The sequence below is a fragment of the Nocardioides sp. genome (genome assembly GCF_044226305.1).
GTDB lineage: Bacteria > Actinomycetota > Actinomycetes > Propionibacteriales > Nocardioidaceae > Nocardioides.
The window spans coordinates 1-55656 of record NZ_JBGAHF010000023.1 but is presented as its reverse complement, the minus strand read 5'-3'; the positions used below and the strand labels follow the sequence as shown (position 1 = coordinate 55656).

Annotated in this window: 55 protein-coding genes and 1 other RNA gene (1 of these 56 only partly in view); 30 read left to right on the top strand and 26 right to left on the bottom strand. The window is 72.8% G+C overall.

Annotation, left to right across the window (positions count from 1 at the left end; genetic code table 11):
* From ACILQ5_RS19165 to ACILQ5_RS19145, 5 genes are all read left to right on the top strand, one after another.
* Positions 1 to 503, top strand: partial view of a 2-oxoacid:acceptor oxidoreductase family protein gene (locus tag ACILQ5_RS19165; RefSeq protein ID WP_395659627.1) — the 3' portion only. Its footprint begins 82 nt before the window's first position; 503 of the gene's 585 nt are visible here — the last part of the coding sequence; its start codon lies beyond the left edge, outside the window; the stop codon is at positions 501 to 503.
* Entirely contained in the window at positions 496 to 1677 is a 1182-nt protein-coding gene (locus tag ACILQ5_RS19160; RefSeq protein WP_395659626.1) for a transketolase C-terminal domain-containing protein, read from the top strand. Before ACILQ5_RS19165 ends, ACILQ5_RS19160 begins: the two co-directional genes overlap by 8 nt.
* A gap of 28 nt (positions 1678 to 1705) precedes the next feature.
* Positions 1706 to 2704, top strand: coding sequence for a thiamine pyrophosphate-dependent enzyme (locus tag ACILQ5_RS19155; RefSeq protein WP_395659625.1), 999 nt, complete (start codon positions 1706 to 1708; stop codon positions 2702 to 2704).
* Between the two features lies 1 nt (position 2705).
* Entirely contained in the window at positions 2706 to 4337 is a 1632-nt protein-coding gene (locus ACILQ5_RS19150) for an NAD(P)-binding protein (protein WP_395659624.1), read from the top strand.
* Between the two features lie 604 nt (positions 4338 to 4941).
* Positions 4942 to 6192 (top strand): DUF222 domain-containing protein, encoded by a 1251-nt coding sequence (locus ACILQ5_RS19145; protein WP_395659623.1) that lies wholly within the window; start codon positions 4942 to 4944, stop codon positions 6190 to 6192.
* Between the two features lie 99 nt (positions 6193 to 6291).
* On the opposite strand, the gene ACILQ5_RS19140 is transcribed toward ACILQ5_RS19145, so the two are convergent.
* Together ACILQ5_RS19140 and ACILQ5_RS19135 are read right to left on the bottom strand one after the other, a co-directional pair.
* Positions 6292 to 9303, bottom strand: a complete 3012-nt coding sequence (locus tag ACILQ5_RS19140; protein WP_395659622.1) for a GNAT family N-acetyltransferase — start codon at positions 9301 to 9303, stop codon at positions 6292 to 6294.
* 69 nt (positions 9304 to 9372) lie between these two features.
* Entirely contained in the window at positions 9373 to 9933 is a 561-nt protein-coding gene (locus ACILQ5_RS19135) for a hypothetical protein (RefSeq protein ID WP_395659621.1), read from the bottom strand.
* Positions 9934 to 10038: 105 nt separating this feature from the next.
* Between ACILQ5_RS19135 and ACILQ5_RS19130 the strand changes: the two genes are divergently transcribed.
* On the top strand, positions 10039 to 12720 hold the full coding sequence (locus tag ACILQ5_RS19130; protein WP_395659620.1) for a cation-translocating P-type ATPase: 2682 nt from the start codon (positions 10039 to 10041) through the stop codon (positions 12718 to 12720).
* Between the two features lie 6 nt (positions 12721 to 12726).
* Here ACILQ5_RS19130 and ACILQ5_RS19125 read toward each other — a convergent pair whose 3' ends face one another.
* Positions 12727 to 14109: an MBL fold metallo-hydrolase RNA specificity domain-containing protein gene (locus ACILQ5_RS19125; RefSeq protein WP_395659619.1), complete on the bottom strand. Its 1383-nt coding sequence runs from the start codon at positions 14107 to 14109 to the stop codon at positions 12727 to 12729.
* 107 nt (positions 14110 to 14216) lie between these two features.
* On the opposite strand from ACILQ5_RS19125, the gene ACILQ5_RS19120 reads away from it, so the two are divergent.
* On the top strand, positions 14217 to 14396 hold the full coding sequence (locus tag ACILQ5_RS19120; RefSeq protein WP_395659618.1) for a hypothetical protein: 180 nt from the start codon (positions 14217 to 14219) through the stop codon (positions 14394 to 14396).
* Entirely contained in the window at positions 14393 to 15418 is a 1026-nt protein-coding gene (locus ACILQ5_RS19115; RefSeq protein ID WP_395659617.1) for a zinc-dependent alcohol dehydrogenase family protein, read from the top strand. Before ACILQ5_RS19120 ends, ACILQ5_RS19115 begins: the two co-directional genes overlap by 4 nt.
* On the opposite strand, the gene ACILQ5_RS19110 is transcribed toward ACILQ5_RS19115, so the two are convergent.
* Entirely contained in the window at positions 15399 to 16070 is a 672-nt protein-coding gene (locus ACILQ5_RS19110) for a response regulator (protein ID WP_395659616.1), read from the bottom strand. The two genes, ACILQ5_RS19115 and ACILQ5_RS19110, sit on opposite strands and share 20 nt — an antisense overlap.
* A gap of 129 nt (positions 16071 to 16199) precedes the next feature.
* Here ACILQ5_RS19110 and ACILQ5_RS19105 point away from each other — a divergent pair, with 129 nt between their 5' ends.
* Together ACILQ5_RS19105 and ACILQ5_RS19100 are read left to right on the top strand one after the other, a co-directional pair.
* Positions 16200 to 16955, top strand: a complete 756-nt coding sequence (locus ACILQ5_RS19105; RefSeq protein WP_395659615.1) for a universal stress protein — start codon at positions 16200 to 16202, stop codon at positions 16953 to 16955.
* Between the two features lie 48 nt (positions 16956 to 17003).
* Positions 17004 to 17144 carry a hypothetical protein gene (locus ACILQ5_RS19100; protein ID WP_395659614.1) on the top strand — a complete coding sequence of 47 codons (141 nt, stop codon included), beginning with the start codon at positions 17004 to 17006 and terminating at the stop codon, positions 17142 to 17144.
* Between the two features lie 27 nt (positions 17145 to 17171).
* On the opposite strand, the gene ACILQ5_RS19095 is transcribed toward ACILQ5_RS19100, so the two are convergent.
* Genes ACILQ5_RS19095 through ACILQ5_RS19085 form a run of 3 tightly spaced genes read right to left on the bottom strand, consistent with a single transcriptional unit; the run spans position 17172 to position 18964 of the window.
* Complete coding sequence (locus ACILQ5_RS19095; RefSeq protein WP_395659613.1) at positions 17172 to 17351, bottom strand: hypothetical protein; 180 nt, start codon at positions 17349 to 17351, stop codon at positions 17172 to 17174.
* A complete protein-coding gene (locus ACILQ5_RS19090; protein ID WP_395659612.1) occupies positions 17344 to 18024 on the bottom strand; it encodes a hypothetical protein in 681 nt (226 codons plus the stop codon). Before ACILQ5_RS19090 ends, ACILQ5_RS19095 begins: the two co-directional genes overlap by 8 nt.
* Before the next feature lie 7 nt (positions 18025 to 18031).
* Positions 18032 to 18964 carry a universal stress protein gene (locus ACILQ5_RS19085; RefSeq protein ID WP_395659611.1) on the bottom strand — a complete coding sequence of 311 codons (933 nt, stop codon included), beginning with the start codon at positions 18962 to 18964 and terminating at the stop codon, positions 18032 to 18034.
* A 203-nt stretch (positions 18965 to 19167) separates the two neighbouring features.
* Between ACILQ5_RS19085 and ACILQ5_RS19080 the strand changes: the two genes are divergently transcribed.
* From ACILQ5_RS19080 to ACILQ5_RS19060, 5 genes are read left to right on the top strand one after another with little or no spacing between them, the layout of a single operon-like run.
* Positions 19168 to 19713 (top strand): flavodoxin/nitric oxide synthase, encoded by a 546-nt coding sequence (locus tag ACILQ5_RS19080; protein WP_395659610.1) that lies wholly within the window; start codon positions 19168 to 19170, stop codon positions 19711 to 19713.
* An 11-nt stretch (positions 19714 to 19724) separates the two neighbouring features.
* On the top strand, positions 19725 to 20969 hold the full coding sequence (locus ACILQ5_RS19075; RefSeq protein ID WP_395659609.1) for an NAD(P)/FAD-dependent oxidoreductase: 1245 nt from the start codon (positions 19725 to 19727) through the stop codon (positions 20967 to 20969).
* Positions 20966 to 21292 carry a TusE/DsrC/DsvC family sulfur relay protein gene (locus ACILQ5_RS19070; protein WP_395659608.1) on the top strand — a complete coding sequence of 109 codons (327 nt, stop codon included), beginning with the start codon at positions 20966 to 20968 and terminating at the stop codon, positions 21290 to 21292. Before ACILQ5_RS19075 ends, ACILQ5_RS19070 begins: the two co-directional genes overlap by 4 nt.
* Before the next feature lie 10 nt (positions 21293 to 21302).
* Complete coding sequence (locus ACILQ5_RS19065) at positions 21303 to 21824, top strand: DsrE/DsrF/DrsH-like family protein (protein WP_395659607.1); 522 nt, start codon at positions 21303 to 21305, stop codon at positions 21822 to 21824.
* 59 nt (positions 21825 to 21883) lie between these two features.
* The gene (locus tag ACILQ5_RS19060) at positions 21884 to 22636 is read left to right on the top strand and encodes a response regulator transcription factor (protein WP_395659606.1); all 753 of its coding nucleotides are present in this window, start codon (positions 21884 to 21886) and stop codon (positions 22634 to 22636) included.
* Positions 22637 to 22652: 16 nt separating this feature from the next.
* On the opposite strand, the gene ACILQ5_RS19055 is transcribed toward ACILQ5_RS19060, so the two are convergent.
* From ACILQ5_RS19055 to ACILQ5_RS19005, 11 genes are all read right to left on the bottom strand, one after another.
* Positions 22653 to 23021, bottom strand: a complete 369-nt coding sequence (locus tag ACILQ5_RS19055; RefSeq protein WP_395659605.1) for a hypothetical protein — start codon at positions 23019 to 23021, stop codon at positions 22653 to 22655.
* 84 nt (positions 23022 to 23105) lie between these two features.
* A complete protein-coding gene (locus ACILQ5_RS19050) occupies positions 23106 to 24194 on the bottom strand; it encodes a threonine aldolase family protein (RefSeq protein WP_395659604.1) in 1089 nt (362 codons plus the stop codon).
* A 1-nt stretch (position 24195) separates the two neighbouring features.
* Entirely contained in the window at positions 24196 to 24978 is a 783-nt protein-coding gene (locus tag ACILQ5_RS19045; protein ID WP_395659603.1) for an isocitrate lyase/phosphoenolpyruvate mutase family protein, read from the bottom strand.
* A gap of 18 nt (positions 24979 to 24996) precedes the next feature.
* On the bottom strand, positions 24997 to 25365 hold the full coding sequence (locus ACILQ5_RS19040; RefSeq protein ID WP_395659602.1) for a metallopeptidase family protein: 369 nt from the start codon (positions 25363 to 25365) through the stop codon (positions 24997 to 24999).
* A 17-nt stretch (positions 25366 to 25382) separates the two neighbouring features.
* A complete protein-coding gene (locus tag ACILQ5_RS19035; RefSeq protein ID WP_395659601.1) occupies positions 25383 to 25985 on the bottom strand; it encodes a TM2 domain-containing protein in 603 nt (200 codons plus the stop codon).
* A 29-nt stretch (positions 25986 to 26014) separates the two neighbouring features.
* Positions 26015 to 28990: a bifunctional [glutamine synthetase] adenylyltransferase/[glutamine synthetase]-adenylyl-L-tyrosine phosphorylase gene (locus tag ACILQ5_RS19030; RefSeq protein WP_395659600.1), complete on the bottom strand. Its 2976-nt coding sequence runs from the start codon at positions 28988 to 28990 to the stop codon at positions 26015 to 26017.
* Entirely contained in the window at positions 28987 to 29721 is a 735-nt protein-coding gene (locus ACILQ5_RS19025; protein WP_395659599.1) for a type 1 glutamine amidotransferase, read from the bottom strand. Before ACILQ5_RS19025 ends, ACILQ5_RS19030 begins: the two co-directional genes overlap by 4 nt.
* Positions 29718 to 30071, bottom strand: coding sequence for a hypothetical protein (locus ACILQ5_RS19020; protein WP_395659598.1), 354 nt, complete (start codon positions 30069 to 30071; stop codon positions 29718 to 29720). Before ACILQ5_RS19020 ends, ACILQ5_RS19025 begins: the two co-directional genes overlap by 4 nt.
* A complete protein-coding gene (locus tag ACILQ5_RS19015; protein WP_395659597.1) occupies positions 30071 to 31408 on the bottom strand; it encodes a glutamine synthetase family protein in 1338 nt (445 codons plus the stop codon). The genes ACILQ5_RS19020 and ACILQ5_RS19015 overlap by 1 nt, the downstream gene beginning before the upstream one ends.
* Positions 31409 to 31450: 42 nt before the next feature.
* Positions 31451 to 33544: an NAD(+) synthase gene (locus ACILQ5_RS19010; protein ID WP_395659596.1), complete on the bottom strand. Its 2094-nt coding sequence runs from the start codon at positions 33542 to 33544 to the stop codon at positions 31451 to 31453.
* Between the two features lie 19 nt (positions 33545 to 33563).
* A complete protein-coding gene (locus tag ACILQ5_RS19005; protein ID WP_395659595.1) occupies positions 33564 to 34313 on the bottom strand; it encodes a class I SAM-dependent methyltransferase in 750 nt (249 codons plus the stop codon).
* A gap of 50 nt (positions 34314 to 34363) precedes the next feature.
* Between ACILQ5_RS19005 and ACILQ5_RS19000 the strand changes: the two genes are divergently transcribed.
* On the top strand, positions 34364 to 34825 hold the full coding sequence (locus ACILQ5_RS19000; RefSeq protein WP_395659594.1) for a VOC family protein: 462 nt from the start codon (positions 34364 to 34366) through the stop codon (positions 34823 to 34825).
* Positions 34826 to 34832: 7 nt separating this feature from the next.
* Here the strand turns inward: ACILQ5_RS19000 and ACILQ5_RS18995 are convergent, their stop codons facing one another.
* Positions 34833 to 35942 carry a hypothetical protein gene (locus tag ACILQ5_RS18995; RefSeq protein WP_395659593.1) on the bottom strand — a complete coding sequence of 370 codons (1110 nt, stop codon included), beginning with the start codon at positions 35940 to 35942 and terminating at the stop codon, positions 34833 to 34835.
* Between the two features lie 128 nt (positions 35943 to 36070).
* On the opposite strand from ACILQ5_RS18995, the gene panB reads away from it, so the two are divergent.
* A complete protein-coding gene (gene panB / locus ACILQ5_RS18990; protein ID WP_395659592.1) occupies positions 36071 to 36928 on the top strand; it encodes a 3-methyl-2-oxobutanoate hydroxymethyltransferase in 858 nt (285 codons plus the stop codon).
* A 175-nt stretch (positions 36929 to 37103) separates the two neighbouring features.
* Here panB and ACILQ5_RS18985 read toward each other — a convergent pair whose 3' ends face one another.
* Entirely contained in the window at positions 37104 to 38213 is a 1110-nt protein-coding gene (locus ACILQ5_RS18985; RefSeq protein WP_395659591.1) for a hypothetical protein, read from the bottom strand.
* A gap of 74 nt (positions 38214 to 38287) precedes the next feature.
* On the opposite strand from ACILQ5_RS18985, the gene ACILQ5_RS18980 reads away from it, so the two are divergent.
* From ACILQ5_RS18980 to ACILQ5_RS18960, 5 genes are read left to right on the top strand one after another with little or no spacing between them, the layout of a single operon-like run.
* Positions 38288 to 39235, top strand: a complete 948-nt coding sequence (locus ACILQ5_RS18980; RefSeq protein WP_395659590.1) for an ABC transporter ATP-binding protein — start codon at positions 38288 to 38290, stop codon at positions 39233 to 39235.
* Positions 39232 to 40020 (top strand): ABC transporter permease, encoded by a 789-nt coding sequence (locus ACILQ5_RS18975; RefSeq protein WP_395659589.1) that lies wholly within the window; start codon positions 39232 to 39234, stop codon positions 40018 to 40020. The genes ACILQ5_RS18980 and ACILQ5_RS18975 overlap by 4 nt, the downstream gene beginning before the upstream one ends.
* A gap of 27 nt (positions 40021 to 40047) precedes the next feature.
* Positions 40048 to 41157, top strand: coding sequence for a sensor histidine kinase (locus ACILQ5_RS18970; RefSeq protein ID WP_395659588.1), 1110 nt, complete (start codon positions 40048 to 40050; stop codon positions 41155 to 41157).
* On the top strand, positions 41154 to 41762 hold the full coding sequence (locus tag ACILQ5_RS18965) for a response regulator (RefSeq protein WP_395659587.1): 609 nt from the start codon (positions 41154 to 41156) through the stop codon (positions 41760 to 41762). Before ACILQ5_RS18970 ends, ACILQ5_RS18965 begins: the two co-directional genes overlap by 4 nt.
* Positions 41763 to 41791: 29 nt before the next feature.
* The gene (locus ACILQ5_RS18960; RefSeq protein ID WP_395659586.1) at positions 41792 to 42979 is read left to right on the top strand and encodes a PQQ-dependent sugar dehydrogenase; all 1188 of its coding nucleotides are present in this window, start codon (positions 41792 to 41794) and stop codon (positions 42977 to 42979) included.
* Between the two features lie 4 nt (positions 42980 to 42983).
* Here the strand turns inward: ACILQ5_RS18960 and ACILQ5_RS18955 are convergent, their stop codons facing one another.
* Genes ACILQ5_RS18955 through ACILQ5_RS18940 form a run of 4 tightly spaced genes read right to left on the bottom strand, consistent with a single transcriptional unit; the run spans position 42984 to position 44442 of the window.
* Positions 42984 to 43238 (bottom strand): hypothetical protein, encoded by a 255-nt coding sequence (locus ACILQ5_RS18955; protein ID WP_395659585.1) that lies wholly within the window; start codon positions 43236 to 43238, stop codon positions 42984 to 42986.
* Complete coding sequence (locus ACILQ5_RS18950) at positions 43228 to 43404, bottom strand: hypothetical protein (protein ID WP_395659584.1); 177 nt, start codon at positions 43402 to 43404, stop codon at positions 43228 to 43230. Before ACILQ5_RS18950 ends, ACILQ5_RS18955 begins: the two co-directional genes overlap by 11 nt.
* A 40-nt stretch (positions 43405 to 43444) precedes the next feature.
* A complete protein-coding gene (locus ACILQ5_RS18945) occupies positions 43445 to 43876 on the bottom strand; it encodes a tetratricopeptide repeat protein (protein ID WP_395659583.1) in 432 nt (143 codons plus the stop codon).
* Complete coding sequence (locus tag ACILQ5_RS18940) at positions 43873 to 44442, bottom strand: GNAT family N-acetyltransferase (protein ID WP_395659582.1); 570 nt, start codon at positions 44440 to 44442, stop codon at positions 43873 to 43875. The genes ACILQ5_RS18945 and ACILQ5_RS18940 overlap by 4 nt, the downstream gene beginning before the upstream one ends.
* Before the next feature lie 380 nt (positions 44443 to 44822).
* Between ACILQ5_RS18940 and ACILQ5_RS18935 the strand changes: the two genes are divergently transcribed.
* The 5 genes from ACILQ5_RS18935 (at position 44823) to ACILQ5_RS18915 (ending at position 47882) form a co-directional block, all read left to right on the top strand.
* On the top strand, positions 44823 to 45875 hold the full coding sequence (locus ACILQ5_RS18935) for an HNH endonuclease signature motif containing protein (RefSeq protein WP_395659581.1): 1053 nt from the start codon (positions 44823 to 44825) through the stop codon (positions 45873 to 45875).
* A 9-nt stretch (positions 45876 to 45884) separates the two neighbouring features.
* Positions 45885 to 46273: RNase P RNA component class A (gene rnpB / locus ACILQ5_RS18930), an RNA gene on the top strand.
* Positions 46274 to 46422: 149 nt separating this feature from the next.
* Positions 46423 to 46920: a hypothetical protein gene (locus tag ACILQ5_RS18925; RefSeq protein WP_395659580.1), complete on the top strand. Its 498-nt coding sequence runs from the start codon at positions 46423 to 46425 to the stop codon at positions 46918 to 46920.
* Positions 46917 to 47270 carry a hypothetical protein gene (locus tag ACILQ5_RS18920; protein WP_395659579.1) on the top strand — a complete coding sequence of 118 codons (354 nt, stop codon included), beginning with the start codon at positions 46917 to 46919 and terminating at the stop codon, positions 47268 to 47270. The genes ACILQ5_RS18925 and ACILQ5_RS18920 overlap by 4 nt, the downstream gene beginning before the upstream one ends.
* 267 nt (positions 47271 to 47537) lie before the next feature.
* Positions 47538 to 47882, top strand: a complete 345-nt coding sequence (locus ACILQ5_RS18915) for a hypothetical protein (protein ID WP_395659578.1) — start codon at positions 47538 to 47540, stop codon at positions 47880 to 47882.
* Between the two features lie 150 nt (positions 47883 to 48032).
* On the opposite strand, the gene ACILQ5_RS18910 is transcribed toward ACILQ5_RS18915, so the two are convergent.
* Both ACILQ5_RS18910 and ACILQ5_RS18905 read right to left on the bottom strand, forming a co-directional pair.
* Positions 48033 to 48281 carry a hypothetical protein gene (locus tag ACILQ5_RS18910; RefSeq protein ID WP_395659577.1) on the bottom strand — a complete coding sequence of 83 codons (249 nt, stop codon included), beginning with the start codon at positions 48279 to 48281 and terminating at the stop codon, positions 48033 to 48035.
* Between the two features lie 260 nt (positions 48282 to 48541).
* Positions 48542 to 49948 carry a calcium-binding protein gene (locus ACILQ5_RS18905; RefSeq protein WP_395659576.1) on the bottom strand — a complete coding sequence of 469 codons (1407 nt, stop codon included), beginning with the start codon at positions 49946 to 49948 and terminating at the stop codon, positions 48542 to 48544.
* Positions 49949 to 50639: 691 nt separating this feature from the next.
* On the opposite strand from ACILQ5_RS18905, the gene rsgA reads away from it, so the two are divergent.
* The 3 genes from rsgA (at position 50640) to ACILQ5_RS18890 (ending at position 55350) form a co-directional block, all read left to right on the top strand.
* The gene (rsgA, locus tag ACILQ5_RS18900) at positions 50640 to 51491 is read left to right on the top strand and encodes a ribosome small subunit-dependent GTPase A (protein WP_395659575.1); all 852 of its coding nucleotides are present in this window, start codon (positions 50640 to 50642) and stop codon (positions 51489 to 51491) included.
* A 290-nt stretch (positions 51492 to 51781) separates the two neighbouring features.
* The gene (locus ACILQ5_RS18895) at positions 51782 to 54373 is read left to right on the top strand and encodes a cation-translocating P-type ATPase (protein WP_395659574.1); all 2592 of its coding nucleotides are present in this window, start codon (positions 51782 to 51784) and stop codon (positions 54371 to 54373) included.
* Positions 54370 to 55350 (top strand): cation diffusion facilitator family transporter, encoded by a 981-nt coding sequence (locus ACILQ5_RS18890; protein WP_395659573.1) that lies wholly within the window; start codon positions 54370 to 54372, stop codon positions 55348 to 55350. Before ACILQ5_RS18895 ends, ACILQ5_RS18890 begins: the two co-directional genes overlap by 4 nt.
* Positions 55351 to 55656: the final 306 nt, after the last annotated feature.

Sequence of the window (55656 nt, the reverse complement as noted above, 5' to 3'; positions counted from 1 at the left end):
GCGGTCTCCACGCCCAGGCCTTCCCCACCTTCGGCTCGGAGCGCACCGGCGCGCCGGTGACGTCCTACTGCCGGGTCGACGACGCGCCGATCCGCTTCCACGAGCCCATCGAGGTGCCGCAGGCCATCGTGGTGCAGGACCCGACGCTGCTGCCCGTCGTGCCCGTGCTCCTCGGAGCCGGGCCGACCACCTGCGTGCTGCTCAACACCTCGCGCGAGCTCTCGCTGACCCCCTTCGAGGGCGGTGACCGGCTGAACCCGGGCCGCGTGGTCACGCTCCCGGCGACCGACCTGGCCCGCCAGGTCCTCGGCCGCCCGGTGCCGAACACGGCGCTCCTCGGGGCACTCGCGGCCCTGACCGGCGTCGTCCCGCTCGAGGCGGTCCTGGTCGCGATCCGGCAGCGGTTCACGGGCGCGGTCGCCGAGGCGAACGTCGAGCTCGCCGTCCGTGCCCACGCCGCCGTCGCGCACGCCACGGTCGGGGAGGTGGGCAGCCGTGCGTGAGCAGGTCGAGGGCTCACGAGCGGTCGCCCGCGCCGTCGCGATGTGTCGTCCCGGCGTGGTCGCGGCCTACCCGATCTCGCCCCAGACCCACATCGTCGAGGGGCTCTCGGACCTGGTGCGCACCGGGGAGCTCGCCTCGTGCGAGTACCTCACCGTCGAGTCGGAGTTCGCGGCGATGTCGGCGTGCATCGGGGCCTCGGCGGTCGGCGCCCGCGCCTACACCGCCAGCGCCAGCCAGGGCCTGCTCTTCATGGCGGAGGCGGTCTTCAACGCCTCCGGCCTGGGCCTGCCGATCGTGATGACCGTGGCGAACCGGGCGATCGGTGCGCCGATCAACATCTGGAACGACCACTCCGACGCGATGGCGCTGCGCGACGCGGGCTGGATCCAGCTCTACGCCGCCGACGTGCAGGAGGCCGTCGACCTGCACCCGCAGGCGTTCGTCGTCGCCGAGCGGACCTCGTTGCCGGTGATGGTGTGCATGGACGGCTTCGTCCTCACCCACGCCGTCGAGGAGGTCGACCTCCCCGAGCAGGAGCAGGTCGACGCGTTCGTGCCGCCGTTCGTGCCGCAGCAGCTCCTGGACCCGGCGAACCCGGTCACCATCGGCGCGATGGTCGGACCGGAGGCCTTCACCGAGGTGCGCTACCTGATGCAGCAGCGGATGGACGCCGCGATCGGCACCGTCGCGGCCGTGGCCGAGGACTTCCGGCGCGACTTCGGCCGGCCCAGCGGCGGCCTCGTGCGCGGCTACCGCACCGACGACGCCGAGACCGTGCTGGTCACGATCGGGTCCGTCGCCGGGGCCGCGACCGAGGTCGTCGACGAGCTGCGGGCCGAGGGCATCGCCGCCGGCTCGCTCACCCTGACCTGCTTCCGCCCCTGGCCGGCCGAGGCCGTGCGCGAGGCGCTCGGCGGCGCCCGCCGGGTCGTCGTGCTCGAGCGGGCCTTCAGCGTCGGCCGCGGCAGCATCGTCGGCCAGGACGTCCGCGACACCCTGCACGGCCTCCCCGCCACCGTCGTCGAGGCCGTGGGCGGTCTCGGTGGCCGGCCCGTCCGGCGGGCCGACGTACGCCGCCTGGTCGAGGGCGTCAACGCGGACCTGCTCGCCCCCGGCCGCCTGCACTTCCTCGACCTCGACCACGCGCTCCTCGCCTCGGCGGGTGCGTCATGAGGCACCCAGCGACGGACGGAGGACGCCGATGACCACGACGCGCGAGACCCGGCTGTACCAGGTCGGCACCTTCGCGGCCGGCAACCGGCTCCTCGACCTCGAGGACCGGACCGTGCAGGCGCACGCCGACCGCACGAACGCGATCACCAGCGGCCACCGGGCCTGCCGCGGCTGCGGCGAGGCGCTCGGGGCCCGGTTCGTCCTCGACACCGCCGTGCGCGCGGCGGGCGGTGACCTGGTCACCGCCAACGCCACCGGCTGCCTCGAGGTGTTCTCGACGCCCTACCCGGAGTCCTCGTGGCAGGTGCCCTGGCTGCACTCGCTGTTCGGCAACGCGCCGGCGGTGGCCGCCGGCATGGCCGCGGGCCTCAAGGCGCTCGGCCGCGACACCCGGGTGGTCGGCCAGGCCGGTGACGGCGGCACGGTCGACATCGGCTTCGGCTGCCTCTCCGGCATGTTCGAGCGCAACGACGACGTGCTCTTCGTCTGCTACGACAACCAGGGCTACATGAACACCGGGGTGCAGCGCTCCGGCGCCACCCCGCCCGCCGCACGGACCGCCACGACCTCGACCGCGGGCGACCAGCCCGGCAACCCGTTCGGCCAGGGCAAGTCGGCGCCGCTCATCGCGGTGGCGCACGACATCCCCTACGTCGCCACGGCGACCGTCGCCGACCTCCACGACCTGGAGGACAAGGTGACCCGCGCGATGACCTACCACGGGGCGCGCTACCTGCACGTGCTCGTCCCCTGCCCGCTGGGCTGGGCGGCCGAGCCGCACGACACCGTCCGGCTCGCCCGGCTGGCCACCGAGTCCGGCCTGTTCCCGCTCTTCGAGGCCGAGCACGGCGAGGTGACCGGCGTGACGCCGATCCGGCACCGGGTCCCCGTCGACGAGTACCTCCGCCTCCAGGGCCGCTACGCGCACCTGTTCGGCGACCCGGGCCGACCCGACCTGGTCGCCCGGCTGCAGGCCGGCGCCGACCGCAACATCACCCGGTTCGGGCTCCTCCAGGAGGGCGACTGACATGGAGCACCCCTTCGCGATCACCCTGGACGTCGGCACCAGCCGCGCCAACCACACCGGCGCGTGGCGCACCGAGCGCCCGGTGTACGTCGACCTGCGGCCGCCGTGCGCCGAGGGCTGCCCCGCCGGCGAGGACGTCCGCGGCTGGCTGCGTGACGCCGAGGACGGTGACGCCGGCTACGAGGCGGCGTGGCAGCGGATCATGGAGGTCAACCCCTTCCCGGCCGTCATGGGCCGGATCTGCTACCACCCGTGCGAGACCTCCTGCAACCGCGCGACCCTCGACGAGTCCGTCGGCATCAACAGCGTCGAGCGGTTCCTCGGCGACGAGGCGATCAGGTCCGGGTGGACCCCGGAGCCCGACGTGGCGCCCACGGGCAAGCACGTGCTCGTCGTGGGCGCGGGCCCGGCCGGGCTGTCGGCGGCGTACCACCTGGTCCGGCGCGGCCACCGCGTCACCGTCGTCGAGGCGGCCCCCCGCCCCGGCGGGATGATGCGCTACGGAATCCCGGCCTACCGGCTCCCCCGCGACGTGCTCGACGCGGAGATCGACCGGATCCTCGCGCTCGGCGTGGAGCTGCGGCTCGAGACACCGGTCACCGACCTCGAGCCGATGCTCGCGGAGGACTACGACGCGGCCTTCCTCGCGGTCGGCGCGCAGCTCGGCAAGCGCACCTACCTGCCCGCCGGCTCCGCCGCCCGCGTCCTGGACGCGGTGCGCCTGCTGCACGGCATCGAGGAGGGCGAGCGGCCGCTGCTCGGCCGCCGGGTCGCCGTGTACGGCGGCGGCAACACCGCCATGGACGCGGCCCGCACCGCGAAGCGGCTGGGCGCGGAGGACGCCGTGGTCGTCTACCGGCGCACCCGCGACCGGATGCCGGCCCACCCCAGCGAGGTCAGCGAGGCCGAGGCCGAGGGGGTGCGCTTCACCTGGCTGTCGACGATCACCGAGGTCGAGAGGGGCGGCCTGACGATCGAGCGGATGGAGCTGGACGAGTCCGGCTTCCCGCAGCCGACCGGCGAGATGGAGCACCTCGACGCCGACTCGGTGGTCCTCGCGCTGGGCCAGGAGTCCGAGCTGGGCTTCCTCTCGCGGGTGTCCGGGCTCGAGCTGCGCGACGGCGTCCTCGTCGTCGACGACGACCTGATGACCGGGCGGCCGGGGCTGTTCGCGGGCGGCGACATGGTCCCCGCGGTGCGCTCCGCGACCGTCGGCATCGGCCACGGCCGGCGGGCCGCGGCCTCGATCGACGCGTGGCTGCGGCGGACCGACCCGGAGGCCGCCGACGGCCCGAGCGAGGCGACGTACGAGCGCCTGCACCCCTGGTACTACACCGACGCCTCCCGGGCGCACCGCCCGCAGCTCGAGGCGGCCCGCCGCTCGTCGACCTTCGACGAGGTCGTGCAGGGGCTGGACCGCGACACCGCGCTCTACGAGGCCCGCCGCTGCCTGTCCTGCGGGACCTGCTTCTCGTGCGACAACTGCTTCGGCATGTGCCCCGACAACGCGGTCATCAAGACCGACGACCCCGACACGCCGTACGTCATCGACCTCGACTACTGCAAGGGCTGCGGCATCTGCGCCGCCGAGTGCCCCGCCGGTGCGATCTCAATGGTGCCCGAGGAGATCTGACCGGGCCCGGACCCCTGGGACGTGGGCCGGGCGGTGCTGTCGGCAGCTCGCCGGTGGTTTGGGGTTGCGACCGACAGGCAGCAACGCGGGTACGGCGGGCGCCGGCGGTCGAGCAGCGAGCGCCAGCGAGCGTCGTCGAGACCCCAGAAGGCAAGGCAGGGCGGGTGCTGTCGGCATCTCGCCGTGGTCTGGGGTTGCGAGCGACAGGCAGCAACGAGGGTGCGGCGGACTTCGGGTCGCGGTCGCCTCCCGGCTCGCGGTTGGTGGCACCGGTGGTCGAGCAGCGAGCGCCAGCGAGCGTTGTCGAGACCCCGGAAGGCAAGGCAGGGCGGGTGCTGTCGGCCTCTCGCCGTGGTCTGGGGTTGCGACCGACAGGCAGCAACGAGGGTGCGCCGGACTTCGGGTCGCGGTCGCCTCCCGGCTCGCGGTTGGTGGCACCGGTGGTCGAGCAGCGAGCGCCAGCGAGCGTTGTCGAGACCCCGGAAGGCAAGGCAGGGCGGTGGCCCAAGCTGTCCCGAAATCTTTACCTAGGAAGTTCTCAGATCCCTGTGGATACAGGGGATTCTCGCCTCTGACTGTCGGTGGCGACTGCTTGAGTAGACCCATGACCAGCACCGCCGCCGAGCTTGGCACCGACACCAGCGGGCTCGCAGTTGCGGTGTCGGCCGCGTCGGTGCTGACCGCGGCCGCGGCGACCCGGGAGGCGATCGCGGACCTCGAGGTCCAGCAGCTGATCCAGGCCACCGACTGGGTGGTCCTGCACCCGGGCGAGGAGGTGGACACCTCGATCGAGTTCGGGATGCGGGACCTGCAGATCGCCGGCGACGGCGCCCCGACCGTCGACGAGGCCGCGGTGGCGGAGTTCGCGCTCGCGGTCGGCCGGACCACCGACTCGGGACGGCACTTACTCGGGGACGCGGTCGAGCTGCGGCACCGACTCCCGCGACTGTGGGCTCGGGTGGTGGCCGGTGAGGTGGCGGTGTGGAAGGCCCGCAAGGTCGCCCAGGCCACCACGTCGCTGCCGGCGGATGCTGCGGCGACCGTCGATGTCCGGTTGGCATGGTGCGCGCACCGCTGCTCATTCGCCGAGATCGAGCGGCAGGTCGATAAGGCCCGCGCCGAGCACGACCCCGATGCGGCCGAGGAGCGCCGGGTCGCGGCGCTGGAGAAGCGCCGGTTCGACATCGACCTCGACCACGCCACCCCCGACGGCCTGGTCCACGTCGAGGGTGAGCTCGACCTGGCCGACGCCCTCGCCCTCGAAGCTCAGATCAAGGCGAAGGCCGCGACCTTGGACCTCGACCTGCCGTTGGACGTGCGCCGGTCGATGGCCGCGGGCCTCCTCGGCACCAGCGACGGCGAAGGCGGGCAAGTCCGGGAGGTGGTGGTCTACGCCCACGTCCGTCCCGGCCAGGCCAGCGTCGACGTCGACAACACCCGGTCCTCGATCACGCCCGGCCACCTCAAGGACTGGTGCCAGGCCGCCGGCACCAAGGTCACGGTGCGGCCCGTCATCGACCTGAACGCCGAGCTGTCGACGGAGTGTTACGAGCCCACCGAGGTGATGAAGGAACAGATCGGGCTGCGCGACCGGCAGTGCTGCTTCCCCGGCTGCACCCGCCCCGCCCGCAGGTGCGACAGCGAGCACCAGGTCCCGTGGCCCGAAGGACCCACCGCGTCCTCGAACCTCGCGCCCGCGTGCCGGACCCACCACCGCCTCAAGACCCACGCCGGCTGGGACTACCAACGCACCCCTGGCATCGGGTTCGTCTGGTCCACCCCGATGGGCCGCACCTACGTGTCCCCGTTCGTCACCGAACCACCGCCCGAGCCGGCCGCGCGACATACCCGCTGACCTCGACCCCGCCGGCCACGGCCGACGGGGCCACACCCGAGCGTGCACCCGACGTCCGGGGCGGCGACGACTCGATCCATGGCCGACGAGGTGTCGGCGTCACTCCGGGCGGCGCAGCCGGCGCGGCACGCCGGCGTCGAGGACGGGGCGGTCGTCGAGGCGCACCTTGACGTCGACGAGGTGGCAGCCGTCCGGGCCGACGACCACCGGGTCCAGGTCGGCCTCGGCGAGGGCCGGTACGTCGTCGGTGAGCCGACCCAGCCGGACGAGCAGGTCCTCGAGGGCTCCGACGTCCCCACCCGGCGCGCCGCGGAACCCCTGCAGCAGCGGCCAGACCTTGAGCGAGCGGATCGCCCGGGCGGCGTCGCGCCGGGAGAACGGCGGGACCAGGGCGACTCGGTCCTCCCACAGGTCGGCGGCCACGCCGCCGGCACCGAGGGTGACCAGCGGCCCGAACCGGGGGTCGCGGACCACGCCGAGCGCGATCTCGGTCCCCCGGACGACCGGCTGCACCAGGACCTCGGCCTGCGCGCCGAGGACGTCCTCGAAGGCGGCGACCGCCCCGGCGACCTCGGCGGACCCGGTCAGCCCGACCCGCACCAGTCCCCGCTCGGTGCGCTCGCCGACGGCGGGACCGGCCAGCTTCACCACGACCGGGTAGCCGAGCTCGTCGGCCGCCGCCACCGCCGCCTCGCTCCCGGCGGCGATCAGACCCTCCGGACCGAGGCCGTACTCGCTGAGCAGCGACCGCGCCGTGAGCGCGTCGAGCCACCCCTCCTCGGGCGGCAGCGCAGCGGGTCCGGCCGCCAGGTCCCGGGCCGCGGCCCGCGCCCGGAAGGCCCGACCGGGGTCGTCGAGCGGCTCGTCGTCGCGTGGCTCGCGCCGCCACTCGTCGTACCAGGCCGCGTGCTCGAGCGCACGAAGCGCGGCGGCGGCGCTGCGGAACGTGGCGACCCCGGTCAGCTCGACCGGGTCGACGTCGAGCCCGCCGAGCGGCACCAGCAGCACCGGCTTATCCGGGTAGCGACGCCGGACCTCGGGCAGCAGCCGCGCCGCGGCCGCCGCGTCGCCGAGCGCGGACGCCACCAGCAGCACGACGAGGGCGTCGACGTGGGTGCTCGCGAGCAGCTCGTCGGCGAGCGACTCGATCGTCTGCGGGCTGGCGGCCGCGCCGGCGTTGACGACCTCGGCGGCGAGACCGATCGCGTCGGCCGCGTCCGCGGCGAGCACCCCCATCCCGCCTGCGTTGGTGAGGAGAGCGACCCGCCGGCCGGCCGGGCGGGGCTGCTTGCCGAGCAGCAGCGCGCACTCGGCCATCTCCTCGACGGAGTCGCAGCCGATGACACCCGCCTGGGCGAACAGCGCCCGGACGCCGAGCCGCGGCGTCGCCGACCGCCCGCCGACGACGGCGAGCAGCGGCTTGCGCTCGCTGAACTCCCGGGCGACGCGGGCGAACTTGAAGGCGTTGCCGAACGACTCCAGGTAGAGCGCCGCCGCGGTCACGTGCGGGTCGTCGCGCCAGGCGGCGAGGAGGTCGTTGCCCGACACGTCGACCTTGTCGCCCAGCGAGACCAGCATCCCGACCCCGACCCCGAGCCGCCGGGCGAGGTCGGCGAGCACGATGCCCACTCCCCCGGACTGCGAGGCCAGCGCGAGCCCGCCGGCCGGCGGGACCAGGCCGCTGAACGTGGCGTCGAGCCGCACGGCGGGGTGGGTGTTCTGCACGCCGAGGCAGTTGGGACCGACCACCCGCATGCTGCTGGCCCGCGCGAGGTCGAGGATCGCCTGCTGCATCCGGACGCCCTCCGCGCCACGCTCGGCGAAGCCGGCGGACACCACCACCGCGCTCGGGCACCCGGCCCGGGCGGCGCCGCGGAGCACCGTGAGGACCTGGGTCGCCGGGACGGCCACCACGACGAGGTCGGGCGGGGTCTCGAGGTCGACCAGCCGGCGCACGGCCGGCACCCCCAGGACGGACTCGGCCACCCGGTGCACCGCGTGCAGCGAGCCGGTGAAGCCGCCGGCCACGATCGAGCGCAGCACGGCCGCTCCGACGCCAGTGCCGTCGCGGCGCGCGCCGACGACCGCGACCGACGTGGGCCGCAGGAGCGGAGCGAGCGACCGGGCCTCGGCGAGGCACTCGCGCTCGTCCGCGGCGCGCAGCGCGTCGTACGACGCCGTCGTGTCCATCTCGACGTGCACGCACCCGGCCTCGGTGCTCTGCGTCACCGCGAACCCGGCGTGCCGCAGCACCTCGAGCATGGCGACGTTCTCGCCGAGCACCTCGGCCACGAACCGGCTGATGCCCCAGTCGCGGCCGGCCGCGGCGAGGTGCTCGAGCAGCAGCCCGCCGATGCCGAGCCCGTGGCACTCGTCGACGACGATGAAGGCGATCTCGGCGGTGCCGGCCTCGACCGGCTCCGCGGTCGCCAGGCCGACCAGCTCGCCGCGCCGCACCGCGACCAGGGCGAGGGTCTCGGGGCTGGCGAGCACGTGGGCGACGTACTGGTGCCCGGCCACCCGGCTCGCCGAGAAGAACCGCAGCCGGGTGTTCTCGGGGCCCACGTGGTCGTGGAGCGCGATCAGCCCAGGCCCGTCGTCCGCGGTGACCGGCCGGATCGAGGCGACCGTGCCGTCGGAGAGCAGGACGTCGGCGCGCTGCCGGGTCACGGGTCCGCCCTCCCGCGGGTGCTCGGACGGGGCCGGCGGGGTCACGTCCTCCTGCTGGCCCTCCTCCTCGGGACGCGGCGCGACCCCCGTGCCGATGGCACGGGGGTCGCTCGCCCCGACGGTCCTGCCGGCCCGAGGCCGGCGGTTCCCGGTGCGTGATCGGGAGCCTCGCCGGGGCGTCGCCATGTCAGGAGCGGACCGCGACCGCGACCCGGGGTAGGACGTTGCGATGACGACGTCGGCCTCGGCGGAACCACAGCGGTCCAGCTCGATGACGACGTCGGCCTCGGGGAACCACAGCTCCAGCTCGTCGGTGTCCGCCCACCGCACCCAGTACGGCGGGTGTCCGGCCACGTGCTCCACCTCGATCACCTCGGCTTCGCGCATGGTCTCGGCGGCGTCGTCCCGCACGTAGATCCGGTCACCTTTGAACGCATACATCGTCCGTGCCCTCCATCAGGTTCTCCTGCGTGCCGGGGTGGGTCCCACCCCGGAGATCGTGGTGGCGGCTCACTGGTCCTGCGGCTCACGCCAACCCGAGCGGACCAGCCACTCCCCGAACCGCTCGGGGTCGCGCCGCTCGAGCTCGTCGAGCAGCACCGCGCGCTCCTGGACCAGCCGCAGCACCGCGGGAGCCGGGACGTCGTGCGCCTGCAGCTCCTCGGTGGTGTAGCGCCAGCGGCGGGCGAGGTCGCGGTCCGAGAGCAGCCCGGGCTCGTCGGCCGGTGCCACCGGGTGCGCCTTGCGGTACGACGACAGGCCCAGGTCGAGCAGCGGCGGGCAGGTGAGACCGATCGCGAGCAGGACCGGGAGCGACCAGGCACCGACGATCGGCGGGAGCCCGATGATGAGCAGCCCCGCGACGCCGAACCAGAGCCCGCACTCGACCATGGCTCGCGGCCGCTTGCCCGGGTCCTCGATCCAGCTGAAGCCGAACAAGGCGCCCAGGCAGGCGAAGGCGACCGAGGTGCCCAGGGTGGCCAGCCACCCCACGCCCGCGATCCCGACCACGCCCGAGACGACTGCGACCAGCAGCACCAGCGTGCGCCAGGTGGTCCGGTATGCCCTCATACCTCCACAGTCCTCCTCGGCGGACCCCCGCGGCAGGGACCATCGGGCCCGGCCCGGGGGACTTCGGCCCTACGGGTCCTGGTCCGCACGCGTCAGCGTGGAGGTATGACGGTCGGGACTCCCGACCTGCTGCTCCAGCCGCTGCCGGACGTGCTCGCGACGTTCGACGCCTCGTGCGAGGGGCTGACCTCCGCGGAGGCCGCGGCCCGGCTCGAGCGAGCCGGTCCGAACGAGCTGGTCGCTCGCGGCGGCCCGTCGTTCCTCGCCCAGCTGGTGCGCCAGCTGGTGCACCCCCTGGCCCTGCTGCTGTGGCTGGCCGCCACGCTGTCGCTGCTCACCGGCGCCGTGACGCTGGCGGTCGCGATCGTGCTGGTAATCGCGCTCAACGCCGCGTTCGCGCTGATCCAGGAGCGGCACGCCGAGCACGCGGTCGCGGCCCTGAGCAGCTACCTCCCACCGCACTCCGTGGTCCTCCGGGACGGGCACCGCACCAGCGTCGAGGCGCGGACGGTCGTCCCGGGCGACGTGCTGGTCGTCGAGGAGGGCGACGCGATCTGCGCGGATGCCAAGCTCGTCTCCGGCGCCGTCGAGCTGGACCTCTCGGCGGTCAGCGGCGAGTCGGTGCCGGTCGTGCGCAGCGCGGACGGTGCCCCCTCCCCTGCCACCCGGGTCGTCGACGCGCACGACGTGCTGCTCTCCGGCACCACCTGCACCTCGGGCGAGGCCCTGGCTGTCGTGGTCGCCACCGGCATGGCGACCGAGCTGGGCCGGATCGCCAGCCTCAGCGGGCGCACGGAGCAGGAGCCGAGCCCGCTGGAGGTCCAGGTCCGGCGGGTCGCGTGGCTGATCGCCGGGGTCGCCGTCGGCGTCGGCCTCGCGTTCCTGCCCCTCGGCATGCTGGCCGGCCTCAGCCTGGCCGAGGCGGGGGTGTTCGCGATCGGGCTGCTGGTCGCGAACGTCCCGGAGGGGCTGCTGCCGACGATCACCCTGTCCCTGGCGGTCGGGGTCGCCGACCTGGCCCGCCGCGGCGGCCTGGTCAAGCGGCTCAGTGCCGTCGAGACCCTGGGGTCGACGGACGTGATCTGCACCGACAAGACCGGGACCCTCACCCAGAACCGGATGCAGCTGCACAGCACCTGGGACGCCACGGGCCGGCACGCCCCCGACCCGACCGTCCGCGCGGCACTGGCGCGGGTGCTCGGCTCGTGCACCACCGCCGACGTCGCGTCCGGCATCGGCGACCCCACCGAGCTCGCGCTGCTGGAGACCGCGACGCGGCTCGACGAGGGGACGCCACCGGTCGAGCGGCGCGAGGCGACCTACCACTTCGACCCGCGCCTGCGCCTGATGTCGGTCATCGTCGCCGACCCGGAGGCCGGGGGCGACCTGATCCTCACCAAGGGCGCCCCCGAGGCGGTGCTCGCCCGCTCGACCGCGGCCCTGACCCCCGACGGCGGCCGCCAGCCGCTGGGGCCGGAGGCCCGCGAGGCACTCACGGGCCGGCTCGGCGAGCTGGCCGGGCGAGGGCTGCGGCTGATCGCGTGCGCGTGGCGGGAGATCCCGGCACCGGGCGGTCCGCCGGAGCGGGCCGAGGTGGAGCGCGACCTGGTGCTCGTCGGGTTCGTCGCGCTCTCCGACCCGGTCCGCGACGCCGTGCCGGACGCCGTGACCCAGGCCCACGCCGCCGGCATCACCGTCCACGTGATCACCGGCGACAACGGGGCGACCGCCGCCGCCGTCGCCGGCTCGGCCGGCATCGGCGGCCCGGGCCGTCCGGTGGTGCTCACCGGGACCGAGCTCGAGGCGATGGACGACACCGAGCTCGGTGAGCTGCTCGACCGCGGGTCCGAGGTCGTCTTCGCCCGCAGCTCCCCGGAGGACAAGCTGCGGATCGCCGGCCGGCTCCAGGAGTCCGGCCACGTCGTGGCGATGACCGGGGACGGCGTGAACGACGCGCCGGCGCTGCGGAAGGCCGACATCGGGGTCGCGATGGGGCGGGGCGGCACCGACGTGGCTCGCGAGGCGGCCACCATGGTGCTCACCGACGACGACTTCGCGACGATCATCAAGGCGATCGAGGCGGGGCGCCGGGTCTACGACAACGTCCGCAAGTTCATCCTCTACATCTTCGCCCACGCGGTGCCGGAGATCGTGCCGTTCCTGCTGTTCGCGCTCTCCGGCGGAGCGGTGCCGCTCGGCCTGACCGTCGTCCAGATCCTGATGATCGACCTCGGCACCGAGACGCTGCCGGCCCTCGCGCTCGGCCGGGAGGCCGCCGAGCCCGGGCTGATGGAGCGTCCCCCGCGCGGGCGCGGCGAGGGCATCATCACCCGGCGGATGCTGGTCCGTGCCTGGGCCGTCCTCGGGCTCACCTCCGCCGTCCTGGTCGCTGCCGGGTGCTGGTGGGTGCTGTGGTCGGCCGGGTGGCGTCCCGGCGACCCGACCGGTGCGGGGACGCCGCTGCACGAGGCCTACCTGCGCGCCACGACGATGACCTTCGCCGGGATCGTCGCGTGCCAGATCGGGACCGCGCTGGCCGCCCGCACCGACCACGTCTCCCTGCTCTCGGTGGGCGTGCTGACCAACCGGCTGCTGCTGGCCGGCATCGCGTTCGAGCTCGCCCTGACCGCGGTCGCGATCTACGCCCCCGCCGCCCAGGCCGTCCTCGGGACCCGACCGCTCGAGGTGCGCGAGCTGCTGGTGCTGGCGTGCTTCCCGGTCGTGGTCTGGGGCGTGGACGAGGTCTACCGGCTCGTCGGCCGCCGGCGGGCCGTCACCCGCACGTAGTCGCGGTCAGTCCAGGCGCACCCGCTCGCCGAGCTTCGGCACCACCGCGGTCCAGCCGAGCTCGTCGGAGATCCGGGCGGCGAGCCGGGCGGACCCCTGCTCCTCGCCGTGCACGACGTACACCGTGCGCGGGGGCTCCGGCGCGGTCGCCAACCACGCCAGCAGCTCGTCGCCGTCGGCGTGCACGGAGAAGTCCTGGTCGTCGACGATCTCGGCCCGCACCGGCACGTAACGCCCGTGGATCTTGACCTGCTTGGCGCCGTCCAGGAGCTGGCGGCCGCGGGTGCCGACCGCCTGGTAGCCGGTCAGGACCACGCAGTTGCGGGAGTCGGGCAGCTGCTCGGCGAGGTGGTGGACCACCCGACCGCCGGTCGCCATGCCGGAGGCCGAGACCACGATGCACGGCGCGCCGGGCCGGTTGAGGCGGATCGAGTCGGCGGCCTCGGTGACCGGCCGCACGTGCAGCTCTTCGAGCGCGACGAGGAGGTCGCGCGCCTCCGGACGCAGCTGCGCCGACCTGCCGGTGACGGCTCGTCGGTAGACCTCGAGGGTCGCCAGGGCCATCGGGCTGTCGAGGTAGACGGGTACCCGCGGGAGCTCGCCCGCCTGCACGAGCCGGTGCAGCTCGAGCAGCACCAGCTCGGTGCGGTCGACCGCGAACGCCGGGACGAGCACGCACCCGCCGTGCTTGAGAGTCCGGCGCATCGCCTCGGCGACCTGGTGCGGCCGCCCCGGCTCGTGGGTGCGGTCGCCGTAGGTCGACTCGACGACCACGGTGCCGACGGCCGGCACCGGGGCCGGCGGCCGCAGCAGCGGGTGGTGCGGCCGGCCGAGGTCGCCGCTGAGGACGACCCGCTCGCCGTCCACGTCCAGCAGCACCGACGACGAGCCGAGGATGTGGCCGGCCGGCCGCAGCGTCGCCGTGACCCCGGGGAGGACCGCGGTCGGGGCGTCGTACCCCACCGGGTCCAGGAGGGGCAGGGTGCGCTCGACGTCCTCGTGGTCGTAGAGGGGCAGCGCCGGGCGGTGCTTGGAGAACCCGTGCTCGTTGGCCAGCCGGGCGTCCTCCTCCTGGAGGTGGGCGCTGTCGCGCAGCACGATCGTCACCAGCTTGGCGGTCTCCGGCGTGCAGATGATGCGCCCGGCGAAACCGTCCCGGACCAGGCGCGGCAGGTAGCCGCAGTGGTCGAGGTGCGCGTGGCTGACCACGACCGCGGCCAGCGTCGCGGCCTGGTCGTCGCCCTCGGCCCAGTTGCGGTGCCGCAGCTCGGCCGGGCCCTGGTAGAGGCCGGCGTCGACCAGCATCGGTCCGCCCGCCGCGTCGAAGCGGAACCGGCTGCCCGTGACCGTGCCGGCAGCCCCGAGGAAGGTCAGCATGGGACTGCTCATCCTTCGAGGGTCCGCCGCTCCGGCGCCGACCGTCAGGGCCGTTGGTCCCGCCGAGGTGGCGGCGCTCGACCCTGGTCCGGAGCGCGGCGGGGGCGGACCGTGGCCGCATGAAGGCCGCGGACCGTCGGGAGATCCCCGACCCGTTCGTCGCCCGGCACCGGGTCGTCGGCGCGATCGCCCTGCTGCTCGGCCTGGTCGTCGTCGGGGTCCTGCTCGGCCTGGTCCTCGGGGAGCTGGCGGCGCGTATCGTCGAGCTCGTGCTGCGCATGGTCGGCGGCGGGTCGTGACCGACCGCCCGCGGATGTCCGCCTGGGTGGTGGACCGCCCGGGCCCGGTCTCGTCCGGACCCCTGGTGGCCGTCGAGCGAGCCGTGCCGGAGCCGGGCCCCGGCGAGCTGCTCGTGGCCGTCGAGGCGTGCGGCGTGTGCCGGACCGACCTGCACCTGGCCGAGGGCGACCTCGCGCCGCACCGGCCACGCACGGTGCCCGGGCACCAGGTCGTCGGGCGGGTGACGGCGCTCGGTCCCGGCACCGAACGGTTCGTGGCCGGCGACCGCGTCGGCATCGCCTGGCTGCGCAGCACCTGTGGCGAGTGCCGGTGGTGCCGCGCGGGGCGCGAGAACCTCTGCCCGGCGTCGACCTACACCGGGTGGGACGCCGACGGCGGCTTCGCCGAGCACGCCGTCGTCCCGGCCGCCTACGCCTACGCCCTGCCCGAGGAGCCGGACCCGGTGGCGCTCGCCCCGCTCCTGTGCGCCGGGATCATCGGCTACCGCGCCCTGGTCCGCGCCCAGCTGCCGCCCGGCGGACGGCTCGGCCTCTACGGGTTCGGCTCCAGCGCGCACCTCACCGCCCAGCTGGCGCTGGCCCAGGGCGCCGAGCTGTACGTCGCCACGCGCGGCGAGCCGGACCGCCGCCTCGCCCTCGAGCTCGGTGCCACCTGGGCCGGCGGCGCGGCGGACCCCCCACCGGTCCCGCTCGACTCAGCGATCGTGTTCGCACCCGCCGGCGAGCTGGTGCCGGTCGCCCTGCGCGCGCTGGACCGGGGCGGCACCCTGGCCCTGGCCGGCATCCACATGTCGGAGGTGCCCGCGATGGGCTACACCGAGCACCTGTTCCTGGAGCGCGACCTGCGCACGGTCACGTCCAACACCCGCCGCGACGGCGAGGAGCTGCTGCGGCTGGCGGTCCGGCTCGGCGTCCGGGCCCACACGACGACGTACCCCTTCGAGGCCGCCGACCGGGCCTTGGCCGACCTCGCCGCCGGACGGGTCAGCGGTTCGGCCGTGCTCAGGTCGTCGAGCGCTTGAGCGCGACGATCGCCGCCTGGGTGCGGCTCTCGACACCGAGCTTGCCGAGCATCGTCGAGACGTAGTTCTTCACGGTCTTCTCGGCGAGGCCGAGGCGGGCCGCGATCTGCCGGTTGGTGAGCCCCTCGCCGACCAGGTCGAGGATCTGCTCCTCCTTGTCGGTCAGACGGCCGTTCGGCTCGTCCGGCGCCCCGTGCCGGAGCCGATCGAGCACCGAGGCGGTCAGCGCCGGGTCGAGCATCGACTGGCCGGCGGCGACCCGGCGCACCGCGTCGACGAGGTCGCTGCCCTTGACCTGCTTGAGCAGGTAGCCCGCGGCACCGGCCTTGATCGCGGCGAACAGCGGCTCCTCCTGGTCGTACGACGTCAGGATCAGCGCTGCGATGCTGGGGTCCTTCTCGCGGACCTGGCGGCACACGTCGATGCCGGAGCCGTCGGGCAGCCGGCCGTCGAGCAGCGCGACGTCGGGGTGCAGCACCGGGATCCAGCGGATCGCCTCCGCAGCCAGTCCGGACTCCCCCACCACCCGGATGTCCCCCGCGCCCTCGAGCACCTCCCGGATCCCGCGACGCACCAGCTCGTGGTCGTCGAGCAGGTAGACCGTGATCTGTCGACCAGGTGCCGCTTCGATCCTGCTGCCGGACTCCGACATGACTCGAATCTAGGGCGGTTCGGGCCCGCGCGGTCCGGGCGATGGCCTCTCACCAACGGGACCTAAGTCACCGGTCCGGCGCGGCGTTCGGCCGTGGTGGCTGACCCGGCCCGGCAGCATCGTGGGGACATGACCGAGCAGGTCGGGCGGGTGGTCGTCGGCATCGACGGGTCCGAGCAGTCGCAGGCGGCCCTGCGCTGGGCCGCGGAGCACGCGGCCCGCACCGGCGCCGTGCTGAGGATCGTGCACGCGGTCGTCCTCCCGGTCATGGGCGGGCTGGCCTGGCAGCCCGAGGCGGCGCTGCAGGCCGAACGCCTGGTGCGGGCCCTCGAGGACGAGGGTCACTTGCTGGTCGGACGCGCGTGCGGCGAGGCGCGGCGGCAACAGCCGGACCTCGTGGTCGAGAGCGCGGTTGTCGCCGGTGACCCCCGCGAGGTCCTGCTCGCCCAGGTGGACCCCACCGACCTGCTCGTCGTGGGCTCACGGGGCCGGGGACCCGTGCGCGGGCTGCTGCTCGGCTCGGTGAGCGCCGCGGTCGCCCGGCACGCGGCCTGCCCGGTCGTCGTCCACCGGGACCCGGCAGCGGGCGCGCAGGGTGTCCTCACCTGCACGGAACCGGCGGCGCTCGCACTGGCGCGGGACTTCGGCGCCGCCCACGAGACCGTGGTGCTGGAGGTCCCCGACGAGGACGTCGACGCCCTCGTGGCGGGCGCCCGCACCCGGGAGCTGCTCGTCGTCGCCCGGCGCCCGCACCGGCACACGCCGGTGTTCGACCACGCGGTCGCGGTCGCGGAGCACGCGCCGTGCCCGGTCGCCGTCGTCCCGGCGGTGGTCCTGGCCGTGGTCCCGCCTGTGGCCGGACTCACGGCCGTTCCGGCGGGTTGAGCCGCGCCGCCGGGCATGGTCGTGCTCCGGTCGGGGAACGCTCCGCGCATGGAAGAGACCCCCATCTGCGCCTCGGTCGAGCGCGACCTCCAGCTCTCGGTCGACGAGCTGACCGCATCGGTCGGCACCGGCCCCGTCCCCGGGCCGGCCTCGCTGCCCACCCCCGGCCCGGCGGACGCACCCGCCTGACGGCGCCCCTACGCCGGCCGAGCCGACTCAGTCGAGCACGCGCAGCGCGTCGTACACCAGGAAGGCCGGCCAGATGAGACCCTCCAGGACGGCCAGCAGGTGCCACCAGAAGCCGTCGGCCTGCTGCCAGAAGTAGACCCAGGCACCCAGGATGCCCAGGGCGTAGATCGCCCCACCGCCGGCAGCCGCACCGCTGTTGTCAGCCACTGGTCCCGCCTTCCCTCCCGTTGTCGCCGAGCCCCGTCCCGGGGCCCCCGTCCTCGAGCCCGATGGTGCGGTCGAGGATCGCCGCGAAGTGCTCGGGGTTGCGCCGCTCGATCTCGTCGAGCAGGTGCACGCGTTCGGCCACCAGCACCATCGCCGCCTCCGGGGGCGTCCCGGGGTGGCGCAACCGCGCCGACGTGAGGTGCCAGCGGCGCTCGAGCTCGCGGTCGGTCATCAGGCTGACGGCCGTGGGCGACGTCGTGGCCTCGGCCTCCGGGTCCGACGACCCCAACGGCCCCGACCGCCCGGCTGGCTCCGACGGCTCCCACCGCTCGCCGCGGGCGTGGAGCAGGTCGCGGACGGCGGCGACCAGGGGCGGCGCGGTCAGCACGACCACGGTGAGGACCACCAGGGACCACGCGCCGAGCAACGCCGGCAGGCCCACGACCAGCAGCCCGCCGACCACCGCCCAGGCCGAGCAGCGCAGCACCATGCGGCGACCCGCCTCCTCGGCCCACACCACGCCGACCATGCCGCCGAGGACCGCCGAGCAGGCGGCGGTGACGGCCAGGGCCCGCCACCCGGCGCCGGGCGTCGCGTCGGTCGCCGCGCCGAACGCCGCAGCGGCCGCGAGCAGCGCGACGGCGACGGTCCAGCAGATCCGGTAGGCCCTCATGGTGGGGTCAGGCGAGCAGGCCGCCCGCCTCCTCCAGCACCAGGTCCGGGATGACCCCGGTCTCCGACGGCGGCACCACGAGCACCGGGCAGGCCGCGGCACGGAGCACCGCCCGGGCCACCGAGCCCAGGTGGGCGGTCGTCGGGCTGCCGTGCACGCGCCGGACGACCACGATCAGGTCGGCCTCCGCCGTCGCCTCGACCAGCGCCTCGGCGGGGTGCTGGTGCACCACCCGGGTCCGGACCGGCACGTCGGGGTAGGCCCGGTGCCAGGGCCGGAGCAGCTGCTCGAGATCCTCGGTGGCCTCCCGCTCCCAGTCGGCGAGGGCCGGGTCGTCCCCCGCTGCCTCGTCGTAGCCGCTGGGCAGCTTCCACGCGTGGACGACGACGAGTGCGGCACCCCGCTCGTCGGCGGCCGCGAACGCCTCCCCGAGGACCGCGTCGGCGTACGCCGGCGACTTCAGGCCGACCACCACGACGCCGTACGACGGGTGGCCGGACGACGCCGGGCGCCACTCGGCCGGCACCTCGACGACCGGGACGTCCGCCCGGGCCGCGACCGAGGCGGCGGTGTCGCCGCGCATCATCCGCTCCAGCACCGGCCGGTCGTCGCGGCCGACCACCAGCAGCCCGGCACCCGCGGCACCGCGCAGCAGCTGGGTGGCCCGCGAGCCGTGCCGCAGCCGCGACTCGACCGTCAGGTCCGGGGACGTGGCGTGCACCTGGTCCTCCGCCGTCCGCAGCACCGTGGCGCCGGTGTCGGTCAGGTCCAGCGGGGTGACGGGCACCAGCGGGGAGATGACCACCCGGTCCGGCACCACGTGCACCAGCTCCAGCGGCACCTGCCGCCGGTCGGCCGCGTCGACGGCGAACAGGAGCGCGCCGAGGTTCGCGTCCGTCCCGTCGACCCCCACGACGACCGGGCGTTCCAGCTCCGACATGGCCCCTCCTCCGGTCCGCTCTCCCGCCTTCCACTCTCCCGCCGCGGCGTCCTGACCGGCAGGGACCAACGGCTCGACGACAGAGGCCGATGGCCCGTGGGCCGGGCCACCTCGTCGGAGCACGCTGAGAGGCGGAGAGAGCCGTCGGCGACGCCGACGGCGACGGGCCGGCCCGAGAGCCGGTGCCGAGGAGAGTGGTCGAGGTGCGTGCGCTGCTGGTGTACGAGTCCATGTTCGGGTCCACGCACGAGATCGCCGACGCGGTGGTCGCCGGGCTGACCGAGGCGGGCGCCGAGGTCGAGCTGCACGAGGTGCGATCCGCACCCGCGGCCCGCGACGCCGACTTCGACCTGCTCGTGGTCGGGGCACCGACGCACGCCTTCTCGCTGAGCCGGCCGGCGACGCGCCAGGAGGCGGTGCGCCAGGGGGCGGGCGCCGAGCTCGTCGAGACCGGCCTGCGCGAGTGGATCGCCGCGCTGGGACCCCGCGAGGAGGCCCACGACCGGGCGGCCGCCGCCTTCGACACCCGGGTGACGAAGGTGCGCAACCTGCCGAAGGCGGCCTCGACCCGCGCCTCCCACCTGCTGCGCCGGAAGGGCTACCGCCTGGTGTCCCGCCCGACGCCGTTCCTCGTGGAGGACGTGCAGGGGCCCCTGGTGGCCGGCGAGACCGACCGCGCGCGGACCTGGGGGCGCGAGCTCGCCGACGCCGCCACCCGGTCCGGACCCGAGACCAGCGTCGCGAGCTAGGAGGCAGGCAGATGCGCAACGTGGTGATCCTGGGTGCCGGCACCGCCGGCACGATGCTCGCGAACCGGCTCCGTCGGAGCCTGGACCACGACGCGTGGCACGTGGTGGTCGTCGACCGCGACGACGACCACGTCTACCAGCCCGGTCTGCTCGAGGTCGTCTTCGGCCACCGCGAGCCGGGCCAGCTCGTCCGGCCCCGTGGGGCCCAGCTCGCCGACGGGGTCAACGTGATCACCGGCGAGATCGACCTCGTCGACACGGAGGGCCACCGGGTCCACCTCGCCGACGGACGGAGGCTGCCCTACGACCAGCTCGTGGTCGCGAGCGGCACCTCCCCGCGCCCCGAGGAGACCCCGGGGATGGCCGGGCGGCTCTGGGGCCGCACCGTGCACGAGTTCTACACGCTCGACGGGGCCCGCGCCCTCCGCGACGCGCTGGCGGACTTCCGCGCCGGCCGCCTGGTCGTGCACGTGACCGAGATGCCGATCAAGTGCCCGGTCGCGCCGCTGGAGTTCGCGCTGCTCGCCGAGGCCCGGATGCGCGAGCTGCACGTGCGCGACGACGTCGACATCACCTACGTGACCCCGCTGTCCGGCGCGTTCACCCGTCCGGTCGCCTCCGAGCGGCTCGGCCACCTGCTCGCGGAGCGCAGGATCGACGTCGAGCCCGACTTCGTGGTGGAGCGGGTCGACGAGGACGCCTCCGCGCTCGTGTCGTACGACGAGCGCACGGTGCCCTTCGACCTCCTGGTGACGGTCCCGCTCAACATGGGCGCCGACTTCGTGGCGCGCTCGGGGCTGGGCGACGACCTCAACTACGTGCCCGTCGACCCGCAGACCTTCCTGGCCCGCGGCCACGACGACATCTGGGCGATCGGGGACGCCAGCGACATCCCGGCCTCGAAGGCCGGCTCGGTCGCGCACTTCTCGGTGGACGTGTTCGTCCCGAACTTCGTCGACCACGTCGAGGGCCGGCCGATGAGCCACTCCTTCGACGGTCACGCGAACTGCTTCGTCGAGAGCGGGGACGGGAAGGCGCTGCTCATCGACTTCAACTACGACGTCGAGCCGCTCCCGGGCCGCTACCCCGTCCCGGTCGTGGGCCCGATGTCGCTGCTCGAGGAGAGCCGGGTCAACCACCTCGGCAAGCAGTCCTTCCCCTGGATCTACTGGAACGTCCTGCTCCCGGGTCGTCCCATCCCCCTGCCGTCCGCGATGTCGATGGCCGGCAAGCACGCATCGGAGGAGACACCATGACCACCACGCAGACCACGATGGTCATCGACGGGCGGACGGTCCACGTGGACGCCGAGGGGTTCCTCACCGACCCGGAGGAGTGGGACCTCCAGCTCGCGGAGTCCCTGGCGCAGCAGATCGGGCTGACCCTGGGCCCGGACCACCGCACCGTCCTCGCCTTCGCCCGCGCCGACTTCACCGAGCGCGGCGAGAGCCCGACCCTGCGCCGGGTCAGCACCGGCCTCGACGTACCGGTCAAGACGCTCTTCGAGCTCTTCCCCGGAAAGCCCGCCAAGAAGATCGCGTACGTCGCCGGGCTCCCCAAGCCCCGCGGCTGCGTGTGAAGGAGACGCCATGACCACCAACGGCACCGAGCCCCAGGCCACGCCCATCGTCCCGTCGTTCGACGACGGCCCGACCGGCCGCAAGCTCGCGATCATCTGCTCCAAGGGCAGCCTGGACATGACCTACCCGGGCCTGATCCTCGCGAACGCCGCCCTCGGCGAGGGCGTCGAGGTCGACCTGTTCTTCACGTTCTGGGGCTTCGACATCATCAACCCGAAGTACATGGCCGACCTGAAGTTCACGATGCTCGGCAACCCGGCGACGCACATGCCGCAGGGCCTCGGCGGCCTGCCCGGCATGACCGCGATGGCCACCCACCAGCTGCGCCGGTCGATCGCCGACCTGGACGTCCCGGACGTCCCGGAGTTCCTCGAGCAGATCGTCGGCTCCGGCGGCCACCTGTGGGCGTGCCGGATGTCCGCGGACATGCAGCACCTGACCGAGGCCGACCTCTACGAGGGGGTCGAGGGCATCATCAGCGCCTCGGACTTCATCGAGATGACCGCCGGCGCGCAGCTGCTCTTCATCTGAGCGCGGTTCGCTGCCGGAGAAACCTCAAGATATCCGCAAGAAGTGGCATCATGCGTCCCATGGCCAGCATGGGGACCGACTCGGGTCAGGAACGGCGGGCACTGGTCGTCGAGGACGACGAGGACATCCGCGCCCTGATCGAGTTCACCCTGCAGACCCAGGGTTTCACGGTCACCGCCGTCGACTCCGGCCTCGCCGGGGTCGAGGCGGTCCGCGAGACGCGCCCCGACCTGGTCACCCTCGACCTCGGCCTGCCCGGGATCGACGGCATCGAGGCGTGCCGGCGGATCCGGGAGATCAGCGACGCGTACGTCGTGATGATCACCGCCCGCGACGACGAGATCGACCGGCTGCTCGGCCTCGAGACCGGCGCCGACGACTTCATCGCGAAGCCGTTCAGCGCCCGCGAGCTCAAGGCCCGGGTCAACGCGATGTTCCGCCGGCCGCGGACGTCGGACGGCGCCCCGGTCCCGCCCGAGGCGGCCGCGCCCCCCGGTGACGACAACGAGGTGCTCGAGCACGGTCCGCTCCGCGTCGACGTGGACGGGCGCCGGGCGTTCCGCGACGGCGAGGAGCTCGAGCTCACCCGCACCGAGTTCGACCTCCTGACCGAGCTGATGCGCACCCCCACCCGGGTGTGGACCCGCGAGGCGCTGCTGCGGTCGGTCTGGGGCACCGAGTGGGCGTCCGACACCCACCTCGTGGAGGTGCACATCGGCAACCTGCGCCGCAAGCTCGGCGAGGTCCGCGGCGGGCCGCGGTTCATCCGCACCGTGCGCGGCGTCGGCTACCGCATGGAGCTCGTGGACTGAGCGGACGGGAGCGGCCTCAGGCGGCCAGGAAGTCGCCGAGGGCGGCGTCCGCGCGGTCCGCTGCGGACCCGAGCGACACGGCGGCGATCCGGGCGCGCGGGAGGTCGAGGCGGCGCAGGTGCGCCTCGAGGGTCCGTCCGAGCAGGCAGAGCTCGCCCGCGCCGATCAGGCACGCGGAGACCCGGAGGCTGAGGACGGCGTCCAGGGCCTCGTCGACGTCGCCCTCGCCGAGCGTCGTCGCGATCCGGCGGACGCGGTGCGGGAGGAGCGCGCGGAACTTGTCGACGAACACCGACGCGAAGGCGGCGTCACCGGCGTCGCCGGTCAGGCTGACGACCGCGTTCGGGTCGAACACGGCAGCACCCGGCTCATGGGTCTCGGACATCGGCCACCTCCCTCCACGTTCGAGGGTCCGTCACAGCCCTCAAGCCCACCGATGCGCAGCCTCAAGACCTCCGCAAGGTGTGGCTCAGGCCAGCACGACCTCGTGCCACCACCCCGCGACGACGGCCGGGTCGAGCTCGAGGGCGGCCGCCTGCACCGCCACCTCGGTGGTGACGAACCCCGGGACCACCGCGTCCCACCACGGTCCGCAGGGCTCGACCAGCTCGCGCTCCATGAACCCGAGCAGCCGCTCGTTGACGGCGTCGGCCGACCCGGGCGCGTGCACCAGGAAGGTGTTGGCGTGCGGCGGGTCCGGGTCCACGGTGAACCCGTCCCCCGCGAGGGCGCTCGCCAGGTCGCGTGCCCAGGCGACGTACTCCCCCATCCGCGGCAGCTGGTCGCGGAGCCCGACCAGCGCGCCGACGGCGTACGGCGTGAGCCGGAACAGCGTGCCGCCCATCCGCCGCCGCCACAGCCGCAGCTCGTCGGCGAGGTCGGCCGGGCCGGCCACCACCGCACCTGCCTGCCCGCCCAGCGCCTTGTAGAACGAGACGTAGACGGAGTCGGCCAGGTCCGCGATCTCGGCCAGCGGCCGGTCGTAGAACGGCTGGGACTCCCACAGCCGGGCTCCGTCGACGTGGAGCGGGACGCCCAGCTCGCGCGCCGCCCCGGACAGCTCGACGAGCTCGTCCCAGGTGGGGAGCCGGCAGCCGGCGTCGCGCAGCGGCAGCTCCACCAGGGCCGCACCCAGCCCGGCGGGGAGCCCGCGCAGGTCCGCGGCGGTGGCGGTGCGCCGTCCCACGGTCAGGTGCTCGAAGCGGAAGCCGTGCAGCAGGCGCGGTCCGTCGTCCTCGTGCACCAGCAGGTGCGACCGGTCCGGAAGGGCCACCCGCACCGAGCCGGTGCGGTCGCACCAGGTCCGCAGTGCCGCCTGCTGACCCATCACGCCGCTCGGGAACAGCACCGCGGCCGACTTCCCGAGCAGCTCGGCGACCTCGGACTCGAGGCGCTCGACCGGACCGCCACCGCCGTACATGTCCCAGGAGTCGATGCCCAGCTCGTCGCACGCGCGCGCGAGGTCGGCGAAGGCCTGGGCCGGGCTGGTCCGCGGGTTGCGGAGCGCCCGCGCGGTGCAGGCGTCGGAGGCGGCCCGGAGCCGCTCGTCGAGGCCCACGTCAGTTGAGGATGCGCATGGAGGAGGGCACGCCACCGCCGCGGTGCACGTCCTCGACCAGCTCCTGGAGCGCCGTCAGCGCGACGTTCTGCGACATCGGGCCGTAGGAGACCCGGGCCACGCCGAGCTCCTCCAGCCGGGCCAGCGACGGGACGCCGGGGATGCCGATCATCGTCAGCTTCTGCGGGCCCCAGGCCCCGACGATCTCGGCCACCTGCTGCTCGTCGAGCCGCGCCGGCACGAACACCACCGGTGCGCCGGCGTCGAGGTAGGCCCGGCCCCGCTCGATCGCCTCGGCGAGGTTGTCGGCCGGGTCGCGGTCGCGGCCGAGGTGGAAGGCGTCGGTGCGGGCGTTGAGCACGAAGTCCACGCCCTCCTGCTCGGCGACGGCCATGATCTTCTCGACGTTGCGTGCCGCCTCGGCGAGCGGGCGCATCTGGTCCTCGATGTTGGCACCGACCACGCCGATGCCGATGGCCCGGCGGACCGTCTCTGCCGGGTCGCCGTACCCGCCCTCGAGGTCCGCGGTCACCGGCAGGTCGGTGGCGGCCACGATCCGGCCGACGGCCTCGAGCATCAGGTCGAGCGGGATGTTCTCGCCGTCCTCGTAGCCGTACGACGCGGCGATCGAGTGGCTGGCGGTCGCCAGTGCGCGGGTGCCGTCGACGTCGCCGACGACCTTGGCGCTGATCGCGTCCCAGACGTTGACGACGGTCAGCAGCTCGGGCGCGCGGTGCAGGTCGAGGAGGGCGGTGGCCAGGTCGCGGGTGCGGTCATCGGTCATGGGGGCGAGCCTAGATGGCTAGAACCAGCCGTACGAGCGGAGCTGGCCCTCGCTGAGCCCCAGGGCGTGGCCGACCTCGTGCCCGAGCACCTTGAGCACGCGCGGCGGCACCTCCTCGCGGCTCCGGCAGACGGCCAGGATCGGCACCCGGAACAGGGTGATGACGTCGGGCAGGCTGCCCGGCACCCGCCCGCCGACCGCCGTGTGCGGGATCCCGCGGAACGTTCCGAGCAGCAGCTGGTCGGGCGCCGCCTGGCCCGGCTCGGGCACCTCGCGCACCACCACGGCGATCTCGCTCACCAACCGGGCCGCCTCGTCGGGCAGCTGGTCCAGGGCGTCGCGCACGAGGTCGTCGAACTCGTCGGGAGGGATCTCGTCGGGGTGCACGTCGCCCATCGTCCCCGTCAGGGGCGCAGCGGCCGGCCGAGCGCGTCCCGGCCACCGGAGGACAGCAGCACCACGCCGTCGATGACGGCCCAGAGCCAGACGGCGGGCGTGATGAGGAACCCGATCAGGAAGATGCTCGTGAAGACGCCGAACCAGAAGCCGAGCAGCTGCAGCAGCCCGAGGGCGATGTTCCCGGCGTAGAGCCGCCCGACCCCGCAGACGCCGACGAACGGCAGCAGCAGGGAGAGCAGGCCGGCCGTCACCTTCGACTTGTCCGACCACGGCATGCCGGACACCGGGTCGACCCCGTAGGGCGCGGTCGCCGCGGCCGGCGCGACCACCGGCAGGCGGGCGGTGTACGGCGTCGTGGGAGGCGGCGGGTAGCCCGGCCGGCTGGAGGGCTGCTGCGGCAGGTAGGCCGTGTAGGGCGACGGTGCCTGCGGGGGCGGGGCGTACGGCTGGGCGTAGGACGAGGGCGCGTACGGCGAGGGCGCCGGCGGGTCGGGCCTCGGCGCCCGGTACGGCGGCGGGGCCGGCGCGTCGACCGGGTGGTAGAGCGACACGTACGGCTGGGTCTCGCCCAGGTCGGGCGTCGCCTCGTCCCGGGGTTCCTCGGCCATGTCGTCAGCCTACGCGCGCGGGGCGCCGCTCACTCCCAGAAGACCCGCTCCACCACGGCCCGCGCGAGCCGGGTGTAGCGCAGCTGGTCGTTCACCATCGCGTCCGAGGACCCGGGCGGGTAGCCGAGGATCGCGGCGACGGCGGCGCGCTCGCGGATGTCGCGGGGCAGCTCGTCGCTCGACTTGCCGCGCACCAGCGTCGCGGCGTTGCGGACCCGGCTGACCCGGCGCCAGGCCTGCTGGAGGACGGCGGCGTCGTCCTCGTCGACGAGGCCGGCCTCGCGGGCCGCCGCCAGCGCCTCGAGCGTGCGGGAGGTGCGCAGGCCGGGCACGGTGCCGGCGTACCGCATCTGCAGCAGCTGCACGGTCCACTCGATGTCGGCGAGGCCGCCGCGGCCGAGCTTGAGGTGGGTGTGCGGGTCCGCGCCGCGCGGCAGCCGCTCGGTGTCGACCCGCGCCTTGATCCGGCGGACCTCGAAGACGTCGTCCTCGGAGATCCCGTCCGCGGGGTAGCGCAGCGGGTCGACCATCTCGGCGAACCGGCGCAGCAGGTCGGGGTCGCCGACGACCGGGTCGGCGCGCAGCAGGGCCTGCGCCTCCCACACCTTCGACCACTTCGCGTAGTAGGCGGCGTAGGAGTCGAGCGTGCGCACCAGCGCTCCCTGACGACCCTCGGGCCGCAGGTCGGCGTCGACGAGCAGGGCCGGGTCGGGCCCGGGCAGGGCGAGCAGCCGGCGCAGCTCGTTCGCGACCCCCTGGGCGTACGACGTCGCCGTCTGCGCGTCCGCACCCGGCTCGGGCTCGTGCACGAAGAGCACGTCGGCGTCGCTGCCGTAGGACAGCTCGAAGCCGCCGTACCGGCCCATCGCGACGACCGCCATCCGCGCCGGTGCCGTGTCCAGCCCGCGCTGCGCGCGGACCGCCCTGCCGGCGACCTCGAGGGTCGCCTCGAGGGTGGCGTCGGTGAGCCGGGACAGCCCGGCCCCGACGTCGGCGACGTCGGTCAGCCCGAGCAGGTCACCGGCCGCGATCCGCAGCAGCTCGCGGCGCCGTACGCCGCGCACGGCGAGGACGGCCGACTCGGGCTCCTCGTGGCGCCGGGCGGTGGCGAGCATCTCCTCCGTGAGCACCTCGGCCGAGAGCGGCCGGAGGTCGCCGCCGAGCATCCGCACCCCCTGGGGCTCGCGCTCGAGGAGGTCGGTGGCGTAGCGGGAGGTGGCCAGCAACCGGGCCAGCCGCTCGGCGACCTGGCCCTCGTCGCGCAGCGTCGAGAGGTACCACGGGGTCGACCCGAGCGACTCGCTGATCCGGCGGAAGCCGAACAGGCCGGCGTCCGGGTCGGGAGCGTCGGCGAACCAGCCCAGCAGCACCGGCAGCAGCGTGCGCTGGATCTGCGCCGCGCGCGAGACCCCCGACGTCAGCGCCTCGAGGTGGCGCAGCGCCCCGGTGGGGTCGAGGTAGCCCAGCGCCGCCAGCCGCTCCTCGGCCGCCTCGGGCGAGAGCCGCGCCTCCTCCCCCGGGATCCGCGCGACGGCGGTGAGCAGCGGGCGGTAGAAGAGCTTCTCGTGCAGCCGGCGGACCTCGCGGCGGTGGTGCTGCCAGGTCGTGTCGAGGAGGCCGACCGGGTCCTTGAGGTAGCCCATGCTGCGACCTGTCCGGCGCAGCGCCGACTCGTCCGCGGGGACGACGTGGGTCCGGCGCAGCCGGTGCAGCTGGATCCGGTGCTCGAGCGTGCGGAGGAACGCGTAGGCCTCGTGCAGCGCGTCGCCGTCCTCACGCCCGACGTACCCGCCGCGGGTCAGCTCGGCGAGCGCGCTCAGCGTCGTGGCCGGGCGGATCCGCTCGTCGGCGCGGCCGTGCACCAGCTGGAGGAGCTGGACCGCGAACTCGACGTCGCGCAGGCCGCCCTCCCCGAGCTTCAGCTGGCGCTCGGCCTCCTTGGCGGGGATGTGCTCGACGACGCGCCGTCGCATCGCCTGGGTGTCCTCGACGAACCCGTCGCGCTCGGCGGCGGACCACACCATCGGCCGCGTCATCTCGACGAACTCCGACGCCAGCGCCAGGTCGCCGGCGACCGCCCGGGCCTTGAGCAGGGCCTGGAACTCCCAGGTCTTGGCCCAGCGCTCGTAGTAGCCGCGGTGGCTGGCGATCGTCCGGACCAGCGGCCCGGCCTTGCCCTCGGGCCGGAGCGCGGCGTCCACCGGCCAGATCGTCCCCTCGCCGGTGTGGTCGGAGCAGACCCGCATCAGGTGGCTGGCCAGCTGCGTCGCGACCCGGAGCGCGGCGTCCTCCCCGGCACCCTCGGCGGGGGCGTGCACGAAGATCACGTCGACGTCGGAGACGTAGTTGAGCTCGTGGCCGCCGCACTTGCCCATCGCGACCACCCCGAGCCGGGCGAGCCGGGCGTCGGGACCGACGCGGGCGCGGGCGACCGCGAGCGCCGCGTCGAGGGTCCCGGCGGCGAGGTCGGAGAGCTCCGCTGCCGCGTCGTCGACCCCGAGGTGGTGCGAGAGGTCGCGCGCGGCCAGGCGCAGCAGGACCCGGCGGTACTCGACCCGCAGCGCGTCGACCGCCTCGGCGTCGGCCTTCGTCGCGACCGGGCTCGGGTCCCGGGGATCGGCGCCCACGGCGAGCAGCAGGCCCTCACGGACGGCCCAGGCGGCCGGGCGGGTGGCCCCGAGGCGGGAGTCGGCGAGCTCGCGCCAGTGCTCGGGGTGGCGGACCAGGTGGTCCGAGAGCGCCTCACTCGCCCCGAGCACGCACAGCAGCCGCATCGCGGTGCCCTCGTCGCCCGCGACCGCGTCCAGCAGCTGCCCGGGGTCCGGGACGACGTCGGCCAGGCGCACCAGGCCGGCCAGGGCCTCGTCCGGGTCGGCGGTCCGGCCCATCAGCGCGAGCAGCGGACCCGACGGGTCGCCGAGGCGGTCGAGCGCGACCAGCGCGGCGTCCGCGTCCTGGAAGCCCAGGCGCAACAGGTTGCCCTTGCTGGTCGCCGACCGGCTCATCGCGCGGCGCGTTCCCGGTGCTCGGCCGCCAGGGCCGCGAACCCGGTGGCCAGCGGTCGCCAGGCGTCGTCGAGCTCGGCGCGCGCGGCGTCGATGTCGCGCAGCAGCGCGTCGGTGTCGATGCCCCGGGTCTCGTGGGAGCCGCGGTCGGAGTCCGCCCAGGGCTCCAGCACCGGTACGTCGACCTCGGGGTGCAGCTGCAGGCCCCACATCAGCGGTGCGAACCGGGCGACCTGGACCTCCCGGCGGTGGGTCTCGGCGAGCAGGGTGGCCCCCTCGGGCAGCTGGGTGACGACGTCGTCGTTCCACTGCACGCCGCGGCGCGGCCACGAGAGCGACTCGAACAGCCGGTCGGTCCGGGCGGCGTCGGTCCAGCCGACGCCGAGCAGCCCGACCTGCTGGCCGTAGGGGTCGCGCTCGACGGTGCCGCCGAGCGCCACCGCGGCCAGCTGGTGGCCCAGGCAGATGCCGAGCGTGGGCAGGTGGACGGCCCGCGCCTCGCGGAAGAGCTCCTTGACCGGGCCCAGCCACGGCGCGCGGTCCTCGTCGTAGGCGCCCATCGGGCCGCCCAGCACCACGAAGCCGTCGTACGCCGCGAGCGGCGGCAGCTCGTCGCCGGCGTACGGGCGCCGCACGTCGAGGTCGCATCCCGCCTCGGTCAGCCAGGTGCCGAGCCGGGCGGGCGGGCACTCGCGGTCGTGCTCGACCACGAGCAGCGCGGGGCTGCTCACGAGGCGTCCCGCTCGGGGGCCACGGTCACCACCAGCAGCCCGATCCCGGCCACCACCGTGAGCAGCCCGATCCAGATCGGCATCAGCGGGACCGACAGGACGACCATCGCGACGCCGGTCGCGATGCTGAGCCGGCGGGCCGTCCCCTCCCGGGCCCGGGTCGCGCGGAGCGTCAGCCCGCCGAGGACGCCGAGGACCACGGCGATGCCGACGACGATCAGGCCGTAGACCCGGTACTCGCCCAGGGCCAGCGCGGCCCCGATGACCGCGAGCACGACGGCGAACGCCAGGGTGACCGCCAGCAGCCGGCCGATCCCGCGGGCGCGCTCGTCGGAGATCGCCTCCGCCATCACACGACCGGCAGCATGCGGTCGCGCTCGAAGACCGAGACCTGGCCCCGGTACTCCTCCCACTCGGCCCGCTTGTTGCGCAGGAAGAAGTCGAAGACCTGCTCGCCCAGGGTGTCGGCCAGGAGCTCGGAGTGCTCGGCCACCGCGATCGCCTCCGACAGGCTCTTGGGCAGCGGCTCGATGCCGAGGCTCTTGCGCTCGCGCTCGGTCAGCGCCCACACGTCGTCCTCGGCCTCGCGCGGGAGGTCGTAGTCCTCCTCGATGCCCTTCATGCCGGCGGCGAGGACGGTCGCGAAGGCGAGGTAGGGGTTGCACGCAGCGTCGACCGTCCGGAGCTCGACCCGGGTCGACTGCCCCTTGTTCGGCTTGTACATCGGGACGCGGATCATCGCCGAGCGGTTGTTGTGGCCCCAGCAGATGTAGGACGGCGCCTCGCCGCCGAACATCAGCCGCTTGTAGCTGTTGACCCACTGGTTGGTGACCACGCTGATCTCGCTGGCGTGCCGCAGGACGCCGGCGATGAACTGCCGGCCGGTCTTCGACAGCTGGTACTCCGCACCCGCCTCGAAGAACGCGTTGCGGTCCCCCTCGAACAGCGACACGTGCGTGTGCATCCCGGAGCCCGGGTGCGTGGTGAACGGCTTGGGCATGAAGGTCGCCCAGATGCCCTGGCTCAGGGCGACCTCGCGGATCACCGTGCGGAACGTCATCACGTTGTCGGCTGTCGTGAGCGCGTCTGCGTACCGCAGGTCGATCTCCTGCTGGCCCGGCCCGCCCTCGTGGTGGCTGAACTCGACCGAGATCCCCATCGCCTCGAGCATCGTGATCGCCTCGCGGCGGAAGTCGGCGCCCATCGACTGCGCGGTGTGGTCGAAGTAGCCGCTGCGGTCCACCGGGACCGGCTCCACGCCCGGCTCGGGCTGGTTCTTGAAGAGGTAGAACTCGATCTCGGGGTGCGTGTAGAACGTGAACCCCTTGTCGGCCGCGCGCGACAGGGTGCGCTTGAGGACGTAGCGGGGGTCGGCGTACGACGCGGAGCCGTCCGGCATCAGGATGTCGCAGAACATCCGCGCGGTGGACGGGCCCTCCCCGCGCCACGGGAGGATCTGGAACGTCGCCGGGTCCGGCATCGCGAGCATGTCGGCCTCGTAGACCCGGGCGAAGCCCTCGATCGCGGAGCCGTCGAACCCGATGCCCTCGGAGAAGGCCCCCTCGAGCTCGGCCGGGGCGACCGCCACGGACTTCAGCGAGCCCAGGACGTCGGTGAACCAGAGCCGGACGAACCTGACGTCACGCTCCTCGAGTGCCCGGAGCACGAAGTCTTCCTGCTTGCCCATGGGCAGAGCCTATCCACGACCGGCGCGGGCGAGGCGCCGCGGTCAGCCGGTCGGGACGTTCTCCTCGAGCTCGGCCAGCCAGGCGGCCGGAGAGGCGTCCGACGGCATCCGCCAGTCGCCGCGCGGCGACATCGTCCCGCCGTGGCTGACCTTGGGGCCGTTGGGCAGCGCCGACCGCTTGAACTGGCTGGCGAAGAACCGGGTCACGAACACCTGCAACCAGTGCCGGATCGTCGGCAGGTCGAACTCCACCCGCCGGTCCTCGGGGAAGTTCGGCGGCCACTCCCCCGCCTCGCGGTCGTGCCAGCCGTGCCACGCGAGGAAGGCGATCTTGCTCGGCGGGTAGCCGTAGCGCAGCACGTGGAAGAGGGTGAAGTCCTGCAGCGCGTAGGGCCCCACCGACTCCTCGGTCGACTGGGGCAGCTGGTCCTCGCGGGTGGGGATCAGCTCGGGGCTGATCTCCTGCGCCACGACCTCGGCGAGCACGTCGTTCGTCTCGTCCTCGAACTGACCGGACGCGATCACCCACCGGATCAGGTGCTGGATGAGCGTCTTGGGTACGCCGGCGTTGACGTTGTAGTGCGACATCTGGTCGCCCACGCCGTAGGTGCACCAGCCCAGGGCGAGCTCGGAGAGGTCACCGGTGCCGAGGACGATGCCGCCGCGGTGGTTGGCGAGCCGGAAGAGGTAGTCGGTGCGCAGCCCGGCCTGGACGTTCTCGAAGGTGACGTCGTAGACCTCCTCGCCCTGCGCGTAGGGGTGGTCGAGGTCGGCGAGCATCTGCCGGGCCGCGCCGGTGATGTCGATCTCCTGCATGGTGATGCCGAGCGACTCCGCGAGCCGCCAGGCGTAGCCCTTGGTCCGCTCACCGGTGGCGAAGCCGGGCAGCGTGAAGCCGTGGATGTCGGTCCGCGGCCGGCCGAGCCGGTCCATCGCCTTGGCGGCGACGATCAGCGCGTGCGTGGAGTCGAGGCCGCCGCTGATCCCGATGACGACCTTGGGGCCGGGCCGGCCGGGTCCGGTCATCGACACCAGGCGCTGCTCGAGCCCGGAGACCTGGATGTTGTAGGCCTCGTAGCAGTCCTGGGCGAGACGGTCGGCGTCGTCGGGGACGAACGGGAAGCGGTCGACCTTGCGGCGCAGGCCGATGTCGGCCGTCGGCGGCGCGAGCTCGAAGGTGACGGTGCGGAACCGGTCCCCGGAGGACTCGGTGGTCGAGGTGCGAGCGAAGCGAGCCTCGACACCGCGCCGGTTGTCGTCGAAGGTGCCGGTGCGCAGCCGCTCGAGGCGGGTCCGGTCGAGGTCGAGGTCGGCGATCGCCGCCCGCGGGCCGTCCGGGAACCGCTCGCTCTCGGCGAGCAGCTGGCCGTGCTCGTAGACCATCGTCTGCCCGTCCCAGGACAGGTCGGTGCTCGACTCGCCCTGCCCGGCAGCGGCGTACACGTAGGCGGCCAGGCACCGGCTGGAGGCGCTGCGGGCCAGCAGGTGCCGGTCGTCGGCGCGGCCGACGGTGATCGGGCTGCCGGAGATGTTCGCCAGCACCGTCGCCCCGGCGAGGGCGGCCTCCGCGCTCGGCGGCACCGGCACCCACATGTCCTCGCAGATCTCGACGTGCAGCACCAGCCCGCGGACGTCCTCGGCCTCGAAGAGCAGGTCGGGCCCGATCGGGACCTCCTGGCCAGCGAGCACGGTCGTGCCGCGCACGTCGTCGCCCGGCGCGAACCAGCGGCGCTCGTAGAACTCGCGGTAGGTCGGCAGGTAGGACTTCGGCGCGACACCGAGGACCCGCCCGCGGTGCACGACGACCGCGCAGTTCAGCACCCGGTTGCCGTGCGCCAGGGGCGCCCCGACGACGAGCACCGGCAGCAGGTCCACCGACGCCGCGACGATCTCCGCGACCGCGTCGGTCACCGCGTCGAGCAGCGGGTCCTGGAGGAACAGGTCGTCGACGGCGTACCCGCTCAGGCAGAGCTCGGGGAAGATCGCGACCGCGACGCCCTCCTCGGAGCACGCGCGGGCCTGCTCGAGGACGGCGCGGGCGTTCGTCGCCGGGTCGGCGACCCGGACCGGGACCGTGCAGGCCGCGACCCGGGCGAACCCGTGGGCGTAGGCGGAGTAGAAGTCCACGGTCCGCATGCTCCCACGCAGCGGCTCCTCAGGCCCGGGCCACCACCGTCCACGCGGTCGCCTCGACCGTGAACGGCGCCTCGGGCAGCAGCTCGGCGCACCGCCGTCGCAACGCCTCCCGGGCGTCGTCCTCGAGCCTCGCGACGTGGTCACCGGCCGGGCCGACGCCGAGGGTGTAGGGCTCCCACCACTGCTCGAAGGACGTGTAGGGCACGGCGACGGTCACGGTCCCCTCGGTCACGTCGCGCAGACCGGCGCCGCGGGCGAGCGTCCCGAGGTCGCCCTCGCCGGTCCCCGGCAGGGTCGCCTCGTCGGCGGCACCGGGGTCGAGGTCCTTCGCCGCCTGCCAGAAGGTCGAGAGCGGCCCGGTGGCGGTCGCGTGGTTCCAGACGGTCGCAGCGACGACCCTGCCGACCCGCCCCATCTCCGCCAGCCCGGTGACCGGGTCCGACATGAAGTGCACGACCAGGTTCGCCAGCGCCACGTCGAACGACCCCTCGTCGAACGGCAGCTGCTCGGCCGTCCCCTGCCGCACGTCGGCACCCGGGCAGCGCTCGCGGGCGGCGGCCACGAACGGCGGCGACGGGTCGAGGGCCACCACCCGGTCGGCCCCGAGCCGGTCGACGAGGCGCTCGGTGAGCACGCCGGGCCCGCAGCCGACGTCCAGGGCGCGCATCCCGCGGCGGACCTCGACGAGGTCGACGAGCCGGTCGGCGAGCGGCTCCGAGTAGCGGCCCATGAACCGTCCGTACGCGTCCGCTGCGACGTCGAAGGCCATCCGCCGACCGTACGCCGATGAATCCGGGGCGGGTAGGGGGTCAACAGGGCATGCCCGAGATCAGCACCTGCCTGTGGTTCGACGACAACCTGATGGAGGCCGTGGAGTTCTACACGAGCGTCTTCCCCGACTCCGCGATCACGGCGGTCTCCCACTACGACGACGGCCGCGTGCTCGCGGCCCGGTGGACGCTGGACGGCCGGCCGTTCCGTGGCATCAACGGCGGTCCGGTGCACGCCGGCTTCACCGAGACCGTCTCGATCAGCGTGGACTGCGCCGACCAGGGCGAGGTCGACTACTACTGGGACACGCTCGTGGCCGGCGGCCGGCCCGACCAGTGCGCGTGGCTCCAGGACAAGTTCGGGCTGTCATGGCAGATCGTGCCGGTGCGGCTCTACGAGCTGCTCTCCGACCCCGACCCCGCCCGGGCGCAGGCAGCCATGGCGGCCATGATGGGGATGCAGAAGATCGTCGTCGCCGACCTCGAGGCCGCCGCCGACGCAGCCGGGTGACCGCGGCTCAGCTGGCGGGCGGGGCCCAGTAGCGCACCTCGAGCGTCACCTCGGCGACGTCGTAGGACGTGTCGGGGTCGTGGACCAGGACCCACCCGGTCGGCTCCGGCTCCCGCTCGGGGTCCCACTCGTAGGCGTGCGGACCGCCCCAGGGCGTCGTCGTGGTGGTGTCCCCGGTCGCCGTGCGGGTCGCCACCACGTCGAGGCCGTCGGCCACGTAGACCAGCGCGGTCTGGTCGGACCCGGGCGTCGTCGGGCCGCCGGCGACTGTGAAGCGCCACGTCACGTCGGGGTCGGCGTCGACCGGGAGGTCGAACCGTGGGATGAAGAACGCCCAGTCGCAGGCCGGTCCGGTGGCGACGGTCAGACCGTGGACGAAGCGGGCGCTGGGCGACGTCCCGCACCTCGGGAACAGCGCGACGTCGGCCGCGGGCGACGTCGCCGACCAGGTCTCCTGGACGAGGTGGTCGTCGGAGACCCGCAGCGTGCGACGGATCTCGCGGCGGTTGCCGAACCGGTCGTGGACCGAGAACGTGGCGTCGTACTCCCCCGCGGGCTGCCCGGCACCGTCCCACGACCACCAGTGCCGGAACGCGGTGTCCGTGACGACCGCGCCGGCCCGGTCGCGGACCGTCACCTCCGTCGCGTTGCCCTCCTTGGTGCTGCGCACGTAGATCCGGTCCTGCTTGCCCGGTGTCTGCGGGTAGACCGTCGTCCGGGTCGTGTAGACGCGGACCCGGGCGAGCGACTGGCCCCGGTCGATCTCGGCGAACGTGGTGTCCCGCCCCGTGCGCCCGTCGCGCGTCCGCGCCTGGACGACGAGCCGGTAGGAACCGTTCGGCGCACCATGGCCGTCCCAGCGCCAGACGCTCGGGCCGGGACCGCGGGTGCCGAGGTCCACGGTGCCCACGTCCGGGATCCGCACGGTCACCTGGGCGCGCTCGGCGAGCCGGAAGCGCACCGGCAGCGAGTCCTTGTGACCGTCGCCGTTCGGCGAGAACGCGGCGCTGTGCGGGGTGTCGACCTCGACCAGCGGGTCGGCAGCGCGAGCGGTCGCAACCCCCAGGACCGGCACGCAGGCGAGGGTGGCGACGGGGACCAGGACCCGAGCCAGCACCCTTCCAACCTAGCCCGTGCCCCACCGTGACCAGCGACACAGCGGTCATCCGGCACCAGCGGGGCTAGCCTGACGAACGGTCCGTGGACTCCGTCGGGGAGCTGCGAGATGACAGTCAGGGAGACGCCATGAGCGAGGAGACCGCGCCGTACGGCACCGGTCCGGCGGCCGCCGACCCGGGATCGGCCGCGATCAGGAGGATCCGCACGCACCACCTGCGCGAGATGAAGCAGCGCGGCGAGAAGTTCGCGATGCTCACCGCCTACGAGCAGTACGCCGCGCAGACCTTCGACGAGGCCGGCATCGAGGTCCTCCTCGTCGGCGACAGCGCGTCGAACAACGTCTTCGCGAACGAGACGTCGTTGCCGGTCACCGTCGACGAGCTGATCCCCCTGGCGCGGGCGGTGAGCCGCTCGGTGCGCCGGGCGCTGGTGGTGGCGGACCTGCCGTTCGGGTCCTACCAGGCCTCGCCGGAGCAGGCCTACCTCACCGCCGTGCGGTTCATGAAGGAGGCGAACGCGCACGCGGTCAAGCTCGAGGGCGGGGTCGAGATGGTGCCCCAGGTCCGCAAGCTGACCGAGGGCGGCATCCCGGTGATGGCGCACATCGGGTTCACCCCCCAGTCCGAGCACAACCTCGGCGGCTACCGCGTCCAGGGCCGCGGCGACGCCGCCAAGCAGGTGGTCGAGGAGGCCATCGCCATGGAGGAGGCCGGCGCCTTCGCGGTGGTGATGGAGATGGTGCCCGGTGAGGTCGCGACCGAGGTCACCGCCTCGGTGTCGATCCCGACCATCGGCATCGGCGCCGGCGTCGGCTGCGACGGCCAGGTGCTGGTGTGGCAGGACGCCTTCGGGCTGCGCACCGGCCGGATGCCGCGCTTCGTGCGGCAGTACGCCGACCTCCACGGGGTGCTGCTCCAGGCCGCCCGCGACTACGCCGCCGACGTCAAGGCCGGCACCTTCCCCGCCGAGGAGCACACCTTCTGAGCACCGCTCGGCGCCGGTGGTCAGCGCCGGTGGTCTGTTTCCGTTCAATTGCGCGGTCCGGTCCCGGTTACTTGCGGGTAAGGCGGGCCGCACCCAGCAATTGCTCGGGAATCTGACCACCGCGGAGGGGATCGATCAACGAGAGTCGTGACACACCCGATCCCGGTCTGGCGGTTCAGGCCACGCTTCGGCGACCGGGGAAGTGACGGAACCACTCCGGGTCGTAGGTGCGCGGGACGGGCACACCTCGCGATCTGAGCGCACGGGCAACTCGGTCCAGGGTGTGCAGCGGGTCGGCATACACACCGCTCGCCACCACCGTGACCACGCGCCAGCGCTCGTCGTCAGCCCGGTCCCGGCGGGTCGTGACGTCCTTCTCCCACTCGTCGACGATCTCGGCGTGCTGGCGTCCCTCGTAGGACACGGCAACGCGAGCGCTGCGATACCCGAGGTCGAACTGGAGGAGCACGTCGCCGTTCTCGTCCCTGATCGTGACGTTGACCTCCGGCTCGGGGAAGCCGGCGAGCACGAGGAGCATGCGCGTCCGCGTCTCCATCGGGGAGTCGACCCCGTCCCGCACGAACCTGGCGGCGTACCGCGCCGCCGGCGACCAGTAGTCCCTGGACTTGTCGAGCTCCGCTCTCAGCCAGTCCGCCGTGATGTCCAACCTGCGGCACATGCTGTCACCGGCAACGACGACCTCGACCAGGGGCAGCACGGCCGCCAGCTCGACGAACATGCGCACGACCCCGGACACGCGGAGCCCGTCGACGAGGACGACCTCCGTGTGTGGTGGCGCGACGTGTGGCTTGAGGCCAGGGGACCAACGTCGGTCCTTGGCTTCGATCACGCTCACGTGCACGTGCGGGTCGACGGGTACGGCGATGCGTCGCACCCTGGCAGCACTGGTGTGGCTGAGCCAGGCGCCCTCGGGGTGAAGCAGCAGCGCGGCCACGAACCGGTGCATCCACTGGACCCGCACCGCCGAGGAGATGTAGATCTTGCGGTACAGCCGCGTGTACTTCGGCCCCTTGAGAGCACGCTCGGAGATCCCGGCCGCCACCGCGTCCGAGCGGGTGAAGGGTGTGTGGTCGTCGAACATCGCGGCGAGGGTGACACGCGCCGTACCCTCCGCGCTGTCGTCATCCACAGAGCGTGGCGACACGAGCTGGCTCGGCCGGGGGAATGACTTCGCGCAATTGCGCCGTCCGGCCCCGAGTACCTGTCGGTAACCGGGACCTTTCCCAGCAATTGAACGAAACCGACCGACCAGCGCCGCCGCCACGCATGACACCTGTCACGGGCGAGTCGTGACGGCGGGCCCAGGCGGTCGCGGCGGCGCGAGGAGAGGCTGGGGTCATGACCTCACCCAGCGCCCTCACGACGGGCTCCCCCCTCGGACCGGGCGGGACCGGCACCCACCCGGTCCCGGCGGTGCGCCTGCGTGGAGTGACGAAGGACTTCGGGACCGTGCACGCCGTGCGCGGGATCGACCTCGAGCTCCAGCAGGGCGAGATCGTCGCCTTTCTCGGCCCCAACGGGGCCGGCAAGACCACCACCCTCGACATGGTCCTCGGGCTGTCCCGCCCCACCAGCGGCACCGCGGAGGTGCTCGGCCTGGCGCCACGGCACGCGATCGCCCGCGGCCTGGTGTCCGCCGTCATGCAGACCGGCGGGCTGCTCAAGGACCTCACCGTCCGCGAGACGGTGCAGTACACCGCGAGCCTGTTCGCCGACACCCGCCCGGTCGACGAGGTGCTCGAGAACGCCGGCATCGCGGCGATCGCCGACCGCAGGGTCGCCAAGTGCTCGGGCGGCGAGCAGCAGCGGCTCCGGTTCGCGATGGCGCTGCTGCCGGACCCGGCGCTGCTCCTGCTGGACGAGCCGACGACCGGCATGGACGTCGAGGGCCGCCGTACCTTCTGGTCCGCGATCCGCGCGGACGCCGAGAAGGGCCGCACGGTGATGTTCGCGACGCACTACCTCGAGGAGGCCGACGCGTACGCCGACCGGATCGTGCTCATCAGCCACGGCCGGATCGTCGCCGACGGCACCGGCGCCCAGATCAAGGCGCTCGCGTCGGGCCGCACCGTCCGGGCGACCCTCCCCGACGCCGACACGGCGTCGTTGGCCCGACTGGACGGCGTCACCGGCGTCGAGGTGCGCGGCGACTCCGTCCTCGTGCACACCAAGGACAGCGACGCCGTGGCCCGCCACCTGCTGACCCGCACCACCGCGCGCGACCTCGAGATCACCTCGCAGGGACTCGAGGACGCCTTCCTCAGCCTGACCGGAGACGACGCATGAGCACCGCGACCACGATCGACACCACCGCCCGCCGGGTCCCGCCGATGGGCGGGTTCAACCCGTCGCTCCTCGGCATCGAGCTCCGGCGGATGCTGCGCAACCGGCGCACGGTCGTCTTCGCGATGATCTTCCCGGCCGCGATGTTCCTGGTCTTCGGGTCGGGCACCGACAGCACCGAGAGCGTCGGCGAGGGAAACGTGTCGGCGTACGTCATGGTCTCGATGGCCATGTACGGCGCCGCTCTGACCGCGGCCGCGGCCGGCACCCAGGTCGCGATCGAGCGGGCGCTGGGCTGGTCCCGCCAGCTCCGGCTCACCCCGCTCAACCCGACCGCCTACATCGTCGTCAAGGCGATCGTGGCCCTCGTCCTGGGCGCGGTGGCGATCGCCGTCGTCAACCTGGTCGGCGTCCTCCAGGGGAAGCCGGAGATGCCGGCCGCCGTCTGGGTCGAGTGCGCCCTGCTCGCGCTGGCCTGCACCTCGGTGTTCGCCGCGCTCGGCCTGTTCGTCGGCTACCTCCTGCCCGGCGAGAACGCCATGCAGGTGCTCGGCCCCGGCCTGGCGCTGCTGGCCTTCCTCGGCGGCCTGTTCATCCCGCTCGACCAGTACGCCGAGTGGGTGCGCGACATCGCCTACTGGACGCCGATGTACGGCGTCGCCGAGATCACCCGCGCCCCGCTCACGCACGAGCTGCCCTGGTACGCCGTGGTCAACGCGGTCGGCTGGCTGGCCGTCTTCGTGGCCGGTGCCGCGTGGCGGATGGCGAAGGACACGGCCCGTGTGTGAGGCCCGGGTGTGACTACGCTCGTCGGCGTGAGCGACCAGCGGACCCCGCCGAACCAGGTCGGCCGGCTGGCTCCGCTGTTCGCCGGGGTCTGGCTGTTCTTCCTGCTCGACCCGCTGATCGAGGGCTGGCAGCGGCGTGACGAGGTGCGGGGGCTGGTCGGCATCCTCGCCACCGTCGCCTTCGCCGCCGTCTACATGGCGCTGTGGATGCGGGCCCGCAGCGAGCGTCACCGTCTGGTCGCCGACCCGCCGATGTCGTTCGTCGTCCCCTACCTGGGTGCCCTCGTCGTCCTGGGCGGGGTGATGGTCGCCTGCCTGGGTGAGCAGGGGCTGGCGAGCGTCGTCTACATCGCGGTCGCCGCCGTCATGGTGCTCCCCCTCCGGCTCGCCGCAGTGGTGGTCGTCCTGCTGGCCGCGGGCACGGTCGCCCTGAGCGCGGCCGAGGACTGGGGCAGCCAGATCGGACTCGTGTTCGCGATCACGGCGGCGTCCGTCGCGATCTTCGGCATGCGGATGCTGATGCGGCGCAACATCCAGCTGCTGCGGGCGGAGCAGGAGAACGCCAGCCTCGCGGTCGAGAACGAGCGCAGCCGGTTCGCCCGCGACCTGCACGACATCCTCGGCCACTCCCTGACGGTCATCACCGTCAAGGCCGAGCTCGCCCAGCGGCTGCTCGACGCGGACACCCCCGAGGCGACCTCGCGTGCGCGCACCGAGCTCGCCGACCTCGAGCGGTTGAGCCGCGACGCGCTCTCCGACGTACGCCGCGCGGTCGAGGGGTACCGCGAGCTGACCCTCCCCGGGGAGCTGGCCCGGGCCCGGTCCGCGCTGGCGGCGGCCGAGATCGAGGCGCACCTGCCGAACTCCGCCGACGAGGTGCCGACCGACCTGCGCGAGCTGTTCGCGTGGACGGTGCGCGAGGGCGTCACCAACGTGATCCGGCACTCCGGTGCTCGCAGCTGCGAGGTCCGGCTCTCCGCGTCGTGCGCCGAGGTGCGCGACGACGGGCGCGGCCACACCGGCGGCGGCGCCGGGTCGGGCCTGGCCGGCCTGCGCGAGCGGGCCGCGGCGGCCGGCGCCACCGTCGTCACCCGGACCCTCGAACCCGGGTTCAGCCTGCAGGTGGGGCGGTCGTGACGATCCGGCTGCTGCTCGCCGACGACCAGGCGCTGGTGCGCGGCGCGCTCTCCGCGCTGCTCGGCCTCGAGCCCGACCTCGAGGTCGTCGCCGAGGTCGGCTCCGGCGACGAGGTGGTCCCGGCGGCGCTCGCGCACCACCCGGACGTCGCGCTGCTCGACGTCGAGATGCCCGGGACCGACGGCATCACCGCGACCGCCGCGCTGCGCGCCGCCGCGCCCTCCGTCCGGGTGCTGATCGTGACCACCTTCGGCCGTCCGGGCTACCTGCGCCGCGCCCTCCAGGCAGGGGCGTCGGGGTTCGTCGTGAAGGACACGCCGGCGGCACAGCTCGCCGACGCCGTACGTCGGGTGCACGCCGGGCTGCGCGTCGTCGACCCGGCGCTGGCGACCGACAGCCTGGTCGCCGGCGAGTCGCCCCTGACCACGCGCGAGACCGAGGTGCTGCGGGCCGCGCGGGACGGGTCCTCGGTCGCGGCGATCGCCGCGAAGCTGTTCCTGTCCGAGGGGACCGTCCGCAACCACCTCTCCGCGGCGATCGGCAAGACCGGCTCGACGAATCGGGCGGAGGCCGTCTTGACCGCGGAGGGGAACGGCTGGCTCTGAGGTCCGGACCGGGTTGTACGGTCGAGGTCATGCGCAGGTTCGTGCTCCTCACGCTGGTCACCCTCACCGCGACGCTCCTGGCCCCCGTCGCTCAGACGCAGTCACCGGCGCAGGCGGCCGCCCAGGCGGAGGGGCCGCAGGCCGACCAGCAGGCGGCGCCGGCGCTGCGGGTCAAGCGACTCGTCACCGGGCTCGACCACCCCTGGGACGTGCGGCCGATCGGTGGCGGCAAGCTGCTCTTCACCCAGCGCTCGCGCGCCACGGTGTCGCTGTGGACGGGGCACCGGAAGCGGACCATCCGCGACTTCCCGTCCAGCTCGGTCTGGGTCTCGACCGACAACCCCGAGACCGGGCTGATGGGGCTGGAGACCGACGACGACTTCGCCACCAACCACCGCTTCTACACCTGCCAGGGCGGGTTCACCGGCGGCGGCCACGACGTCCGGGTGATGACCTGGACCCTCGACGACGCGCTGACCCGGATCTCCTCGAGCCGGGAGCTCCTCGGCGGATTCCCCACCTCGACCGGACGTCACGGCGGCTGCCGGATCGTGCAGGTCGGGTCGAAGCTCTACGTCGGCACCGGCGACGCCGCGATCGGCAGGAACCCCGAGAACAAGAAGTCCTTCGGCGGCAAGACGCTGTGCCTGCTCGCCGACTCCGGCGACCCGTGCCCGGGCAACCCCTTCATCCATGCCCGCAACCGCACCCAGCGGTACGTGCAGACCTACGGCCACCGCAACGTCCAGGGCATCGACGTCCGCCGCGACGGCACGCTCTGGTCGGTCGAGCAGGGCACCTACCGCGACGACGAGGTCAACAAGCTGGTCGACGGTGGCGACTACGGCTACAACCCGGTGCCGGGCTACAACGAGAACGTCCCGATGACCGACCCGTCGCTGCCCGGCCACCAGCGCAAGGCGGTGTGGCGCTCGGGCAACCCCACGCTCGCGACCTCCGGCGGCGGGTTCATCTACGGCTCCGGCTGGGGCGCGTACAACGGGACGTTCGCGGTGGCCGCCCTCAAGGCCGAGCGCGCCCTCTTCCTCAAGCTGTCCGCCAAGGGCAAGCTGCTCGGCGTGCGCGTGCCGTCGGCGCTGCGGCACTACGGACGGCTGCGGACCGTCGTCGACGGACCGGGCGACATCGCCTACGTGACCACCGACAACGGCGGCGGCCACGACGTGATCCTGGCGGTGCGACCGCAGGTCAGGTGAGCCGTCAGGTGAGCCCGGCCAGGGCGACGGCCCCGACCCACACCAGCACCGCCAGCACCGCCACCGCCGGCACCCACCGCGGGTGCAGCGACCACCACGCGCAGGCCACGACGAAGAGCGCCAGCCACACCACGACCAGGAGCGCCACCGCCCACCAGGGCAGCAGGAGCAGGCTGGCGAGGTCGAGGAACAGCGCGCACGCCATGCCGGCCATGCCGACGAACGGCCACGGGGAGACCTGGACCCGGTCAGTCGTCATTCCACTGCGGGTCCGAGTCCCACTCCTGGTTGCGCTGCTCCGCCTTCTCGAGGGCGTGCTCGGCCTCCTCGCTCGTCGCGAACGGCCCGAGCCGGTCGATCGGCGGGCACATGTCCTCGCCCTGCTCGACCCGGTGGTGCTTCACGCAGAACCAGAAGTCGCTCATGCTGCCCGAAGGTACACGCGCGGGGCGCCGCCCACCTCGATCACTCGGCCCGGTTGAGCAGCTCCTCGACGCGGAGCGCGGCTAGGCCGTGGTCGGGGTCGCCGCTCATCGCGGCCGCGAGCCGCAGGTGCGGCAGCGCCTCGGCGTACCGGCTCTGCCGCTCGAGGCAGCGTCCGAGGGCGTGCTGCGCCCAGTCGTCGGCCGGGTTCTCCTCGACCAGGCTCGTGAGCTCCGCCTCGGCGCGCTGCAGCTGGGCCCGCATCAGGTAGGCCCAGGCGCGCAGCGTGCGCAGGCCGGTGTTGCCCGGCTCCTGCTCGAGGGCGGGCTCGAGCACCGCGAGCGCCTCGCGGGGCGCGCGGCGGGACAGCAGGTCGAAGGCGGTGCGGTACGCCGACTCGGGGGCCGTCGTCTGTCCGGGGAAGACGACGGGCGGCGCCTGGATCTCGTGCTCGATCTCGTGCTCGTCGGTCACGGCTGCTCAACCCGGTTGCCGGTCCGCGGATTCCCGAGCGGGTCGTCGTGGAGGATGCGCTGGAAGAGCACGTGGTCGGTCCACTCGCCGTGGATGAACAGGAACCGGTCGGCCCGGCCGTACTGCTCGAACCCGCACCGTCGCAGGACGCCCTGGGACGCCTCGTTGTGGGGCCGGGTCCCGGCCTCCAACCGGTGCAGTCCGAGCCCCCGACCCTGCACGACGGCGTGCTCGACGAGCGCGGACGCGAGGCCGCGCCGGGTGTGGGCGTGGTCGACCCAGTAGCCGAGCGTCGCGCTCTGCAGGACACCGCGCACCATGTTGTCCACCGCGATCCGCCCGACCACGTCGTCGCCGTACCAGAGCACGAAGGTGTGCCGCTTGTCCCGCTCCCGGTCCTCGAGCTGGCGCCCGATCTCCTCGGCCTGCCCCTCCTCGGTGAAGAACCGCTCGGGCCGCACCGGGTCCCACGGCTCGAGGTGCTCGCGGTTGCGGCGGTACGCCGCCGCCATCGCCCCGGCGTCGTCCGTCTCGAGCGGCCTGATCTCGTATCCCTCGGGCAGCACCGGGTCAGGTTAGTCCGGCCGCGGTCGCTCTTCGAGCGTCGAACCCCGGCGGTCTCTACCGCGGCCGCCAGCGAGCGTCGTCCCCGGTGGTCGAGCAGCGAGCGCCAGCGAGCGTCGTCGAGACCCCGCGAGCGAAGGCAGGGCCCCGACCCCATCCCTGATCCCGGTGGTCGAGCAGCGAGCGCCAGCGAGCGTCGTCCCCGGTGGTCGAGCAGCGAGCGCCAGCGAGCGTCGTCGAGACCCCGCGAGCGAAGGCAGGGCCCCGACCCAGACCGGCTGTGAAGGACCGCCCCGGATCGGGAACCGATCGTGACCGAATCCTCTGTGCACACAGGGGATTCCGACTCTCCAGCGTCGGTGGCGAGTGCTTGGGTTGACCCATGACCACCACCGCCGGCAGCTTGCCGATCGACAGGAGCGACCACCTCGTTGCCGTCGGCGCGGACGAGCTGCTGGCGCTCTGCGCGGACACCGAGCGCCAGGCTCGGGAGGCCGAGCTGCGTCGCCTGGAGTGCGCCCTGCGATGGGCGCACCTGCACCCCGACGACCCCGACCGGGCCGCCCTGGGCTCCGTCGAGTCGGCCGCCGTCGTGGACGCCGCGCTCGCGCCGCGTGCCCACCGGTGCGGCACCGTCCTCATCGACCGGGCCATCGCGGAGGCCACCGCCGGCGCGGAGCCCGAGGAGCAGGGCGCCGAGGAGGCCCTCTCCCGGTCGCACTGGGGCGTGGAGCTCCTCCACGGTCCGATGACCGGTCCCGGCCGATGGGCCGGGACCTCGAGGATGGAGATCACCGGTGACACCGTGGTCCTCCAGGGGTTCCTCGACGTGCTCACCGCCCTCGCCGAGGGCGAGGTGGCCCGGACCCACCCGGACGACACGATCGACGTGCGCCGCAGCCTCGCGGTGGGCCTGGTGGCCCAGCGCACGAGCTGCGACCGGCCGCCGCGCATCAAGCTCCACCTCCACGCCGACCTCGCGGGCCTCCTCGACGACACGATCGGCACCGGCTCGGTCGAGCGCCTCGGTCCGATCACGACGGCCCGGATCAAGGAGTGGTGCGGCTCCTCGTCCGTCACGGTCCTGCCGGTCCTCCGCGAGGACCGGACCGACGCCGTCGACCAGCACGACCCACCACCGTGGATGCGCGAGCTCGTCACCCAGCGCGACGGCCACTGCGTGTTCCCCTGGTGCGCGACCGACGCCCGGTCCTGCGACCTCGACCACATCGAGGAGTACGTCCCGATGGACGAGGGCGGCCCGCCCGGCCAGACCCGACCCGACGCGCTCGCCCCGCTGTGCCGACATCACCACCGCGCCAAGACCGCCCGCCGATGGCGCTACCGGCGGCTGCCGGACGACAGCTACCTCTGGACCGGTCCGCACGGCCGGCGCTACCGCGTCGACCGCGACGGCACCGACCCCCTATCCTGAGCCCGCGGATGGGCTGGCCGGGCGACCGCGTCGCTCCCCTCGGGGAGCGCCGAGGAAGGTCCGGGCTCCACAGGGCAAGGTGGTGGGTAACACCCACCCGGGGCAACCCGCGGGACAGTGCCACAGAGAACAGACCGCCTCCCCCGTCTCGACGGGAGAGGTAAGGGTGAAACGGCGGTGCAAGAGACCACCAGCGACCGGGGCGACCCGGCCGGCTCGGCAAACCCCACCTGGAGCAAGATCAAGAAGTCCGGTGCTCGCACCGGACGCGCGCACGTTCGAGGGCGGCCCGCCCGAGTGCGCGGGTAGATCGCTGGAGGCGGCCGGCAACGGCCGTCGTAGATGGATGGTCGCCACGCTTCGGCGTACAGAACCCGGCCTACAGGCCAGCCCGTCCGCAAAACAGGCTCTGACCTGCGAAAACGCGATCACGACATCGCTGTAGTCCGCAGATAGTCCGCAAGAGAAATACTCTTGCGACTTCAACTATCGAGGCGATCTGTTCGAATCGTCGCCGGACCGGCGCCGGCGTCGATAGCGTCCAGACGTGTCCGAAACGGCCGACAAGAAGCAGATGATGTTGCGGTACGCCGGCGTCTGCCGCTTGTGCGAAACCGACCTGGCGGCCCGAGTCGAGGCAATCTACGAGCGGTCCACGAAGACCGTCCGCTGCCTCGACTGCTCCCCCGCCGACCCGGCCTCGTCGGTGGTTGAGGAGGTTGCGCAGCAACCGTCTCGAAACCCCGACCCCATCGACGTCGGCACCCCAGGCACCTCCGCGCGACGCGAGTACGAGCGCCGCCAGGCCAAGCGCGAGACCCGCATCCGCGAGAAGCATCCCAAGCTCGGCGGCCTCATCCTCGCCATGACCGACGGCCACCAGTCGACGATCGCTTGGAACACCGGCGCCCTCGGCGAGGAGCGCCTTGGCCGACGGCTCGACGAACTCTCCTCCGAGACCATGCGCGTTCTCCATGACCCCGCATTCCCGGCACCCGCGCCAACATCGACCACATCGCCGTCACCCCGACCGGCATCTTCGTGATCGACGCCAAGAAGTACAGGGGCCGGCCGTCGCTCAAGGTCGAGGGTGGAATCCTCCGGCCCCGCGTCGAGAAGGTCCTAGTCGGCACCCGCGACCAGACCAAGCTCGTCGACGGCGTCCTCAAACAGGTCGACCTCGTCCAAGGCATCGTCGGCGACGACCTCCCCGTCACTGGCGTCCTCTGCTTCATCGAAGCGGACTGGACGCTCATCGCCGGATCCTTCGCCGCCTGCGGCGTGGAGGTCCTCTGGCCCAAGAAGCTGTACGCGCGGCTCACCACCGAAGGCCCGATTGCCTCTGGTGTCGACGATCTCCACCGCACGTTGGCGTACGCGCTCCCGCCGGCATGAGGGTGACGCGGACCGACCGACGACCTGCTAAACAGCGCCGCCTGTCCGCGCGGTACCGCGTTACCGGATGCCGATGAGCGGGCGATGGGACGTCCCGCCGTGCCTGAGCCCCGCTGCTGGGTTGGTAACAGATCGATCCCATTTGTCCGCTCTGTCACCAACTCGCTTCGGCTGGGGCGAAACTCTGGCTCCGTCTCATCAACTCGGATCGGACCGCGCATGCTCACCCTTCGACCTAGCCAGGTTCGACGGCTCACGGTCTGCGCCGTGATCCTCGCCGTCGTTGCCGCCGCATGGTGGCTGGTTGCGAGCCCGTACTGGGGCGGTGGGGACAAGACCTACGAAGAGTCGTGGTCCTCGGACGGCGCGTTCACTCAACGACCCTCGATCAGTCTCGACGGAAGCAAGATCACCGTCTACTTCCTCGGCGGGGGATGCTTCAAGTCCGCCACTGCCGACGCTGTGGAGACATCGGAATCAGTGACGATCACCGTCGAGGTCACTGACTACGCGGACGCCGCGTGCTCCACCATCGGGCTCAGAGAACAGGCGACGGTGTCTCTGAGCGAGCCCTTGGGCGACCGCGACCTGATCGACGGCGCGCTCGACTGAACCGTCCGGATCTAGCCGCGATCAGCACGGATCTGCCGATGTGCGCCCCTTGGTCGGAGGCAATCGCCTCGCGCGGTGACGCTCGGGGGTCACCTGGTGCTACGACCAGCGATGAGCGCGTCAACCCTTGCCAGGTGCCTGTCGGCCGGGTTACTGGTCTGGCCACGTCATCGACCAACCGGGGCCACCGGAGCCGTCCTCCGGAGCGTCATCGCGTTCGCACGTCTCGGCGAAGGCCAGATCTCGGACCGGAACCGTCCTCACGATCTGCGCGTCGAGCGCCGCACCCGGAGCGCCCGTCGCTATCAGCAACTGTCCGTCCCGGAAGCCGTGGACGTGCGTATCGTCGATGAACTCCTTGCCGCCATCCGCAAAACCCAACAAAACCGCCGTAGTCATGGATCGACTGTAGGAGGCAAGCATCCGGATCTGCCGCCTTGAGGCGGCTCGCACGGGTCGGTAGGAACGTCGCGCCACAGAGTCACTTAGCGCAGACCAAGAATCTGAGGTCGTGTGGCAGGCACGGTGGCACCGGGAGCCACCGGAACGCTGGATGCGGCTCCTGGGTCGATTCGGTGAGACTCGTACGACACCGTCTGTGCACCACGCCGCGCAGGCTCGTCAGCCGATGCCTAGCGTGCGACCGGCGTACCTCTGGTTCAGTTGCGCTCGCAGTCGCGTTTCAACTCGGCTCGGCACCGGTCGCGCGAGGCGCCTCCGAAGGCGCGGTCGCTACCGGTTCCGCCGAGCAGGACGTCACGGCCCGAGCCGCCTCGGAGGACGTCGTCGCCGCCGTTGCCGTACAACGTGGTTGCCACGCCTTCGCACTTCTCGCTCGTGGACCGCAGCAGGTCATCGCCTCCGGCACCTCGGACCACCGTCCCGCATTGACCGGCGGTAACGACGTCTCGACCACTCGTGCCCAGGACCTGGACGTGCCCGGAGGCCGCGCCCGAGGTCAGCACCGTGAGGCGCTCCGTTTCGAACGGCACGGCCACGTCGCCTCGCCAGAAGAGCCCGTGTCGCAGGTCGTAGACGACCGGCATGTCCGCGCCGCCGCCGCCCTGCATGGCGATGGTGTCCCGGCCCGGGCCGCCCACGACACTTTGTGGGTCGCCGTACAGCGTGAGCCTGTCATCGCCGGGCCCGGCCTGGGCGCTGATCTTCGTGCCCAGAGCATGGATGACGTTGTCGTCTCCGGCTCCCGTGTCGATGCTGACGGTGTCCACCCAACCCCACGCGACGATCGTGTTGGCAGCGTCGTTTCCCCGCAAGTCGAGCGCGGAGCCCTCGGCTTGGGACCGGTGGATGGTGTCGACGTTCTCGAACTCCTCGGCGGTAGAGAACTGGACGCCGTCAGCCATAGCCGTCCCAGCGGCGAGGTCGATCGACACCGCCACCGAGTCCTTGGGCGTCTGCCGCAACTGGAACCAGTCGGTGCCGGCGCCGCCGGACGCCTTGATGTCACCCCCGAGCCACGGAACCAACGAGACGAGGTCGTCGCCCGGTCCCGCCTGCACCTCGTCGTTGTCGGGCTGGGTGTCGAGTCGCGCACCAGAGACGATGACGTCATCGCCACCGTAGGTCCGCACAGAGTCGGTGTTCTCCGTCCCCGTGCCCGGATAGGATTGCAGCGTCTCGTCGTCGACGTAGGTCTGCTCGGCATAGACCTCGTCGTCGGCCTCTGAGCCCTCGAACAGGTCGGACCCGGAGCCCAGGATCACGACGTTCGTCGTGCCTCGGCCAGAGTGGGACTGGACCCGGTCGTTTCCGTCGCCGGCCTCGATCCGGGCCGGTCCGGTCACACAGATCGCGTCGTCACCGCCAAGCGCAAGCACCCGCGAGACGTCCTTGGCGACGATGACGTCGTCGCCCTCGGTCCCCCGCACCTCACGCTGGCCCGGCGGTGCCGTAATGGTCGCCGCCAAGCCGAAGCAGGTTTCCGTTGCTTGGGCACTGCCGATGGTCGCCATGCATGGCGCAAGCGCAGCCGCAACACCGGCCACGCCAGCCAATAGCCGTAGCCCAATCCTTGAGCCCATGTCCCACCGTCCCGAGAAGTCCACGGTCGAACCCTACGCGATCACCACCGTGCTGCCTGTCCGCTCACCGATGACCGCGCACCGGCCAACGACCGCCAGGCCAAGTGCGACGGCCACATTGATACGAGCACCAGGGCTTGACCCGGACCTGTCGCCTGGAGAACCGAGACAGCGGGAGTAGCCACAACCGGCGAGATACCTGCACGGCTTCGACGCCGTCGTGCGAACGGAGCAAGGATTCACTACATGAGGGCGCGCAGTCCGGATCATTCCTTGACGCCGCGCTCGAACTCTGCACGACATAGGCCACCTGCGTGCTCAGCAAACGCACGCATCTGCCGCGACCCGATGTCGCCCGCACATGCCGAGATGAGGTCGGGTTGAGGCGCGCGCTGCCACCGGTCGCCTACATCGAATCACTTGGCGGCGAGACTCATCGCGGAGTCTGGGGTGATCACCGAGCACAGCGGCCGCGCCATCTCAGGTGAGGAGATCTCAGCTCAGTGCACCGGCACCGGTCTCCTCGTAGGAATATGGAGACATGGGCGCTGGCGGGCTGTCGTCCCTGGGCTGGGACGAGCGAGCGGCCCAGGCGGTCGCGGAGGTCATGGCTCCCGGCTGCGCCGCTGGGAGGGTAGTTCGCGTTGACCTCGACTCCGTCGTGGTCTCAACGGAGGCGGGCGATTGTCGGTCCCGCGCACGGGAGCTACCGGCAGTGGGCGACTGGGTCGTCGTCCACGTCCAGGAGGACGACGCTGTCGTCGTAGGCGTCGCTCCCCGCTGGTCCGAGCTTGACCGCCGCGACCCCACCGGGCGCAGCCAGGTGCTCGCGGCGAATGTCGACCTGGTGCTCGTCACGGCACCCGCCGACAGGTTGTCGGTCGCTCGCGTGGAGCGCGAGGTAGCACTGGGATGGGACAGTGGAGCACGACCCGTCGTACTGCTCACCAAGTCCGACCTGGCCTCCCCGGCACTCGCCGAGGGGCTGAGTTCCCGCCTTGCCGGTGTCGAGGTCGTGCCGGTGAGCACCGTGACCGGCGAGGGGGCTGAAGACATTGCCGAGATGCTGCGGCCGGCACTCACGGCGGTGCTGCTCGGGCCCTCGGGGGCCGGCAAGTCTTCGTTGGCCAACCTGCTGCTCGGGCGCGGGGCAGCGACCACGGGCCAGGTCCGGCCCAGCGACCATCGAGGTCGGCACGTGACCAGCAGTCGAGGCCTGTACGCCCTACCCACCGGTGGCGTGATCATCGATACCCCCGGGCTACGCAGTCTGTCCCTCACCATCGACCGTGGCGGGGTGGCCGCGGCCTTCCCCGACATCGAGACCCTCGCTGCCGACTGCCGGTTCGGGGACTGCCGACACGAGCATGAGCCTGACTGTGCCGTGCTCGCTGCGGAGCGTGAGGGGAAGCTCGACGGGCGGCGGCTGGCGAACTACCGCAAGCTCCGGCGAGAGCTCGAGTTCGAGCTGCGGCGTGACGATCCGACCGCGGCCCGGGAGAAGCAGCGGATCTGGAAAGAGCGAAGCAAGGCGGCCCGACGGCTCTTCCGTGACCGCGGGTACTGAGTGTCACCCGCAGAGAACCGTGAGGTTGCCCGGATGGCTGACCACAGCCGCAGGAGGGCACTCCTAACCCTCGTTGACACACGCTTCTCCCGCGTTCGGCGCTGTTGTGCCGAGAGTCGGTGGTTCCCTGACGGGTAGCTCACGAGCCCTGCCGATGAGAGTTTGGCTTGGGCTACCGGTCGTATCGCGGCCATGGTGGACGACCTTGTGCTTCTGGTAGGTGAGAATCGTCGCGGGCTCCGGGTCCTTGTGCTCTGGTGGCCTCGGCGATCGTTGCTGAGAGTGGGGCTGTGGATGCCGCCGGTCTGACCCATGGGGAGGCTGCACTGCTCCTGAAGCGGGTCGGGCCCAACGAGATCGAGCAACGGGGTCGCATCTCGGTGTGGTCGAGCATCGGCATGCAGTTGCGCGATCCGCTCATCGTGGTCCTTCTTGCCGCATGCGCGTTGACCCTGGTGACCGGTGACTTCACCGACGCCGCGGTGATCGGGTTCGTGGTCGTGGTCAACACCGCGGTCGGGGTCACCCAGGAGGTCAAGGCGGACCGGGCCATCACCGCCCTGGCACAGCTGAGCGCACCGATGGTGCGCGTGCGACGAGGCGGTGTCGAGACGTCGGTGCCCACCGCCGACCTGGTGCCAGGCGATGTCGTGCTCCTGGGCGAGGGTGACATCGTCCCCGCCGACTGTGCCCTGCTGGACGCATCCTCTCTGCTGCTCGACGAGTCGGCACTGACCGGCGAGTCGGTCGCGGTCGGCAAGGCTGTCGCCGATGGTGAGTCCTTCGGCGACGTCCTGGCGGCGGGCACGGTCGTCGTCAAAGGTCGTGCGGTTGCTGAGGTCACTCTGACTGGCGCGGCGAGTGCGTTGGGACAGATCGCTGCCCTCATGGACAGCCGCGTTCAGCCCACTCCACTGCAACGTCGCTTGGCCGGGCTGGGACGGACCTTGGCGCTGGTGGCCGTCGCCCTGTGTGCGGTCGTCTTGGCCCTCGGACTGGCCCGGGGCGAACCTCTGGAGCTGATGTTGGTCACTGCGGTTAGCCTCGCGGTCGCTGCTGTCCCGGAGTCCCTGCCAGCAGTGGTCACATTCAGTCTGGCGTTGGGAGCACGGCGCATGGTGGGTCGCAACGCCGTGGTCCGCCGGCTTCCGGCGGTGGAGACCCTGGGGTCGGTGACGGTGCTGGCGACCGACAAGACCGGAACCCTGACCGAGGCCCGGATGCTGGTCGAGGAGCTTTGGACCCCCGAGCGCTCGGTCGAGGTGTCCGGAGAGGGCTACGCACCCCGCGGCGACCTCGTCACCGGCGGCGTGGCCCTCGACCTCAGTCAGGCTCCCGACGTGGTCGAGCTCCTGCGGGCCTGCGTGCTGTGCAACGACGCGCAGCTGACGCCACCTTCTCGGCCCAACGAGCCGTGGTCGGGCCTGGGTGACCCGACCGAGCTGGCCCTGCTCAGTGTGGCCGGCAAGGCTGGTCTGACCAGGGAGGAGCTCGAGCGTGCGCATCCGCGGGTCGGTGAGTTGCCGTTCGACAGTGCCGCTCAGCAGATGACCACTGCCCACCAGACCCCAGCCGCGGCTTCGGGCGAGGCATCTGTCTTGGTCGTGACCAAAGGTTCAGTCGAGGCGCTCCACGCCCAGCATGGACATGAAGGGCATGCCGATGGTTGGCACCCTGCGCTCGTCCGTGCCTCCGAGCTCGCGGCCGAGGGGTTCCGGGTCCTGGCGCTGACGACCGGAAATGCCCCCCTCAGCGGTGATTGGGAAAAGGCTGGGCAACGGCTGCTGGGCTTGGCCGCGATGACCGACCCGGCCAAGCCGGCTGCGCGCTCGACGATCGAGCACTGTCGGACAGCCGGCATCGTTCCGGTGCTCATCACCGGCGACCATCCGGCCACCGCCCGCGCGGTCGCGCTACGCGTCGGGGTGCTGACGGCCGAAGAGGCCGACCTTGAGAGCAGTGTCGTCACCGGGCCTCAGATAGCTGCCGGAGAGATCGCCGACCTGACGGAGCCGCGTGTCTTCGCGAGGACCAGCCCGGAGCAGAAGCTCGACATCGTCCAAGCCTGGAGAGACCGCGGTGCCGTCGTCGCCATGACAGGAGACGGCGTGAACGACGGCCCGGCCCTGCACCGAGCCGACATCGGCGTCGCCATGGGACACCGTGGCACCGAGGTCGCCCGACAGGCCGCTGACCTCGTCCTCGCCGACGACGACTTGGCCACTGTTGTCGCAGCTGTCGAAGAAGGTCGGCGCGTCTATGCGAACATCCGCCTCTTTCTCGTATTCGCGCTCTCCGGCGGCGCGGCCGAAATCCTCGTCATGCTGCTCGGCCCGTTCCTCGGTCTCGTCGTGCCTCTCATGGCCGCGCAGATCCTGTGGATCAACCTGCTCACCCACGGGATCACCGGAGTAGCGATCGGCGCCGAACCTGTCTCGCCTGGCGCGATGTCACAGCCGCCCCGTCCGGCTGCTCAGAGCGTGCTGGGAGACGGCTTGTGGCAACGGGTCGTGCTGATCAGCATGCTCATCTCCGCGGTCACCTTGAGTCTCGGCCTGTGGGCGCACAGTGGTGACCGGGCCTGGCAGACGATGATCTTCTTGTCACTGACCTGTCTCCAGCTTGGGGTAGCCATGGGGCTCCGCCCGGTCCAGCTCACCACCCAGAACCCGCTGCTACCGGTCGCCGTGACCGGCTCCCTTCTCTTGGCTCTGGCCGGCGTGTACGTCCCCCTGCTGCAAGACCTCCTGGGCACCTCGGCCCTTCCAGCAGCCGACCTTGCCCTAGCGGTCGGGACCGGGGTCTTCGGGTGGCTCTTTGCCCGGATCGCTGTTCGACACGGCCGCACATCTGGACCGCAGACATCGAGTTCGGGGCCATGACGCGCGCCCTGGAGACGCGCGACCTGAGTCGGTTCGCCTACCTCTCGATCGTCGCTGCGATCCTCACGATCACGCTGAAGGTCCTCGCGTGGCGCATCACCGGCTCGGTCGGCCTTCTCTCCGACGCGGCCGAGTCAGTCGTCAACCTCGTTGCCGCGATCGCGATGCTCGTGGCGCTCAAGGTGGCGGCGATGCCGGCCGACAAGAACCACCACTACGGCCACACCAAGGCCGAGTACTTTTCTGCGGCGATCGAGGGGACGATGATCTTCGTCGCCGCCCTCGTGATCTTGTACACCTCGGTCGAGCGCTTCCTCAGCCCCCAGGCGATCGAGAACGTCGGTATCGGCCTCGCCGTCTCCGTGTTTGCCTCGCTCGTCAACGGCGGGGTGGCCATCGTGCTGCTGCGTGCCGGTCGCCGCTACCGCTCGCTGACGCTGACCGCCGACGGCAAGCACCTCATGACTGATGTCTGGACCTCCGTCGGCGTCGTCGTGGGCGTGCTTGTCGTCGCGCTGACCGGCATCGAGCGGCTCGACCCCGTGGTCGCCTTCCTCGTGGGCATCAACATCGTGTGGACGGGCTGGAAGCTCATCAGCGAGTCGACCGCGGGACTCATGGACAGCTCGTTGTCCAAGGAGGAGAACCGTGCGATCGCCGACATCCTCGCCGGCTTCGTCACGCGCGATGTGCACTTCCACGCCCTGCTCACCCGCGAGTCAGGTCATCACCGCTTCGCCTCGGTGCACGTGCTCGTGCCCGGTGCCTGGACCGTGCAGCAGGGGCATGACCTCGTCGAGGAGGTCGAGACGGCAGTCCATGAGGGCATTGGCGAGATCACGCTGGCCTGCCACCTTGAGCCGTCGGAGGACCCCCGCGCCTACGGCGCCTACGTGACAGAGTTCCCGGTGCAGAGGTACGAGGACATCGTGGCCGCAAAGGAGACGACGTCACAGGCAGAATCCGAGCGACCTTGAGCCGCTCGCACGTCGGGTGATCGGTGGCCGAGGCTCTAGAAGCCACTCATTGCCAACCATCCGCATCTGCCGCGACCCGCGACTCCGCTCATGCCGATGAGCGGCTGATTAGGAGGGCGCTGCGATTACCGCATCATCAGACCCTGTTCGGCGCAGGCAGTCGGAGTGAAGCGTCACGGGTTTGATGCCGCTCCTGTTTGAGTCACAGGAGAATGTGCGCATGCCGAAGAGAGTCGATCCCGCGGTCAAGGAGCGGGCCCTGCGGATGATGGCCGAGCACCGCTCGGACTACCCATCGGACACGGC

Bases quoted from the DNA above. Each gene is read 5' to 3' on its own strand.
- ACILQ5_RS19100 (WP_395659614.1), top strand. From the start codon at position 17,004: ATGGAAGAGACCCCCATCTGCGCCTCGGTCGAGCGCGACCTCCAGCTC.
- ACILQ5_RS19035 (WP_395659601.1), bottom strand. From the start codon at position 25,985: ATGGCCGAGGAACCCCGGGACGAGGCGACGCCCGACCTGGGCGAGACC.
- ACILQ5_RS19150 (WP_395659624.1), top strand. From the start codon at position 2,706: ATGGAGCACCCCTTCGCGATCACCCTGGACGTCGGCACCAGCCGCGCC.
- ACILQ5_RS19140 (WP_395659622.1), bottom strand. From the start codon at position 9,303: ATGTATGCGTTCAAAGGTGACCGGATCTACGTGCGGGACGACGCCGCC.
- ACILQ5_RS18955 (WP_395659585.1), bottom strand. From the start codon at position 43,238: ATGACGACTGACCGGGTCCAGGTCTCCCCGTGGCCGTTCGTCGGCATG.
- ACILQ5_RS18890 (WP_395659573.1), top strand. From the start codon at position 54,370: ATGACGCGCGCCCTGGAGACGCGCGACCTGAGTCGGTTCGCCTACCTC.
- ACILQ5_RS19015 (WP_395659597.1), bottom strand. From the start codon at position 31,408: ATGGGCAAGCAGGAAGACTTCGTGCTCCGGGCACTCGAGGAGCGTGAC.
- ACILQ5_RS19090 (WP_395659612.1), bottom strand. From the start codon at position 18,024: ATGAGGGCCTACCGGATCTGCTGGACCGTCGCCGTCGCGCTGCTCGCG.
- ACILQ5_RS18960 (WP_395659586.1), top strand. From the start codon at position 41,792: ATGCGCAGGTTCGTGCTCCTCACGCTGGTCACCCTCACCGCGACGCTC.
- ACILQ5_RS19105 (WP_395659615.1), top strand. From the start codon at position 16,200: ATGACCGAGCAGGTCGGGCGGGTGGTCGTCGGCATCGACGGGTCCGAG.
- ACILQ5_RS19065 (WP_395659607.1), top strand. From the start codon at position 21,303: ATGACCACCAACGGCACCGAGCCCCAGGCCACGCCCATCGTCCCGTCG.
- ACILQ5_RS18950 (WP_395659584.1), bottom strand. From the start codon at position 43,404: ATGAGCGACTTCTGGTTCTGCGTGAAGCACCACCGGGTCGAGCAGGGC.
- ACILQ5_RS19070 (WP_395659608.1), top strand. From the start codon at position 20,966: ATGACCACCACGCAGACCACGATGGTCATCGACGGGCGGACGGTCCAC.
- ACILQ5_RS18975 (WP_395659589.1), top strand. From the start codon at position 39,232: ATGAGCACCGCGACCACGATCGACACCACCGCCCGCCGGGTCCCGCCG.
- ACILQ5_RS19125 (WP_395659619.1), bottom strand. From the start codon at position 14,109: ATGAGCAGTCCCATGCTGACCTTCCTCGGGGCTGCCGGCACGGTCACG.
- ACILQ5_RS18910 (WP_395659577.1), bottom strand. From the start codon at position 48,281: ATGACTACGGCGGTTTTGTTGGGTTTTGCGGATGGCGGCAAGGAGTTC.
- ACILQ5_RS19135 (WP_395659621.1), bottom strand. From the start codon at position 9,933: ATGAGGGCATACCGGACCACCTGGCGCACGCTGGTGCTGCTGGTCGCA.
- ACILQ5_RS19155 (WP_395659625.1), top strand. From the start codon at position 1,706: ATGACCACGACGCGCGAGACCCGGCTGTACCAGGTCGGCACCTTCGCG.
- ACILQ5_RS19075 (WP_395659609.1), top strand. From the start codon at position 19,725: ATGCGCAACGTGGTGATCCTGGGTGCCGGCACCGCCGGCACGATGCTC.
- ACILQ5_RS19010 (WP_395659596.1), bottom strand. From the start codon at position 33,544: ATGCGGACCGTGGACTTCTACTCCGCCTACGCCCACGGGTTCGCCCGG.
- ACILQ5_RS19020 (WP_395659598.1), bottom strand. From the start codon at position 30,071: ATGGCGGAGGCGATCTCCGACGAGCGCGCCCGCGGGATCGGCCGGCTG.
- ACILQ5_RS19145 (WP_395659623.1), top strand. From the start codon at position 4,942: ATGACCAGCACCGCCGCCGAGCTTGGCACCGACACCAGCGGGCTCGCA.
- ACILQ5_RS19130 (WP_395659620.1), top strand. From the start codon at position 10,039: ATGACGGTCGGGACTCCCGACCTGCTGCTCCAGCCGCTGCCGGACGTG.
- ACILQ5_RS18980 (WP_395659590.1), top strand. From the start codon at position 38,288: ATGACCTCACCCAGCGCCCTCACGACGGGCTCCCCCCTCGGACCGGGC.
- ACILQ5_RS19045 (WP_395659603.1), bottom strand. From the start codon at position 24,978: ATGACCGATGACCGCACCCGCGACCTGGCCACCGCCCTCCTCGACCTG.
- ACILQ5_RS19005 (WP_395659595.1), bottom strand. From the start codon at position 34,313: ATGGCCTTCGACGTCGCAGCGGACGCGTACGGACGGTTCATGGGCCGC.
- ACILQ5_RS19110 (WP_395659616.1), bottom strand. From the start codon at position 16,070: ATGTCGGAGTCCGGCAGCAGGATCGAAGCGGCACCTGGTCGACAGATC.
- ACILQ5_RS19060 (WP_395659606.1), top strand. From the start codon at position 21,884: ATGGCCAGCATGGGGACCGACTCGGGTCAGGAACGGCGGGCACTGGTC.
- ACILQ5_RS18935 (WP_395659581.1), top strand. From the start codon at position 44,823: ATGACCACCACCGCCGGCAGCTTGCCGATCGACAGGAGCGACCACCTC.
- ACILQ5_RS19120 (WP_395659618.1), top strand. From the start codon at position 14,217: ATGAAGGCCGCGGACCGTCGGGAGATCCCCGACCCGTTCGTCGCCCGG.
- ACILQ5_RS19055 (WP_395659605.1), bottom strand. From the start codon at position 23,021: ATGTCCGAGACCCATGAGCCGGGTGCTGCCGTGTTCGACCCGAACGCG.
- ACILQ5_RS19030 (WP_395659600.1), bottom strand. From the start codon at position 28,990: ATGAGCCGGTCGGCGACCAGCAAGGGCAACCTGTTGCGCCTGGGCTTC.
- ACILQ5_RS19085 (WP_395659611.1), bottom strand. From the start codon at position 18,964: ATGTCGGAGCTGGAACGCCCGGTCGTCGTGGGGGTCGACGGGACGGAC.
- ACILQ5_RS19000 (WP_395659594.1), top strand. From the start codon at position 34,364: ATGCCCGAGATCAGCACCTGCCTGTGGTTCGACGACAACCTGATGGAG.
- panB (WP_395659592.1), top strand. From the start codon at position 36,071: ATGAGCGAGGAGACCGCGCCGTACGGCACCGGTCCGGCGGCCGCCGAC.